This window comes from Pseudonocardia sp. Ae505_Ps2, assembly GCF_001932425.1.
GTDB lineage: Bacteria > Actinomycetota > Actinomycetes > Mycobacteriales > Pseudonocardiaceae > Pseudonocardia.
Genome location: NZ_MCIP01000001.1, coordinates 3,587,088 through 3,642,795 on the forward strand (window position 1 = coordinate 3,587,088; position 55,708 = coordinate 3,642,795).

The 55,708-nt window shown below is 73.1% G+C and carries 49 protein-coding genes, 1 tRNA gene and 2 pseudogenes; 29 read left to right on the forward strand and 23 right to left on the reverse strand.

Annotated elements, in window-relative coordinates:
- Positions 1-978: pseudogene (locus tag Ae505Ps2_RS17220) on the reverse strand (tyramine oxidase); the annotation flags it as partial.
- 129 nt (positions 979-1,107) lie between these two features.
- On the opposite strand from Ae505Ps2_RS17220, the gene Ae505Ps2_RS17225 reads away from it, so the two are divergent.
- Positions 1,108-1,932, forward strand: coding sequence for a transposase family protein (locus Ae505Ps2_RS17225; RefSeq protein WP_075553319.1), 825 nt, complete (start codon positions 1,108-1,110; stop codon positions 1,930-1,932).
- Between the two features lie 1,077 nt (positions 1,933-3,009).
- Here the strand turns inward: Ae505Ps2_RS17225 and Ae505Ps2_RS17235 are convergent.
- Together Ae505Ps2_RS17235 and Ae505Ps2_RS17240 are read right to left on the reverse strand one after the other, a co-directional pair.
- The gene (locus Ae505Ps2_RS17235) at positions 3,010-3,786 is read right to left on the reverse strand and encodes an inositol monophosphatase family protein (RefSeq protein WP_075334196.1); all 777 of its coding nucleotides are present in this window, start codon (positions 3,784-3,786) and stop codon (positions 3,010-3,012) included.
- Between the two features lie 234 nt (positions 3,787-4,020).
- On the reverse strand, positions 4,021-4,425 hold the full coding sequence (locus tag Ae505Ps2_RS17240) for a VOC family protein (RefSeq protein ID WP_075311429.1): 405 nt from the start codon (positions 4,423-4,425) through the stop codon (positions 4,021-4,023).
- 200 nt (positions 4,426-4,625) lie between these two features.
- Between Ae505Ps2_RS17240 and Ae505Ps2_RS17245 the strand changes: the two genes are divergently transcribed.
- Positions 4,626-5,186, forward strand: coding sequence for a DUF1707 domain-containing protein (locus Ae505Ps2_RS17245; protein ID WP_075313062.1), 561 nt, complete (start codon positions 4,626-4,628; stop codon positions 5,184-5,186).
- Between the two features lie 153 nt (positions 5,187-5,339).
- Here the strand turns inward: Ae505Ps2_RS17245 and Ae505Ps2_RS17250 are convergent, their stop codons facing one another.
- Both Ae505Ps2_RS17250 and Ae505Ps2_RS17255 read right to left on the reverse strand, forming a co-directional pair.
- On the reverse strand, positions 5,340-5,765 hold the full coding sequence (locus Ae505Ps2_RS17250; protein WP_020622093.1) for a PPOX class F420-dependent oxidoreductase: 426 nt from the start codon (positions 5,763-5,765) through the stop codon (positions 5,340-5,342).
- Between the two features lie 34 nt (positions 5,766-5,799).
- Positions 5,800-6,402, reverse strand: coding sequence for a TetR/AcrR family transcriptional regulator (locus Ae505Ps2_RS17255; RefSeq protein WP_075311431.1), 603 nt, complete (start codon positions 6,400-6,402; stop codon positions 5,800-5,802).
- 20 nt (positions 6,403-6,422) lie between these two features.
- On the opposite strand from Ae505Ps2_RS17255, the gene Ae505Ps2_RS17260 reads away from it, so the two are divergent.
- Positions 6,423-7,685: a cytochrome P450 gene (locus Ae505Ps2_RS17260; protein ID WP_337819496.1), complete on the forward strand. Its 1,263-nt coding sequence runs from the start codon at positions 6,423-6,425 to the stop codon at positions 7,683-7,685.
- Positions 7,686-7,699: 14 nt separating this feature from the next.
- On the opposite strand, the gene Ae505Ps2_RS17265 is transcribed toward Ae505Ps2_RS17260, so the two are convergent.
- Positions 7,700-8,542, reverse strand: coding sequence for a helix-turn-helix transcriptional regulator (locus Ae505Ps2_RS17265; protein ID WP_075311435.1), 843 nt, complete (start codon positions 8,540-8,542; stop codon positions 7,700-7,702).
- 102 nt (positions 8,543-8,644) lie between these two features.
- Between Ae505Ps2_RS17265 and Ae505Ps2_RS17270 the strand changes: the two genes are divergently transcribed.
- From Ae505Ps2_RS17270 to Ae505Ps2_RS17285, 4 genes are all read left to right on the forward strand, one after another.
- Entirely contained in the window at positions 8,645-9,403 is a 759-nt protein-coding gene (locus Ae505Ps2_RS17270) for an SDR family NAD(P)-dependent oxidoreductase (RefSeq protein ID WP_075311437.1), read from the forward strand.
- Positions 9,404-9,505: 102 nt separating this feature from the next.
- Entirely contained in the window at positions 9,506-10,762 is a 1,257-nt protein-coding gene (locus Ae505Ps2_RS17275; RefSeq protein WP_075553771.1) for an alpha-hydroxy-acid oxidizing protein, read from the forward strand.
- A 61-nt stretch (positions 10,763-10,823) separates the two neighbouring features.
- Positions 10,824-11,231, forward strand: a complete 408-nt coding sequence (locus tag Ae505Ps2_RS17280) for a hypothetical protein (protein ID WP_075553772.1) — start codon at positions 10,824-10,826, stop codon at positions 11,229-11,231.
- A 144-nt stretch (positions 11,232-11,375) separates the two neighbouring features.
- Positions 11,376-11,579 (forward strand): cold-shock protein, encoded by a 204-nt coding sequence (locus Ae505Ps2_RS17285; protein ID WP_020624259.1) that lies wholly within the window; start codon positions 11,376-11,378, stop codon positions 11,577-11,579.
- A 67-nt stretch (positions 11,580-11,646) separates the two neighbouring features.
- Here the strand turns inward: Ae505Ps2_RS17285 and Ae505Ps2_RS17290 are convergent, their stop codons facing one another.
- The 3 genes from Ae505Ps2_RS17290 to Ae505Ps2_RS32065 form a co-directional block, all read right to left on the reverse strand.
- On the reverse strand, positions 11,647-12,294 hold the full coding sequence (locus Ae505Ps2_RS17290; protein WP_020624258.1) for a TetR/AcrR family transcriptional regulator: 648 nt from the start codon (positions 12,292-12,294) through the stop codon (positions 11,647-11,649).
- 160 nt (positions 12,295-12,454) lie between these two features.
- Complete coding sequence (locus Ae505Ps2_RS17295) at positions 12,455-14,071, reverse strand: alpha/beta hydrolase (protein WP_075553773.1); 1,617 nt, start codon at positions 14,069-14,071, stop codon at positions 12,455-12,457.
- A complete protein-coding gene (locus Ae505Ps2_RS32065) occupies positions 14,068-14,379 on the reverse strand; it encodes a hypothetical protein (RefSeq protein ID WP_075311445.1) in 312 nt (103 codons plus the stop codon). The genes Ae505Ps2_RS17295 and Ae505Ps2_RS32065 overlap by 4 nt, the downstream gene beginning before the upstream one ends.
- Before the next feature lie 250 nt (positions 14,380-14,629).
- On the opposite strand from Ae505Ps2_RS32065, the gene Ae505Ps2_RS17305 reads away from it, so the two are divergent.
- Positions 14,630-15,094 carry an SRPBCC family protein gene (locus Ae505Ps2_RS17305; protein WP_075333164.1) on the forward strand — a complete coding sequence of 155 codons (465 nt, stop codon included), beginning with the start codon at positions 14,630-14,632 and terminating at the stop codon, positions 15,092-15,094.
- A 9-nt stretch (positions 15,095-15,103) separates the two neighbouring features.
- On the opposite strand, the gene Ae505Ps2_RS17310 is transcribed toward Ae505Ps2_RS17305, so the two are convergent.
- Complete coding sequence (locus tag Ae505Ps2_RS17310) at positions 15,104-15,865, reverse strand: IclR family transcriptional regulator (protein WP_020625994.1); 762 nt, start codon at positions 15,863-15,865, stop codon at positions 15,104-15,106.
- 126 nt (positions 15,866-15,991) lie between these two features.
- On the opposite strand from Ae505Ps2_RS17310, the gene Ae505Ps2_RS17315 reads away from it, so the two are divergent.
- The 3 genes from Ae505Ps2_RS17315 to Ae505Ps2_RS17325 are packed head-to-tail and all read left to right on the forward strand — an operon-like array spanning position 15,992 to position 20,613.
- A complete protein-coding gene (locus Ae505Ps2_RS17315; protein WP_075553774.1) occupies positions 15,992-17,461 on the forward strand; it encodes an aldehyde dehydrogenase family protein in 1,470 nt (489 codons plus the stop codon).
- Positions 17,462-17,503: 42 nt separating this feature from the next.
- A complete protein-coding gene (locus tag Ae505Ps2_RS17320; RefSeq protein ID WP_020625992.1) occupies positions 17,504-19,060 on the forward strand; it encodes an amino acid permease in 1,557 nt (518 codons plus the stop codon).
- The gene (locus Ae505Ps2_RS17325; protein ID WP_075311451.1) at positions 19,057-20,613 is read left to right on the forward strand and encodes a GMC oxidoreductase; all 1,557 of its coding nucleotides are present in this window, start codon (positions 19,057-19,059) and stop codon (positions 20,611-20,613) included. Before Ae505Ps2_RS17320 ends, Ae505Ps2_RS17325 begins: the two co-directional genes overlap by 4 nt.
- A 9-nt stretch (positions 20,614-20,622) precedes the next feature.
- Here the strand turns inward: Ae505Ps2_RS17325 and Ae505Ps2_RS17330 are convergent, their stop codons facing one another.
- From Ae505Ps2_RS17330 to Ae505Ps2_RS17340, 3 genes are all read right to left on the reverse strand, one after another.
- Complete coding sequence (locus Ae505Ps2_RS17330) at positions 20,623-23,061, reverse strand: glycoside hydrolase family 3 C-terminal domain-containing protein (RefSeq protein WP_075553775.1); 2,439 nt, start codon at positions 23,059-23,061, stop codon at positions 20,623-20,625.
- Between the two features lie 29 nt (positions 23,062-23,090).
- Complete coding sequence (locus Ae505Ps2_RS17335) at positions 23,091-23,873, reverse strand: helical backbone metal receptor (protein WP_075311455.1); 783 nt, start codon at positions 23,871-23,873, stop codon at positions 23,091-23,093.
- A 90-nt stretch (positions 23,874-23,963) separates the two neighbouring features.
- Positions 23,964-24,863: a LysR substrate-binding domain-containing protein gene (locus Ae505Ps2_RS17340; RefSeq protein WP_020624740.1), complete on the reverse strand. Its 900-nt coding sequence runs from the start codon at positions 24,861-24,863 to the stop codon at positions 23,964-23,966.
- Between the two features lie 67 nt (positions 24,864-24,930).
- Here Ae505Ps2_RS17340 and Ae505Ps2_RS17345 point away from each other — a divergent pair, with 67 nt between their 5' ends.
- Together Ae505Ps2_RS17345 and Ae505Ps2_RS17350 are read left to right on the forward strand one after the other, a co-directional pair.
- Positions 24,931-26,178, forward strand: coding sequence for an MFS transporter (locus Ae505Ps2_RS17345; protein WP_075311459.1), 1,248 nt, complete (start codon positions 24,931-24,933; stop codon positions 26,176-26,178).
- Between the two features lie 462 nt (positions 26,179-26,640).
- The gene (locus Ae505Ps2_RS17350) at positions 26,641-28,056 is read left to right on the forward strand and encodes an MFS transporter (protein ID WP_084786318.1); all 1,416 of its coding nucleotides are present in this window, start codon (positions 26,641-26,643) and stop codon (positions 28,054-28,056) included.
- A gap of 72 nt (positions 28,057-28,128) precedes the next feature.
- Here the strand turns inward: Ae505Ps2_RS17350 and icmF are convergent, their stop codons facing one another.
- Positions 28,129-31,395, reverse strand: a complete 3,267-nt coding sequence (gene icmF, locus Ae505Ps2_RS17355; protein ID WP_075313066.1) for a fused isobutyryl-CoA mutase/GTPase IcmF — start codon at positions 31,393-31,395, stop codon at positions 28,129-28,131.
- 127 nt (positions 31,396-31,522) lie between these two features.
- On the reverse strand, positions 31,523-31,906 hold the full coding sequence (locus Ae505Ps2_RS31260) for a hypothetical protein (protein ID WP_139320181.1): 384 nt from the start codon (positions 31,904-31,906) through the stop codon (positions 31,523-31,525).
- A gap of 85 nt (positions 31,907-31,991) precedes the next feature.
- Between Ae505Ps2_RS31260 and Ae505Ps2_RS17365 the strand changes: the two genes are divergently transcribed.
- Positions 31,992-32,774 (forward strand): maleylpyruvate isomerase family mycothiol-dependent enzyme, encoded by a 783-nt coding sequence (locus tag Ae505Ps2_RS17365; protein ID WP_075313068.1) that lies wholly within the window; start codon positions 31,992-31,994, stop codon positions 32,772-32,774.
- 58 nt (positions 32,775-32,832) lie between these two features.
- On the opposite strand, the gene Ae505Ps2_RS17370 is transcribed toward Ae505Ps2_RS17365, so the two are convergent.
- Both Ae505Ps2_RS17370 and Ae505Ps2_RS17375 read right to left on the reverse strand, forming a co-directional pair.
- Positions 32,833-34,554, reverse strand: coding sequence for an alkaline phosphatase D family protein (locus Ae505Ps2_RS17370; RefSeq protein WP_075553776.1), 1,722 nt, complete (start codon positions 34,552-34,554; stop codon positions 32,833-32,835).
- A gap of 43 nt (positions 34,555-34,597) precedes the next feature.
- A complete protein-coding gene (locus Ae505Ps2_RS17375) occupies positions 34,598-35,560 on the reverse strand; it encodes an ROK family protein (RefSeq protein ID WP_020626789.1) in 963 nt (320 codons plus the stop codon).
- Between the two features lie 90 nt (positions 35,561-35,650).
- Between Ae505Ps2_RS17375 and Ae505Ps2_RS17380 the strand changes: the two genes are divergently transcribed.
- Positions 35,651-36,772 (forward strand): DoxX family protein, encoded by a 1,122-nt coding sequence (locus tag Ae505Ps2_RS17380; RefSeq protein ID WP_158071469.1) that lies wholly within the window; start codon positions 35,651-35,653, stop codon positions 36,770-36,772.
- Positions 36,773-36,845: 73 nt separating this feature from the next.
- Here the strand turns inward: Ae505Ps2_RS17380 and Ae505Ps2_RS17385 are convergent, their stop codons facing one another.
- On the reverse strand, positions 36,846-38,042 hold the full coding sequence (locus Ae505Ps2_RS17385) for a hypothetical protein (protein ID WP_075311463.1): 1,197 nt from the start codon (positions 38,040-38,042) through the stop codon (positions 36,846-36,848).
- 312 nt (positions 38,043-38,354) lie between these two features.
- Here Ae505Ps2_RS17385 and Ae505Ps2_RS17390 point away from each other — a divergent pair, with 312 nt between their 5' ends.
- The gene (locus Ae505Ps2_RS17390) at positions 38,355-38,792 is read left to right on the forward strand and encodes an SRPBCC family protein (protein WP_075311465.1); all 438 of its coding nucleotides are present in this window, start codon (positions 38,355-38,357) and stop codon (positions 38,790-38,792) included.
- Positions 38,793-38,814: 22 nt separating this feature from the next.
- On the opposite strand, the gene Ae505Ps2_RS17395 is transcribed toward Ae505Ps2_RS17390, so the two are convergent.
- Entirely contained in the window at positions 38,815-39,516 is a 702-nt protein-coding gene (locus Ae505Ps2_RS17395) for a TetR/AcrR family transcriptional regulator (protein ID WP_075311467.1), read from the reverse strand.
- An 89-nt stretch (positions 39,517-39,605) separates the two neighbouring features.
- Between Ae505Ps2_RS17395 and Ae505Ps2_RS17400 the strand changes: the two genes are divergently transcribed.
- Together Ae505Ps2_RS17400 and Ae505Ps2_RS17405 are read left to right on the forward strand one after the other, a co-directional pair.
- Positions 39,606-41,015, forward strand: a complete 1,410-nt coding sequence (locus Ae505Ps2_RS17400; RefSeq protein WP_075311469.1) for an NAD(P)/FAD-dependent oxidoreductase — start codon at positions 39,606-39,608, stop codon at positions 41,013-41,015.
- Entirely contained in the window at positions 41,012-42,730 is a 1,719-nt protein-coding gene (locus Ae505Ps2_RS17405; protein ID WP_075333169.1) for an AMP-dependent synthetase/ligase, read from the forward strand. The genes Ae505Ps2_RS17400 and Ae505Ps2_RS17405 overlap by 4 nt, the downstream gene beginning before the upstream one ends.
- A gap of 2 nt (positions 42,731-42,732) precedes the next feature.
- Here Ae505Ps2_RS17405 and Ae505Ps2_RS17410 read toward each other — a convergent pair whose 3' ends face one another.
- Entirely contained in the window at positions 42,733-43,743 is a 1,011-nt protein-coding gene (locus Ae505Ps2_RS17410; RefSeq protein ID WP_075553777.1) for an alanine racemase, read from the reverse strand.
- Positions 43,725-45,035: a D-arabinono-1,4-lactone oxidase gene (locus Ae505Ps2_RS17415; protein ID WP_020627459.1), complete on the reverse strand. Its 1,311-nt coding sequence runs from the start codon at positions 45,033-45,035 to the stop codon at positions 43,725-43,727. Before Ae505Ps2_RS17415 ends, Ae505Ps2_RS17410 begins: the two co-directional genes overlap by 19 nt.
- A 119-nt stretch (positions 45,036-45,154) precedes the next feature.
- Between Ae505Ps2_RS17415 and Ae505Ps2_RS17420 the strand changes: the two genes are divergently transcribed.
- From Ae505Ps2_RS17420 to Ae505Ps2_RS17430, 3 genes are all read left to right on the forward strand, one after another.
- Positions 45,155-45,694 (forward strand): metal-dependent hydrolase, encoded by a 540-nt coding sequence (locus tag Ae505Ps2_RS17420; protein ID WP_139318978.1) that lies wholly within the window; start codon positions 45,155-45,157, stop codon positions 45,692-45,694.
- Positions 45,695-45,770: 76 nt separating this feature from the next.
- Positions 45,771-46,526 (forward strand): SDR family oxidoreductase, encoded by a 756-nt coding sequence (locus tag Ae505Ps2_RS17425; RefSeq protein ID WP_075553778.1) that lies wholly within the window; start codon positions 45,771-45,773, stop codon positions 46,524-46,526.
- An 88-nt stretch (positions 46,527-46,614) separates the two neighbouring features.
- Positions 46,615-47,316: a TetR/AcrR family transcriptional regulator gene (locus Ae505Ps2_RS17430; protein WP_075333171.1), complete on the forward strand. Its 702-nt coding sequence runs from the start codon at positions 46,615-46,617 to the stop codon at positions 47,314-47,316.
- 218 nt (positions 47,317-47,534) lie between these two features.
- Here Ae505Ps2_RS17430 and Ae505Ps2_RS17435 read toward each other — a convergent pair whose 3' ends face one another.
- Complete coding sequence (locus tag Ae505Ps2_RS17435) at positions 47,535-48,290, reverse strand: IclR family transcriptional regulator (RefSeq protein WP_075311479.1); 756 nt, start codon at positions 48,288-48,290, stop codon at positions 47,535-47,537.
- A gap of 169 nt (positions 48,291-48,459) precedes the next feature.
- Here Ae505Ps2_RS17435 and Ae505Ps2_RS17440 point away from each other — a divergent pair, with 169 nt between their 5' ends.
- The 7 genes and pseudogenes from Ae505Ps2_RS17440 to Ae505Ps2_RS34280 all read left to right on the forward strand — a co-directional run.
- Positions 48,460-49,017, forward strand: a complete 558-nt coding sequence (locus Ae505Ps2_RS17440) for a tripartite tricarboxylate transporter TctB family protein (RefSeq protein ID WP_158071470.1) — start codon at positions 48,460-48,462, stop codon at positions 49,015-49,017.
- Between the two features lie 10 nt (positions 49,018-49,027).
- A complete protein-coding gene (locus Ae505Ps2_RS17445) occupies positions 49,028-50,512 on the forward strand; it encodes a tripartite tricarboxylate transporter permease (protein WP_075553779.1) in 1,485 nt (494 codons plus the stop codon).
- A gap of 56 nt (positions 50,513-50,568) precedes the next feature.
- Positions 50,569-51,558 (forward strand): tripartite tricarboxylate transporter substrate binding protein, encoded by a 990-nt coding sequence (locus tag Ae505Ps2_RS17450; RefSeq protein WP_043280325.1) that lies wholly within the window; start codon positions 50,569-50,571, stop codon positions 51,556-51,558.
- A 3-nt stretch (positions 51,559-51,561) separates the two neighbouring features.
- The gene (locus tag Ae505Ps2_RS17455; RefSeq protein ID WP_075311483.1) at positions 51,562-51,987 is read left to right on the forward strand and encodes a universal stress protein; all 426 of its coding nucleotides are present in this window, start codon (positions 51,562-51,564) and stop codon (positions 51,985-51,987) included.
- 47 nt (positions 51,988-52,034) lie between these two features.
- Complete coding sequence (locus Ae505Ps2_RS17460) at positions 52,035-52,646, forward strand: hypothetical protein (protein ID WP_075311485.1); 612 nt, start codon at positions 52,035-52,037, stop codon at positions 52,644-52,646.
- A complete protein-coding gene (locus tag Ae505Ps2_RS17465) occupies positions 52,639-53,658 on the forward strand; it encodes a hydroxyacid dehydrogenase (protein ID WP_063718746.1) in 1,020 nt (339 codons plus the stop codon). Before Ae505Ps2_RS17460 ends, Ae505Ps2_RS17465 begins: the two co-directional genes overlap by 8 nt.
- A gap of 164 nt (positions 53,659-53,822) precedes the next feature.
- A pseudogene (locus Ae505Ps2_RS34280) lies at positions 53,823-53,945 on the forward strand (IS701 family transposase); the annotation flags it as partial.
- 54 nt (positions 53,946-53,999) lie between these two features.
- Here Ae505Ps2_RS34280 and Ae505Ps2_RS17475 read toward each other — a convergent pair.
- Positions 54,000-54,872, reverse strand: coding sequence for an LLM class flavin-dependent oxidoreductase (locus Ae505Ps2_RS17475; protein WP_075333172.1), 873 nt, complete (start codon positions 54,870-54,872; stop codon positions 54,000-54,002).
- 96 nt (positions 54,873-54,968) lie between these two features.
- Between Ae505Ps2_RS17475 and Ae505Ps2_RS17480 the strand changes: the two genes are divergently transcribed.
- Positions 54,969-55,043 (forward strand) — tRNA-Ile (locus tag Ae505Ps2_RS17480).
- Positions 55,044-55,708: the final 665 nt, after the last annotated feature.

The window sequence follows — 55,708 nt, forward strand, 5'->3', positions numbered from 1 at the left end:
CGGCGCCGGCGGGACGTCGAGGGTGGGGTTGCGGTCGAAGAACCCGGCCGGCTTGAGCACGAAGCCGGTGTGGTCGACCGGCATGACCGGCCAGTCCTCCGGGCGCGGGAAGTGGGTCAGCCCGAAGGTGTGCCACAGCACGACGTCCTGGCCGTCGAGGTCGCGGTCCGCTGCCACCCAGGACGGCAGCCCGTCCCCACCCGGGTTCTGGTTGACGAAGTCACCGGCCGGGTAGCGCTGCGCCGGGTGGTAGCGGGTCACCCACAGCGCCTTCGAGGCGAACGTCGCCCGCGCGTGGATCGACGACGCCGGGTCCGCCAGCAGCGTGGGCTGCCCGTGCGGGTGCAGGACGTAGCCGACCGGGCGTCCCAGCGTGTTGGTCTTCTCGGTGTTGACGACGTGCCAGACCCGCCCCGACCCCGGGTCGGCGTCCCGCTGGGCGTGGGACTCGCGGGTCAGCCGGGTCGCCGACCGGGCGAACGCGTTGCCGTGGGGGTTGCCCTCGCCCATCGGCACACGGACCGCCTCGACCTCCTCGACGGCGTTCGCCGTGCCGTCGACGGTCATGTCCAGCCGCGCCGAGAACAGGTGCTGGTGGAACGGCGCACCCAGGCCCGGGGCGACCTCGGTGGCGTACTCGCCCGGCGTGCCCGAGGTGAACACGATGCCGGTCGCCTTGCACTCCAGCTCGATGGTGCCGTCGAGGTAGAGGTACCAGTAGAAGCCGTAGTCGTAGTTGCCGATCGGGGTGAAGAAGGAGATCACCAGGCGGCGCTGGCGGCGCACCTCGCGGGCGCCGGTGAAGATGTCGGTGTGCTTCCAGAGGACGCCGTGGTCCTCCTCGTGCAGGCAGATGGCGTTGGTGATCGTGCGCGGGTTGCCGAGGTCGTCGGCGACCACCGCGTCGAGGTAGTGGATGTCGCCGAGGCAGTCGCAGCCCAGCTGCAGGGAGTCGGCGTAGCGGGCGAACATGTACTGAGGTGTTCTCAGTAGCGGGGTGGCAGGTCGTGGCGACACGCCGAGGGTGGTGAGATGAGCGGGAACGGGGCAGGACCCCGGTAGATCGGTTCGGTCCAGCACAGATCGACACCGTCACCGAGGTCCTGCATGTCTGATCCTGTCACCTACACCGCTGTCCTCCCGATCGGGGAGCGCACCGTGGCCTATCTGGCGCGGCTCCTGGTCCTTCAACGCCGTCGACGTGGCACCCGGCGGCGGGCGTTGACCCCGTTCGCCCAGGCAGTGCTGGTGATCCGCTGGTTCTGTGATGCTACCCGGGTCCGATGTTCGGCCGGTGACAACGCGATCAGCACTGCAACGGCCTACCGTTACCTGCACGAAGGCATCGACGTCCTCGCCGCGGCCGCACCCGGCCTGCACGGAGCCCTGCTCGCCGCCCGCACAGCCGGGCACACCCACGTGAATCTCGACGGCACCCTGATCGCCACCGACCGGTGCCGCGCGCTCGGCCTCACCCCCGGGGTCGACCTGTGGTGGTCGGGCAAGCACCGCCGCCACGGCGGGAACATCCAGGTCCTCACCGCACCTGATGGATGGCCGCTATGGACCAGCGACGTGCGGCCGGGCCGCGAGCACGACACCCGCTGCGCCCGTACCCACCCCGGGCTGCTCGAGGGCCTGGCCGCGTTCACCGACGACACCCACGCCGCGCTGGGCGACCTCGGCTACGAAGGCGAAGCCGACCGGCTCACCGTGCCCATCAAACTCGCCCCCGGCCGCGGGCAGACGGTCAACCAGCGCACCGTCAACACCCTGCACTCAGCCCTTCGTGCTCTGGCCGAACGCGGAAACGCCCTGCTCAAGACCACCTTCGCCGCGTTGCGGCGAGTCACGCTATGTCCCTGGCGCACCGGCGCGATCACCGCAGCTGCGCTCGTACTACTCCACACCGAGTACGACCGCACGACATGATCAACCCGCTACTGAGAACACCTCAGTAACTCGATCCGGGCGGTGACTCACGCTCCCCTGGGAAGCCCTCACCGATGGGCTCCGGGGGCGACGTCCTTCTGAGACCTCCAGGACGTCCGTCGCTCCGGTCGCGGCCATCTTGCGACCGAAGGAGAAGTCCTGCGTCCTGAGTGTTGGACGGATCGCGCAGCCCGCCCATGCAGCGGAAGACGAGGCGAGATCCGGCGTGGTTCAGCCCGTCGATCTGTCGATTGTCGTGGATTGCTTGAGTCGCTTGGCATGATGGTGCTGTGTCAGGCAGCTCGGCGAGGCGGTGGAACCACAACATTCACTACCACCGGCTGGTCCTGGATGCGGTGCCACGTGGCGCCCAGACAGCTCTCGACGTCGGCACCGGCAACGGCCTCCTCGCAGCGGACCTGGTGCACAGGGTTCCCCAGGTCGTCGCGATCGACCTGGACCCGACAGTTCTCCGCTCGGCACGGAGCGAGGCCCCGATGGTCGAGTGGGTCCACGGCGACATTCTGAGCCACGTGTTCCCAGCCGACTCGTTCGATGTCGTGGCTTCGATGGCCACACTGCATCACCTGCCCGATCCAGTCCAAGCACTACGGCGATGCGCTGATCTCACGTCGCCGGGCGGTCGAGTCGTCGTGGTCGGGCTGGCGAGGACCTCCCGGCCGATCGAGGTCGTGCTCCACGGCATCGGAGCCGTGCAGCACGCCGTGCTGCGTCGCCGGTACGGCTTCTGGGAGCACACAGCCCCCGTGGTCTGGCCACCGCCGCACACCTACTCCGAGGTTCGTCGCGCAGCCCGATCCGCCCTTCCCGGATGTCGTTGGCGCCTGCTGCCCATGTGGCGCTACTGCATCACCTGGACCAAACCTCTCCCGGACACGCACCAGCCAGAGAGCAAAAGAGGAATCGTCCACGGGTGACGGCCGTGCAAGGAGCGTGCGGTATCGCTCGGCTTGCGACCGTCGCCAGCGGTCACCCACGACCATCCCGTCATGCGGGTCACCGCGCGTGCGCCTACGAGGCCGGTATCAGAACGGCCATGATGGCGCGGCTCCTGAATCAGGGACTCAGGTCGCTGATGCGCTGCAGCAACTCACTGTGCACGTCGTGGTCTGCTGCGATGACGAGTCCGTGTCCGGAGTCGACAGCGTCTCCTCTCAGGTCGGTGACGATGCATCCGGCTCCCGTGCAGAGAGCGATGCCGGCAGCGAAATGCACGCTTCCGCGAAGGTCGCCGTCGTTGACATATGCGGCTCTGTGCCCGGCAGCCACCCACGCCAAAGCCAAGGATGTGGCGCTGACTCTCGGGGTCATCCACTCTCGTAGCCCGCGGTCACCCAGGAGCGACGAAGTCACGACATCCCACGGCTCATCTGCATTCAGTTCGATGATTCGGTTCTGAGCGCTCGGACACAGGATCTGGTCGCCGGCCTCGCTCCGCGTCCCTGCGGTTACCCCGTCGGTCCAGTGGATGAGTTCGCGCCGCGGGTCGCCTACCGCCGACACAGTGGGGGTGCCGTCGATGCAGAGCGCGACGTTGAGGCCGTAGTCCCCGGCGCCGGAGGCGAAGTTGCGGGTGCCGCAGAGCGGGTCCACCAACCACATGCGCGAGCGTGCTCCACCGGACTCGCCGAGCTCCTCTCCGGTGAACGCATCACCTGGTCGACAGGCTCGAAGTATCGATCGAATCGCGCGTTCCGCATCGAGGTCCGCAGCGGTCGCGAAGTCGACCGCACTCTTCTGAATGCGTCGGAGCTGCCCACCCGGCGTCCTCCGGATCACGTCCATGCCAGCTCGTACGGCGTCGATAGCCAGCTCGACATCTGTTCCCTGCATCGACGTAACCCCCATTGCTCCGCCATGTCGTCGGCATGCGCCGGTCGGTGATGATCCCGAATCCTGCCCCGGCAGACGCGTCGGTCGAGCCCACCGACCGGACGTCGCTCCCTCCTCCTCGCACGGGGCCGATCCAGATGCCCACCCGTGCCCACGACGATCTGATCAGGCGTGCCCCGCCGGCCCGGCGGGCGAGCCCGTCGCCACCGCTGGTCCGGCGGATGACGCGCCAGGTCAGGCCGGGCTCACGGGCTCGATCAGGTCCCAGCGATTGCCGGCGATGTCGCGGAACACCACGAAGCGCCCGTAGGTCTCGGTGCGCGGATCAGTGAGGAACTCGACCCCGGCGTCACGCATGTGTGCGTATCGGCTCTCGAAGTCCTCGACCTGGAGGAAGAAGCCGACCCGGCCGGCATGCTGGTCGCCGATCGCGGAGACCTGGCGATCTCCGTCTGCCCGGGCGAGAAGGATCCCTGTCTCCGCGTCCGGCGGGCGGACGACGACCCACCGCTTGGGTCGACCGTCGTTGCTCTGAGCGGGGGAGTCCTCGACCAACTCGAATCCCAGCGCGTGGGTGAAGAAGTGGATCGCCTCGTCGTAGTCGTCCACGATGATCGTGGTGAGTTGAAGGAATACCATGCTCGCCAGGGTGGCAGTTGCACCTCCTGGTGCGCTCCGGCCGGGGAAGCGGCAGCCGACTCCCGATGCCGGAGCGGGAGGCAACGCCACGGCGGTGTCGGTGTCGATGTTGATGTCGAGACCGTCCTCGGGTGGTCCCTGAACCGTGCTCCGGGAAGACCCCGAGTCGTTCACCGACGACGGTGCCTATGGTCGAGTGCATGACCTCGTACGAGAGTTCCGACGCCGCCGTCCCAGCTCGGGACCTCCGCGTCTCGTACGCAGAGCGGGACCACGTGTCGGCCTTGCTCAACCGGCACCATCTCGAAGGTCGGCTCGACGGGGCAGAACTGGCCGACCGGCTGGCCGCTGTGTCCACTGCGGTCACCCGAGCGGACCTGAACAGCGTCGTCCTGGATCTCCCGGGGGCCCAGGACGCCGTGCCGACACGTGATCTGCTCGAACTGACGAATACCGCGGGCGACCTCCGGCGTGCCGGCGAATGGCTGGTCCCGCCGCGCGTGGTCGTGCGCTCCTGGTTCGGCAACGCTCACCTCGACATGCGTCGCGCGCGCTTCGTCACCGGTGACGTCGTCGTCGACGTGGACATCGTCATCGGGAACATCGACGTTCGGCTACCGCCGGGGGCGTCCGTGGACATCACGGGCGTGCGCGCGGCGGTCGGAACCGTCCGCGACAGGGTGGGCGAGTCGGCGTCGCGTGGTACTCCGCACGTCATCCTCGTCGGCGGTACCCAGGTGGGGAATGTGACCGCACGATGACGCCGCGCGCACCGGTCCTGGCCGGTCGGGGTCGGGTCTCCTGACCCCGCACCTGATCGGTGTGCCCATGTGGGGAGGCGGTGTACGGCACGGTCCCCGATCACACCGCCCGCGTCTCGCCGCAGTGGGATCGACACGATGCCGCAGCGGCCCTCACCCCACGTCGCGCGCCCGGATCCCCGCCTCGTGCGGATCCACCTGCTGCTCCTCGGGTGACAGCGCGAGGGTGAGGATCCGCGTCGGGTGGATCCGGATGATCGCGCTCGACCCCGTCGACTGCCCCGCGGAGTCCGCCGGCTCGGTCAGCGCCTCGCCCCGTCCCCGGATCTCGACGAACCGCACCCGCCACGGGGCGGTCGACAGAACGTCGTCGACGACGAAGGCGACCTGCCCGTTCGCGGCGACGTTGCGGAACTTGCGGCTGCGCTCCATCCCGTGGCCGCCGATGTCGATGGTGCCCAGCGTCGTGTTCACACCGAACCCCACCGGGCTGGCCTGCAGCGTCCCGTCCGGCCGGGCGGTGGCGAGCCGCCCGATCCACTGGCTGCGCAGGTAGGCGATCTCCTCGTCGGTGAACATGACGGCGACGCTAGGACCTGAATGGTGCTTCAGGTCAAGACGTGGCTCGCGCGACCGCGGCCCGCGCGTCGGCCTCCGGCATCCCGAGGGTCAGCAGGTGCCCGAGGGCGACGTCGGTCTCGTCGCCGTCCCACCGCCCCTCCTGTGCGGCGCGCATGTAGGCCAGGGAGCCGGCTTGCAGTACCTCGGCCAGCACCGGGGCCGCGGCGTGCCGGGAGAACACACCGGATCGCTGCCCGTTCTCCAGCAGCCGGACCATGATCGTGTGGAACGGGCCCATCGCGGCGCGGACCTCGTCGTCGGCGGTCCGGCGGGCCAGCGCGATGACCGGGCCGTAGCGCCGCGACGTGCTCCAGGTACGCAGGAGGGTGGCCGCGAGCTCGACGGCCGGGTCGGCCGCGTCGGGGTCGACCTCGCCGACCTTCTCGACGAAGTCCGCCGACGCCGCCCGGACGAGTGCGACCACGAGGTCGTGACGGCTGGTGAAGTGGCCGTAGAGGGTGCGCCGCACGACCCCGGCGCGGGCCGCGACCTCGTCGAGCGAGGCGTCCGGGTTCTCGCGCAGCACGGCCTGCGCGGCGTCCAGGATGGACCGCCGGTTCCGCTCGCGGGCCGACGGCCGCTCCGTCCGTTTCATCACGCGTGCATTTTTGCACGATGAGTGCAATCCTGGCGAGTGTCGAGGACACCCAGTGCGAGGAGCGGACGATGACGATCGACCACGACACCCGGCCGGTACGGCTGGACCAGGACTTCTTCGACGATCCCGACGAGCTCTACCGCCGGTTGCGCGACGAGAGCCCGGTCGTCCGCGCGACCGGGCCGAACGGGCTGACCTTCTGGATGATCACCCGCTACGCCGACGCCCGTGCCGCGCTCAACGACCCGCGGCTGCAGAAGGACTCCCGCCGGCTGCCGGAGGTGCTGCAGCGCCAGGGCGCGACCTCGATCCGCCAGTTCGCCGACTCCCTCGTCGCGCACATGCTCAACGCCGACCCGCCGGACCACACCCGGCTGCGCAAGCTCGTCGGACGGGCGTTCACCGTCCGGGCGATCGCCCGGCTGCGGCCGCGGATCGAGCAGATCGCCACCGAGCTCGCCGACGCCGCGGAGCAGGCGGGCCCCGAGCTCGACCTGCTGGACCACTTCGCCTTCCCACTGCCCATGACCGTCATCTCGGAGATCCTCGGTGTCCCGGGGGACCGCCGCGACGACTTCCGGCACTGGTCGAACCTACTGCTCTCCAGCGGGCCCGACGAGGAGCGTGGCGCGGCCGCCGCGTCGATGGCGCAGTTCCTGTCCGCGCTCGTCGCCGAGAAGTCCGCCCACCCCGGCGACGACATGCTGTCCGAGATCGTCCGCGCCTCGGAGGACGGCGACTCGCTCAGCCCCACCGAGGTCACCGCGATGGCGTTCCTGCTGCTGGTCGCCGGGCACGAGACCACGGTCAACCTCATCGGCAACGGCGTGCTGGCACTGCTGCGCGACCCCGACCAGCACGTCCGGCTGCGTGCCGACCCCGACCGGGTGCCGCAGGCGGTCGAGGAGTTCCTCCGGTACGACGGCCCGGTCAACCTCGCCACGATCCGCTTCACCGACGAGCCCGTCGAGTACTCCGGGGTGAGGATCCCGGCCGGCGAGGTCGTGCTCGTCTCGCTGATCGGGGCCAACCGCGACCCCGAGCGCTACCCGGACCCGCAGCGGTTCGATCCCGACCGCGACACCTCCGGGCACCTCGCGTTCGGCTACGGCATCCACCACTGCCTCGGCGCACCGCTGGCCCGCCTGGAGGCCGACGTCGCGTTCCGGACGCTGCTCGCGCGGTTCCCGGACATGACGCTCGCCGGCGCCCCCGGGCAGCACCGGCAGAGCACGCTGATCCACTCGCTCACGGCGCTCCCGGTGCGCCTGCACCCGTGACCGGCGCCGGGTGATCAGCCCGCGCTGAACTGCTCGCTGCCGATCACCCGGAGCAGCTCCAGGCGCCGTTCGGTCTCGCTGCGCGGCGCCGCGGTGAGTACCAGCAGCGCCTGGGACCGGTCCTCGGTGAACAGCGCCTGGCAGTCCACCTCCAGCTCGCCGAGCTCCGGGTGCAGCAGCGTCTTGTGGTCGGCGAACCGGCGTCCGACCTCGTGCAGCTCCCACAGGGCGGCGAACTCGGGGCTGCGCTCCGACAGCACCCCCACCAGCTCGCCGGCCCGCGACCGGGGCCCGAGCATCGCCAGTGCCGCCCGCAGCGTCGCGACCTGCGCGCGGCTCTGGCGGGGGCGGTCGTCGGGCGGGTACATGCGCCGGGCGTCCGGGTCGGTGAACCAGCGGAAGACCTCGCTGCGGGCGAGCCCGGCGTGGTGGGTGTGGTCGCCGAACAGCGCCCGGGCCATCTCGTTCTGCACGAGCGTCTCGCCGAGCACGGTCAGGATCAGTGCCGGGCTGTCGTGCAGCCGGTCCAGCACCCGCAGCAGCGCGGGGGCCACGTGCTCGGACACCGGGCCCGACGCCGGCGCGTTCCGGCCCGCGCACCGGAACAGGTAGTCGCGTTCCTCGGTGCCCAGCCGCAGCGCCCGGGCCAGCGACGCCAGCATCTGGTCGCTGGGCTGCGGCCCACGCTGCTGCTCCAGCCGCGTGTAGTAGTCGGTCGACATGACCGCGAGCGTGGCGACCTCCTCACGGCGCAGCCCCGCCGTGCGCCGGCGGGCACCGTCGGGGAGCCCGACGTCACCGGGACGGAGGCGGGCACGGTGCCGGCGCAGGAAGTCGGCCAGGGCTGCACGGTCCACGTCACCGAGTATCCGCGGGCACCCGCCGGGCAACCAGGGACCGGTGATCCCCCGATGACCGGTCTCTGCCGCCCCCGTCCGCCGCGCGGCGACGGTGGGGACATGCAGATCACCGGACGCACCGTCTTCATCCCCGGCTCGACGAGCGGCATCGGACTCGCACTGGCCCTGGCGCTGCACGGGCGCGGCAACACCGTGGTCCTCGGCGGCCGGCGCCGCGACCTGCTCGACGAGCTCGTCGCCGCCCACCCCGGCCTCGACGCCGTCGAGATCGACACCGCCGACCCGGCGAGCATCACGAAGGCCGTCGCCGAGGTCCTCGACCGGCACCCCGACCTCGACGTGCTCGTCGCGATGGCCGGGATCATGCGGGTCGAGGACTGGCACACCCCCGAGGGGTTCCTGGCCTCGGCCGAGCAGGTCGTCACCACCAACCTGCTCGGCCCGATCCGGCTGATCGGCGCGCTCGTGGAGCACCTGCGGGGACGGCCGGTCGCATCGGTGGTCACCGTGTCGTCGGGGCTGGCGTTCGTGCCGCTCGCCGCGACGCCCAGCTACAACGCCACCAAGGCCGCGGTGCACATGCTCACCGAGTCGCTGCGCCTGCAGCTCGCCGACACGACCGTCGAGCTCCTCGAGATCGTGCCGCCCTCGGTGGCGACCGAACTGCTGCCCGGCCAGCAGGACAGCCCGATCGCGATGCCGCTCGACGACTTCGTCGCCGAGGTCCTCACGCTGCTCGAGGCCCCGACCCCGGGCGGGGAGGTCCTCGTCGAGCGGGTGCTGCCGTTGCGTCGTGCCGAGGCCCGCGGCGAGTACGCCGACGTCGTCGCCCGGCTGAACGCGGCCGACCCGCACTGACCGTCGCACCGCACCCGCCCCCGGACGCGGCCCGGTCCGGCGTCCGTCCGGGCGGTCGGCGCGGCCCGTAGGCTCACCCGCGCGACGACGGGGGAGGGCGCCATGACGGCACCGGGCCGGGCTCGGCAGGACCGCATCTACCGCGACGGCGTCTCAGGCGCCCGGCCCCGGGTCCCGACCGGCCCCGACGAGCTGGAGCGCCGCGCGCGGCGGGCCATGAGCCGGCGCGCCGACGCCTACGTCACCGGCGGCGCGGGCGCCGAGACCACGATGCGCGCGAACCGGGCGGCGTTCGCCCGTCGGGAGATCGTGCCGCGGGTGCTGCGCGACGTCGGCGAGCGCGACCTGACCGTCGAGCTGTTCGGCCGCACGCTGCACGCGCCGCTGCTGCTCGCCCCGATCGGGGCACTGGACCTGGTCCGGCGCGGCGCCGACCTCGCCGTCGCCCGCGGAGCCGCGGCCGCCGGGATCCCGATGGTGATCTCCAACCAGGCCGGGGCGCCGATGGAGGAGATCGCCGCGGTCGGCGGCCCCACCTGGTTCCAGCTGTACTGGTCCACCTCCGACGAGCTCGTCGACAGCTTCCTGCGCCGCGCCGAGTCCGCCGGCTGCGACGCCGTCGTCGTCACCCTCGACACCACGATGCTGGGCTGGCGCCCCCGTGACCTCGACCTGGGGCACCTGCCCTTCGCCCGGGGCATCGGGATCGCCCAGTACACCTCCGACCCGGTGTTCCGCCGCCTGGTGGAGGAGACCCTCGCCGCGCCGTCGGCCGGGGCGCCGCCGAAGGTCACCCCGCAGGCCGTGCGGACCCTGCTCGAGATCACCCGCAACGCCCCCGGACGGTTCCGGGACAACCTGCGCTCGCCCGTCCCGCGGGCGGCCGTGGAGACCTTCCTGCGGGTCTACTCGCGACCGCGGCTGTCCTGGGAGGACCTGGCGACCCTGCGCTCGCGGACCCGGCTACCGATCCTGCTCAAGGGGGTCCTGCACCCCGACGACGCCCGCCGCGCCGCCGACGCCAGTGTGGACGGGGTCGTCGTGTCCAACCACGGCGGCCGCCAGATCGACCACGCGGTCGCCTCGCTGGACGCGCTGCCCGGTGTCGTCGACGCGGTCGGCGATGCGCTGCCGGTGCTGCTCGACTCCGGGGTGCGGACCGGGGCCGACGTCGCGACCGCGGTCCGGCTCGGCGCCCGCGCCGTGCTGCTGGGGCGCCCGTTCGTGCACGGGCTCGCACTGGACGGCGCCCGCGGCGTCGCGCAGGTGCTGCAGAACGTCGTCGCCGAGCTCGACCTGGTCTGCGGGCTGGCGGGGGCCACCACCCCGGCCGGGATCGAGCTGCGCGGGCGTCCCTGACGGGTCACCCGGCGGTGCGGTCCGGCGCGCCCGGCCGCCCGCGCCGTGGCACGGTCGGACCATGACGCGTACGACGGCGACCCGTACCCGGCAGGACCTCGCCCGCCTCGCGCTCGGCGCGATGCTGGTGTTCGCCGGGACCTCGCACCTCACCTTCGCCCGCCGCGAGTTCCGTGCCCAGGTCCCGCCGTGGGTCCCGATGGACACCGACGACGTCGTGCTGCTCTCCGGGGCCGCCGAGATCGCGCTCGGCGCCGCGCTGGCCGGCCTCCCGAAGGAGCGTCGCCGGGTCGGCGGCCTGGCCGCGGCGTTCTTCACCGCCATCTTCCCGGGCAACCTCTCCCAGTACCGCAACCGCGTCGACGGGTTCGGCCTCGACACCGCCGCCAAGCGGGCCGCGCGGCTGGCCGGGCAGCCGCTGCTGGTGGCCTGGGCGCTCTACGCGGGCGGGCTGATCCCGCGCCGGTAGCCGGTGCCGGCCCGGAGAACCGGGCGAACGGGACGTCCGACACGACGCGCCGGTACCCGATAGCACGTCGCCTGTAGCACAGCGGGGTCCGGTACGGCTAATGTCCACCCCGTAGGAACCGGCAAGACGCGAGGAGACATCCGGATGCCACAGGGAACCGTCAAGTGGTTCAACGCGGAGAAGGGGTACGGGTTCATCACGCCGGACGGAGGCGGGCAGGACCTGTTCGTCCACTTCAGCGCGATCCAGTCCTCCGGATACCGCAGCCTCGACGAGGGGCAGACCGTGACCTTCGAGGTCACCCAGGGTCAGAAGGGTCCGCAGGCGGACCAGGTCGTTCCCACCTGACCGCCTGATCCGACGCCGACGCCCGGGGTGCTCACGCGAAGCACCCCGGGCGTCGTCGTGTCGGGGGTCAGGACGCCAGGCGGGTCTCCAGCCCGGCGATGACGAGCTCGACGCGGCTCAGGGTCCAGCTGCGCGGCGGGTCGTCGATCCGGTCCCGGAAGACCGAGCGGACCTGGGCGTCGAACGGCTCGGCCGACTCCAGCACCTGGTCGCGACGGCGCGCGTCCCCGATGCCGAGGGGATTGGCCGCCAGCCACGGCTGCATGCCCATCTGGAAGGCGGTCGAGGCGCCCAGCACCGCGTCCTCCGCGGTGAAGCCCGACTCCAGCAGCCGGTCGGTCAGCCGCCGGAACGCCGACAGCAACGCCTCGGGGGACTCCGGCAGCCGCACCATCGCGGGCGCGAGGCCCGGGTGCTCGGCCATCACGTCGAACGTCGCCGCCGCGAACGCCAGCATCTGCTCCTGCCAACGGCCCTCGTCGGTCGCGGGGAACACGCCGTCGGTCACCACGTCGTCCACCAGCGCGGCGACGAGCGCCTCCAGGCTGGGGAAGTGGCGGTAGAACGTGGAGTACTTCACCCCGACCCGCGCGGTCACCGCGCCGACCGTCAGGTCGGAGAAGCCGAGCTCGCGCGCAGCGGCCAGCAGTGTCGCGCGGTCGGTCAGTGGCGGGCGGCCGGTGCGCCGTGCCGGTCTGCTCTCGGTCTCGGTCACGCCCGAATGCTACTGCCCGTGGCCGCGTCCGGGACAGGCTAGTCGCGGTCGGTCTGACGACTACGTGTGACCTGCCCCATCACTGGTTCATTGAGCGGCTGGTCGTTCGGCCGGCCGGACGTGCGGTCGTCTCGCAACGCAGGTCGAAGGTGACGGAGCGTCACAAAGGAACAGGCGCTCCGGCGACGATCCGGCCGAGCGTGCGCAGGCTCGGCGAGCCGGGATCCCAGTAGCCGCCGTGCGCGGCGGCGAACGCGGACTCGTCGTTCGGGGTCGCCGGGTCGTCGGTGCTCGGGAGCGCCGAACCGGGGGCCGAGTCGAACACCCGGGCACCGAACCCCGGTGCCGCCGGGTTCGGGCCGTGCAGGAGCCCGGTGGGGGCGAACCCGCGCGAGGTCGCGAAGCCCTCGACCCCGGGCACCCGGTCGATCGGGTCGTGCCGCGCGGTCGTCGCCCAGACGTGCCCAGGTGCGGTGCGGAGCTCGGAGGCGTGTCCCGCGCCGGTCCCCGGGCTGCCGACGAACACCACGTCGTCGGCGGCCAGGCCGCCGCCCCGGGCGGCGTTCCCGACCACCGTCGAGCCGTAGGAGTGCCCGACGACGGTCAGGTGCACCGGGCCCGCGTGCCCGGCCCGCAGACCGTCCTGGAAGGAGCGCAGGTCTCCCGCGGCGGCGCGGGCGGCCCCCGGGTCCGCCGCCGCGACCAGGTCGGGTGGCGCGTCGTAGCCGGTCCACAGCACCGCGGCGACGGTGGCGTCCGGCGCGGCCGCCCGTGCGGCGGCACGTGTCGCCTCGACCCGGGCCAGGTCGCCGGGCACCCCGTCCCAGCCCGCGGTCGTCCCCGGGACGTGGGTGAGCACGTGCGCGGCGTGTTCCGGGTCGCCGCCGGCGAGCACGAGCCGCCCGCCGGTGCTCCCGCGCTCCAGTCGGAGCAGGTACGCGTCACCGGCGTCCAGGCGTCGGCGGGTCGCCTCCAGACCGGCCGACGCGCGCCGGGCGCGGTCCGCGCCCGCGGTGTCCCCGGCCCGGTCGAGCAGCGCCGCCCGGGACAGGAGCCGGGACAGCTCGGCGTCGAGCAGGACCCGGTTCGCCCGGTCCCGGTCGGCGACCGGTACGCCGTCCAGCCCGCCGACGAGGTCGGGCCGGGTGTGCAGCAGCTGTTCCCGTCGCACTTCGGGCAGCCCCATCCACCAGGACCGCACGGCGCCGGCGCCCGCACCGGGGGGTGGCGCCGCGGCCGGCGCGACCGGGCGGGGGGCCGCCGCGGGGGCCGGGCGGAGCGCATCGAGCGCGGCGGCCGTGGCGTGGTCGGACCGGGTCGCGGCACCGACGGCGTCGGCCACCGCGGTGGACAGGCGGGCCAGGTCCGCCCCGAAGCGCGCGACCATCGCGGGCAGCTGCCACACCCCCAGCCAGTGCGCGCCGACGCCGGCGGACAGCGTGCCGCGTTCGAGGTCGACGACGAACTGCGGGTGCACCGCCAGCGCGGCGAGCACGAGCCGGCGCTGGGCGTCGAGGACCTCGCCGGCGTGGGTGCCCAGCACCTGCGCGGCCCGGGTCGCAGTGCCCGCGTCGTCCCGCAGCCGGCGGACCTGCTCGGCGCGGTCGCGCGCGGCCGCGTCGGCGTCGGCCCCCGTCCACGACCGCGGTGCGGAGCGTTCCAGCTCGGCCGCGCGCTCGGACAGGGCCCGGGACAACCCGTCCCAGGTACCGGCACGACGCAGCCACGCACCGGGGTCGGCCGTCACGAGATCGCGCAGGGCGGGCCCGGTGCTCACGAGGCGCGCCCGGCGAACGCCGCCGCGGCGTCGTCGTCGGCGGCGCGCCAGGACGTGGCGGCCGCGCGCAGGGCCGACGCCGTCGACGCGGTGTGCTCCGCGTGCTCCCGGGTGGCCCGCGCCATCGCGTCCTCCCAGGCCGTGGCCGCCGTCCCGGCTGCGAAACCCGGCACCGGCGCGGCGGGGCCCACGAGCGCCGTGTCGTCGGCGAGATCGTCGGCGATGTGGTCGAGCGCCGCGGCGGCGGCGTCGAGGCCGTCCGGGTCGGAACGTGCCACCCCGCCCGACGACGGGTGCGGGCCGGGCACGGGCCGCCCGCTCGTCCACCGGGTCCCCGGTCGGTCTCGGTCGTGCACCGCGGCACCTCCGTCGTCGGTGGCGGGCCCGCCCGGCCCGCCCGCGTCGGACAGGAGTGTGCGTGCCGCGCGGTCCCGGCACGGGCGTTCGGTGGAATCCGGTGTGGGTGCTCTCGATCATGACCGGTCGCCGTGAGACCATCTGCGCCGGTCGGAGCAGCGGGCCGGGGCCCGGTCGGCCCCGGCCGGGGAGAGGAGCGTCGTGGTCGGCGTCCAGCGGGTGATGACGGTGCGCACCCCTGCCGAGACGGTGCTCCGGTACCTGTCCGACCACGGGAACAGCGAGATCTGGGACCCGACCGTGCGTTCCAGCACCCGTTCCGACGGTGGCGGACCGATCGTGGTCGGCGCCGCCTGGCGCACGGTGGCGGTGTGGGGCGGGCGGGAGAGCGAGCTCGACCACACGTTGCAGGAGCTGACGGCGGGCCGGGTCGTGTTCGTCGCGGAGAACCCGGCGGTCAGCGCGACGGAGGAGATCGTCGTCGAGCCCGCCGAGGGTGGGGGCAGCGTCGTCAGCTTCCACGCCCGGGTGCGGCTCAAGGGGCTGCTGAAGCTGGCGGCGCCGTTCCTGCGGCGCGAGTTCGAGCGGCACGGTGACGAGCTGGAACGCATTCTGCCCCCGGTGCTGGAACGCCTGCAGGGGTCCGCGCCGGCCCCACCGCCGTAGGCCCGCGGCTCAGCGGTCGCGCCAGAAACCCATCCGACGGCTGATCTCCCGCCCCGCGGCGACGACCTCCGGGGTGATCCGCTCGATCCGCTCGGCCGGGAGCCGGTAGGCGGGCCCGGACACCGACAGGGCGGCCACCACCGCGCCGCCGTGGTCCAGCACCGGTGCCGCCACGGCGTTGAGCCCGGTCTCCAGCTCCTCCAGCGACCACGCGTACCCGTGTCGGCGGACCCGGCGCAGCTCCTCGACGAGCGTCTCGCGGCCCTCGTCCGGCACCGTGTCCGGCATCGTCGTCGGGTCGTCGAGCACGACCGAGGCGAGCAGCACCTTGCCGCTGGAGGTGTTGTGCATCGGGGTGATCCGGCCGAGCCAGTTGAACGTGGTGACCATCGACGGGCCCCGGGCCTGGTCGACGTTCACCGCCCACCCGCGGTCGGGGATGGCGATGTTGACGGTCTCGCCGAGTCGCTCCGCGAGCGTCTCGCAGACCGGGTGGCCCTGGGTGGTGACCTCCAGGCGCTCGGCGACGCGCCCGGCGAGCGGGATCAGCCCGAACCCGAGGCGGTACTTGCCGCGGTCGGCGATCTGCTCGACCAGCCCGCGCTCCTCCAGCGCGCCGAGCAGCCGGAAGGCGGTGGACTTGTGGACGTCGAGCGAGGCGGCGAGCTCGCTGACCCCCGCCTCGCTCCGGTCGGCCAGCAGGGTGAGCAGGGTGATGGCCCGGTCGACCGACTGCACCCCGGGCTCCCGTCCGCGCACCGTGTTGCCCATGGCGCAACCCTAACCCGGCATTCGGCACGTCGCCACGCGGGGCGACCGGAAAGCGTGACCATCTCCCGCGCGAGGACGACGGGCCCGGGTTTGCACACCGACCCGTTTCCGGTGAAAGCTCGCGCCGTGCCGAGCCTCTACATCGACGGAAGTTGGACCACCGGATCCGCCGGGACCGCCCCGGTGGTCAACCCCTACGACGCCTCGACGGTCACCGAGGTCGACCAGGCCGGGCCCGACGACGTCGACCGTGCGGTCGCCGCCGCCCGCCGGGCCTTCGACGACGGGCCGTGGCGGCGGACCACGACCGGCGAGCGCGGGGCGCTCCTCGGTCGGATCGCCGACCTGCTGGTCCGGGACCGGGAGAAGATCGCCCGGTTGGAGACCCTCGACACCGGCAAGACGATCGCCGAGGGCCGCCAGGACGTCGACGACGTCACCGCCGTCTTCCGCTACTACGCCGGGCTCGCCGACAAGGACGCCGGCCGGATCGTCGACACCGGCAACCCGGCCGTCGTGTCGCGGATCGTGCACGAGCCGGTCGGCGTGTGCGCGCTGATCACGCCGTGGAACTACCCGCTGCTGCAGCTGTCCTGGAAGGTCGCCCCGGCGATCGCGGCCGGCAACACGATGGTGATCAAGCCCAGCGAGGTCACCCCGCTCACCTCGATCGTGCTGGTCGAGCTGTGCGAGGAGGTCGGGATCCCGGCCGGGGTGGTCAACATCGTGCTCGGCGACGGCCCCTCGGTGGGCGCCCCGCTCACCGAGCACGCCGACGTCGACATGGTCAGCTTCACCGGCGGGCTGTCCACCGGCCAGAAGATCATCCGGGCGTCGGCCGAGACCGTGAAGCGCACCGCCGTCGAGCTGGGCGGGAAGAACCCGAACATCGTGTTCGCCGACACCGACTTCGAGCTCGCCGTCGACTACGTGATGCTCGCGGTGTTCCTGCACTCCGGACAGGTCTGCTCCGCGGGCGCCCGGCTGATCATCGAGGACTCGATCGCCGACGCCGTCGTCGACGAGGTGGTGCGCCGCGCGCAGCTGATCCGGCTCGGCAACGGCCTCACCGACGGTGTCGAGGTCGGGCCGCTGGTCTCCGCCGCGCACCTGGCCAAGATCGAGGACTTCGTCGCCGCGGCACGCGCCGAGGGTGCCACCATCCGGTGCGGCGGTGCCCGTCCGGACGACCCGGAACTGGCGAAGGGCTACTTCTACCTGCCGACCGTCATCACCGACCTGGCGCCGGGATCGCGGCTGATCCGCGAGGAGACGTTCGGCCCGCTGCTGACCGTGGAGCGGTTCAGCACCGAGGAGGAGGCCGTCCGGCTCGGCAACGACACCGAGTACGGCCTGGCCGGCGCGGTGTTCACCGCCGACATGGGCCGGGCCCACCGGGTGGAGTCCGCCCTGCGCCACGGGACCGTCTGGATCAACGACTTCCACCCGTACTTCCCGGGCGCGGAGTGGGGCGGCATGGGCCGCTCGGGCAACGGCCGCGAGCTGGGGCCGACCGGGCTGGCCGAGTACCAGGAGATCAAGCACGTCTGGACCAACACGGCTCCGCAGCCCCAGGGATGGTTCTCGGGCCGCTGATACCGCCATGATGGCGCGACGAAACGGCCCAGGAGGTCCAGGATGACCGTTCCCGAACCCGCCCGGCGGGATCCCGCACCGGACGCGGACGGCGACGGGGGAGGGCTCGCCGAGTTCGGCTACAGCCAGACCCTCGACCGCAGCATCGGCAAGTTCGCCAGCTTCGCGGCCGGGATCAGCTACATCTCGATCCTGACCGGCACGTTCCAGCTGTTCTACTTCGGCTTCGGCACCGGTGGTGCGGCCTACTGGTGGTCCTGGCCGATGGTGTTCGCCGGCCAGTTCATGGTGGCGCTGTCGTTCGCCGAGCTGGCCGGGCGCTACCCGGTCGCCGGGTCGGTCTACAACTGGTCCAAGCAGCTGGCCGGGCCGACCGTGTCCTGGCTCGCCGGCTGGATGATGTTCACCGCCTCGGTGGTGTCCCTGGCGGCGGTCGCGCTGGCCGCGCAGCTCACGTTCCCGCAGATCTGGTCGGGCTTCCAGCTCGTCGGCGACGCCTCCGACGCGGGCGACGCCGCCGTCAACGGCGTGCTGCTCGGCGCGATCCTGATCGTGCTCACCACGGTGATCAACGCCGTCGGGGTGAAGCTGATGGCGCGGATCAACTCCACCGGGGTGTTCATCGAGCTGATCGCCGCCGTCGTCATCGTCGTGGCGCTGCTGCTGAGCATCCGCAACCCCGTCTCGGTGCTGTTCGAGACCCCGGCCCCGGCCGCGGGCGGCGGCGGGTACTTCGGCACGTTCCTCGTCGCGGCGCTCGCCTCGGCCTACGTCATGTACGGCTTCGACACCGCCAGCTCGCTCGGTGAGGAGACGGTCGACCCGCGGCGCACCGCCCCGGCGGCGATCCTGCGCGCGGTGATCGCCTCGTTCGTGCTCGGCGGGCTGATCCTGCTCGGCATCATCCTGGCCGCACCCGACCTGGCCGACCCGCGCCTGGGCACCAAGGACGGCGGCGGGCAGCTCGTGCTGCTGGAGGTCGCCGGCGGCACGATCGGCCGGATCTTCCTGATCACCATCAGCATCGCGGTGATCGTCTGCCTGCTCGCGGTGCACACCGCGGCGATCCGGCTGATGTTCGCGATGGCCCGGGACAACGCGCTGCCCGCGGGGTCGGTGCTGGCCCGGATCGACCCGAAGCACAAGACGCCGGTGGTGCCGGCGATCGTCGTCGGCGTGGTCGCGATCCTCATCCTGGTCGCGAACGTCGGCGTGCCCGAGGTCTTCACCGCGGTCACCAGTGTGGCGATCATCATGATCTACATCGCGTACCTGCTGGTCACGGTGCCGATGCTGGTGCGGCGGCTGCGCGGGCGGTGGCCGGACGAGGGCCAGAAGGGGTACTTCTCCCTGGGGCGCCTCGGCCTGCCGGTCAACGTGCTGGCGGTGCTGTGGGGCGCGGCGATGGCGATCAACCTGGCGTGGCCCCGCGAGGAGGTCTACGGCACCGGGTGGCTGCGGTTCGTCGCGTTCCTGTTCATCGGCGTCGTCGCGCTCGCCGGGCTGGCCTGGTTCCGGCTGCGCGGCCGTCACGGGCTGGGCTGCCTGCCCGAGCACCGGGCGAAGGAGATCGAGCAGGGCATGGGGGAGACGGCATGACCGACCGGTTCGACTACGTCGTGGTGGGTGGCGGCTCGGCGGGCTGCGCGCTCGCCGCGCGGCTCTCCGAGGACCCCGCGGTGCGGGTGCTGCTGCTGGAGGCCGGACCGTCCGACGTCGGTGACCCGAACATCCTGCGGCTCACCGACTGGATGGCGCTGCTCGACTCCGGCTACGACTGGGACTACCCGGTCGAGCCGCAGGAGCGCGGCAACTCCCACATGCGCCACGCCCGCGCGAAGGTGCTCGGCGGCTGCGGCTCGCACAACTCCTGCATCGCCTTCTGGACCCCGCGGGAGGACCTCGACGAGTGGGCCGCGTCCGGCCTGACCGGCTGGTCCGCCGAGGAGTGCTGGCCGCTGATCCGGCGCCTGGAGACCAACGACGGCGACTGGGACGGCCACGGCCGCTCCGGCCCGGTCAACCTCATGCAGATCCCCGCGAAGGACCCCTGCGGCGACGCCGTGCTGGCCGCCGCAGCGCAGGTCGGCATGCCGACGGTGCGGTTCAACGAGGGCCACACCGTGACCGACGGCGCCGGGTACTTCCAGATCAACTCCTTCCCCGACGGCACCCGCGCCTCGGCGTCGGTGTCCTACCTGCACCCGATCCTGGACTCGCGTCCGAACCTGGAGGTGCGCACCGACTGCTGGGCGTCGCAGGTGCTGTTCGACGGCACCCGCGCCACCGGCGTGGAGTACCAGCGCGGCATCGGCCCCGGCCGCGAGACGGTGCACGCCGACCGCGAGGTGATCCTCTCCGCGGGGGCGATCGACACCCCGAAGCTGCTGATGCTCTCCGGCATCGGCCCGGGCGAGCACCTGCGCGAGTTCGGCATCGAGGTCCGCTCGGACCTGCCCGGCGTCGGGTCGAACCTCGACGACCACGTGGAGGGCCTGGTCTTCTGGGACGCCGCGAAGCCGATGGTCACCGAGTCCACCCAGTGGTGGGAGATCGGGCTGTTCCACCGCACCGACCCGGCCCTGGACCGGCCGGACCTGATGATGCACTACGGCTCGGTCCCGTTCGACATGAACACGCTGCGTTGGGGCTACCCGACCACCGACAACGGGTTCTGCCTCACCCCGAACGTCACCCGCGGCCGGTCCCGGGGCACCGTGCGGCTGCGGACCCGCGACTTCCGCGACCGGGCCCGGGTCGACCCGCGCTACTTCACCGACCCCGAGGGCCACGACATGCGGGTGATGACCGAGGGCATCCGGCTGGCCCGACGCATCGCCGAGCAGCCGCAGCTGAAGGAGTGGATCGCCGCCGAGCTGGCGCCGGGCCCGGACGCCGTCACCGACGACGAGCTCGCCGACTACATCAACAAGACCCACAACACGGTGTACCACCCGGCGTGCACCGCGCGGATGGGCGCCGACGGCGACCCGGACGCCGTCCTGGACCCGCAGCTGCGGGTCCGCGGGGTGCAGGGTCTGCGGGTCGCCGACGCGTCGGCGATGCCGTTCCTGCCGGTGGTCAACCCGAACATCACCACGATGATGATCGGCGAGAAGTGCTCGGACCTGCTCCGGGCGGCGCACGGCTGACCCGCCGGCTCAGCCCTCGCCGACGACCTCCACCGTCGCGTGCAGCGGGGTGTCGGCGACCGAGAACCCCAGGTGCAGCTCGTAGGTGCCCGGCTCGGTCGCCCACACCCCGCCCGCGCGGTGGCGGAACGCGCGCCGCGACACCGTCACGGTGGCCGTCGTCGTGCCGGGGGCGGCGTCGACGACGGCCCAGCCGGCCAGCCAGCGGGCGGGGCGTTCGACGTCGGAGCCGGTCCGGGACAGGTAGGCCTGCACGACCTGGCGGCCCGCCCGGTCGCCGGTGTTGGTCAGGGTGACCGTCACCGCGACGCCGTCGGCCGACCAGGGCCCGGCGACGGCGTCGTCGAGGGTCCAGGTGGTGTAGCCCAGTCCGTGCCCGAACGGGTACGCCGGCGTCTCGCCGTGGCGCAGCCAGTTGCGGTGCCCGAGGTGGACGCCCTCGTCGTAGCGCAGGACGCCGTCGGTCGGGCGCCCGGACAGCACCGAGCGCTCCTCGCCGGTGGCGGGCCACGTGGTCGGCAGCCGCCCGCCCGGCTCGGCGTGCCCGAGCAGCACGTCGGCGACGGCGTCGCCGAACCGCTCGCCGCCGAACCAGCCGAGCAGCACCGCGGCCACCTCGTCGCGCCAGGGCAGCAGCACCGGTGCCCCGGAGTTGACCACCACCACGGTGCGCGGGTTGGCCGCGGCGACCGCCCGGACCAGGTCGTCCTGGTGGCCGGGCAGCGCGAGCGAGGTGCGGTCGAAGCCCTCGCTCTCGATCCGGTCGTTCGTCCCGACGACCACGACCGCGACGTCGCAGTCCGCCGCCAGCGAGGCCGCTGCCGCCACCTCGGCCCGAGGGTCGGCGACGACGGTCTCGGTCCCGACGGTCAGCGCGAACAGCGCCATCCCGGCCTCACCGCCGGAGGGGCGGAACCGGAACACCAGGTCGACGGGCGCGTCGGTGGTGATCTCCGCGGTCGCCGACGGCGCCTCGAAGATCGCCGCGCCCGGCCCCTCGTCGCCGGTCAGGACGGCCTCGGTGTCGAGCACGGTCGCTCCGTCGGCGCTCACCGTCACGTGCCCGACGGCGGCGGCCCCGATCCGGTGCGCTCCGGGCTCGGGTGACCACCGCGTCGACACCTCGACGGTCTCGGCGCCGCCGGGGATCTCTCCGCCCATCCAGATCAGCGAGGCCCCGAGCCGGTGCTCGCTGCGCAGCGCGGTGCCGTCCGCGGCGCGGAACACCGCGCGCAGGCCGGGCTCCCCGGTCACCGGGTCGGTGACCGTCTCCGGGTCGAACGGCTGCACCCCCTCGGCGACCTGCGCGCCCAGCCGGTACCGCACGCGGTCCCCGCCGAGTGCCGTGCGCAGCCCGTCGAGCGGCGCGACGACCGCGGCGGGCCGGACCGTGGCGCTCCCGCCGCCCTGGGTGCGGGCCAGCGCGGCGTTGTGCCCGAGGACCGCGACCGTCCCGAGCGCCGAGGCGTCCCACGGCAGCTCGCCGGTGTTGCGGACCAGGACACTGCCCGCGGCGGCGAGCTCGCGGGCCACGGTGGCGCCGTCCCCGGGGGCCGGGGCGGGGGGCGGGGTCGGTCCCCCGTCGAGCGCACCGACCCGGGCGGCCAGGCGCAACAGCCGGCGCAGCTTGCCGTCCACGACGGACTCGTCGACCTCGCCGCCGCGCACCGCCGCCACCAGCCGCTCGCCCCAGGTGCTCACCGGGCCGGGCATCACCAGGTGCTGCTCGGCGCGCGCCGACGCGACGGTGGTGCGCACCGCGCCCCAGTCCGACATCACGAGCCCGTCGAAGCCCCACTCGCCGGTGAGCGGCTCGGTGAGCAGCGGGTTCTCGCTCATCGTCGCCCCGTTGACCGCGTTGTAGGCCGACATGACCGCCCAGGCCCCGCCCCGGGTGACGGCCGGTTCGAACGCGGCCAGGTACAGCTCGTGCAGCGCCCGCTCGCCGACGACGTTGTCCACGGTGAAGCGCTCGGACTCGGCATCGTTGGCGACGTAGTGCTTCGGCGTCGCGGCGACCCCGTGCGCCTGCAGCCCCTCCACGTACGCGGCGGCGAGCTCGCCGGTCAGCAGCGGGTCCTCCGACAGCGCCTCGAAGTGGCGGCCACCGAACGGGGTGCGGTGCAGGTTGATCGTCGGCCCGAGGACGACGTCGGCGTGCTGCCGGCGGGCCTCGGCGCCCAGGGTCGAGCCGTAGCGGCGGGCGAGCTCCGGGTCCCAGGTCGCCCCCAGCGCCGTCGACGACGGCAGCGACAGCGACGGGGACCGCTCGTCGAAACTCTCCCCACGCACGCCCGACGGACCGTCGGACAGCACCATCCGGCGCAGCCCGATCGCGGGCTCGGCCGGGGTGGACCAGAAGTCGGCCCCGGTCAGCAGCCGGCCCTTCGCGTCCAGGTCGAGTCGCGCGATGAGCGTGGTCAGCAGATCCTCGTCGACGGTCGCCATGGGATCGACCGTACCGACGCCGGGCCGGGTCAGCGGGCCGGTCGGCCTGCGCCCGCCAGCGCGCCGGGCAGCTCCCGTGCCGCCTCCAGCAGACTCGGGCCGTACCAGGTCAGCAGCCGCCCGCTGACCAGCACCGACGGCGCGTCGAACGCCTCGGGGCCGTCCTCGGCGGTGAACAGGTACGGCTCGTCGGGCAGCACGACGAGATCGTGCTCGGGCAGGTCGGCGGGGTCGAAGCGCGGATAGCGCTCCGGGGAGTCGGCCAGGACGTTGTCGACGCCGAGCCGGTCCAGCACGGCACCGGTGAAGGTGTCCGAGCCGACCGCCATCCATGGCCTGCGCCAGATCGGGACCACGGCCCGGCGACGGTCGCGGGCGGGCTCGACCGCCGCCCACAGCGCACGGGCCTCGCGCAGCCAGCCCGGCTCGTCCAGCCCGCACGCGGCCAGCATCCGCCCCAGCGAGTCGAGCCCGCCGTCGACGTCGCGGATGTCGGTCACGTACACCGGGAGACCCGCGGCGCGCAGCGCGTCCAGGTCGGGGAGCCGGTTCTCCTCCTGGTTGGCGACGACGAGGTCCGGCGCCAGCGCGACGATCCGCTCGACGTCGGGGTTCTTCGTCCCGCGGACCCGTTCCGCACGGAGGTCGGCGGGGTGGGTGCACCAGTCCGTCGCGCCGACCACGATGCCGGGCGCGGTCGCCTCCAGCGCCTCGGTCAGCGACGGCACGATCGACACGACCCGCCGTACGGTGCCGGGGACACCGACCTCGCGGCCCTCGTCGTCGACCGGTGCCTCCACTCCCGCAGTCATGGTGCCGACCGTAACCCGACGGGCGCCGACCGGCCGGGGACGGCGGTCGGCCCGCGTCCCGGGCGTCCCGGTCGGGCCGGCGGCGCCGGCTCAGCCGGTCGGCACCAGCCAGCGCGGCCCGTGCCGGACGACGAAGGCCCGCAGGTCCCGCACCGGTGCGGTCGGCCGCGGGTCGGCCGCGTGCACCATCCCCAGCGTCCGGACCGTGTGCGGGCTGCGCACCGGCACCTGCACCACGCCCGGCACGTCCGGTCCGGCCGGGAGCAGCGCGACGCCCAACCCGGCCCCGACCAGGCCGCGTAGTGTCGCCGTCTCCCCGCCCTCGAACGCCCGCCGCGGGCGGAACCCGGCCTGCGCGCACCACGACTCCACCACGCCCTGGAGCCCGTAGCCGCGGGCGAACAGCAGGAACGGGTCGTCGGCGACCTCGGTGAGATCCGCGGAGTCCGCGCCCGCCAGCCGATGCCCGGACGGCACCGCCAGCAGCAGCTCCTCCTCGGCCAGCGGGGTCGCGACGAGCCCCGGCTCGTCGGGCATCGGGGAGGTCAGCGCCAGGTCGACCCGGCCGTCGCGGACCCGTTCCAGCAGCGCGGCGTGCGGCACCTGCACCAGCTCGATCCGCACCCGCGGGTGGTGCTCCCGGAACTCCCGCAGGATGCCCGGCACCGCGGTGGTGCCCATCGTCCCGAGGAAGCCGAGTGCGACCCGGCCGGTCACCGGGTCGGCGTCGCCCGCGACCTCGGCCACGCCCGCGGCGAGCTCGGCCAGCGCGGCCTCGGCCCGCGGCAGCAGGGTGCGCCCGGCCACGGTCAGGGCCAGCCCGCGCCCGGCCCGCCGGAACAGCGCGACGCCCAGCTCGTCCTCCAGCCGGGCGATCGCCCGGGACAGCGTGGGCTGCGGGACCCCGATCCGCTCCGCGGCGCGGGTGAGGTGACCGTCGCGCGCGACCGCGACGAACCGGTGCAGCGCCGGCGCCAACGACTCATGCATGGGTGAATGATAGGGCGTCGATGCATGCATTGGACGCATGCATCGACAGTGCCTACGGTCGTATGCGATGACAACGACCGCGCACCTGCCAGCCCCGACCGCCACCCGGACCGCCCCGCCGCACGAGCGCGGCACGCCCGGCTACCGGCGGCTCGGCGTCGCCCTGTGGCTGTCCGGTCTGGCGACGTTCGTGCTGGTCTACAGCGTGCAGGGGCTGCTGCCGACGCTCTCGGCGGAGTTCGGCGTCTCCTCGTCCACGGCCAGCTTCGTGCTGTCGGCGACCACCGGCACGCTCGCCCTCGCCGTGCTGCCGCTGTCCGCGCTCACCGAGTCCTGGGGGCGGGCGCGGGTCATGACCTGGGCACTCGCGGCGTCGGCGGTGCTCGCGCTGCTCGCCCCGCTGGCGCCCACGTTCGAGACCCTCGTCGTGGTGCGCGGGCTGCAGGGGATCGCCCTCGCGGCACTGCCCGCGCTGTCGATGGCCCACGTCACCCACGAGGTGGCCCCGCGGCACCTCGGCGGTGCGGTCGGGCTGCTCATCGCCGGCAACACCCTCGGCGGGCTGTCCGGGCGGCTCGTCGCGTCGTGGGTCGCCGAGCTCGGCGGCTGGCGGGCGGGCCTCGCCGCGGTCGGTGTGGTCTCGGTGCTCGCGACCGTCGTCTTCCGGCTGCTCCTGCCGCCCGCGACGGCGCCCACCCCGGCCCGCACCCGGCTGCGCGATCTCGGCGGGCCGCTGCGTCGCCACCTCACCGACCGGGGTCTGCTGTGCCTGTTCGGGATGGCGTTCCTGCTGATGGGCGCGTTCGTGACCGTCTACAACTATCTCGGCTTCCGGCTGCTGGCCCCGCCGTTCTCGCTGCCCGGCACCCTCGTCGGGCTGGTGTTCCTCGGCTACCTCGCCGGCAGCTGGGCCTCCACCGCTGCCGGGCGCCTGGGGGACCGGTTCGGGCGCCGCCCCGTGCTGTGGGTGGCGACGCTGCTCGCCCTCGCCGGGATCTGGGTGACCCTGCCCGATCTGCTGCCCACCACCCTCGCGGGGCTGCTGATGGTCACCGTCGGCTTCTTCGGGGCGCACTCGGTCGCCAGCTCGTGGGTGGGGCGCCGCTCGGCGATGCTGCCGGGGGCGGTGCCGGCCCAGGCCTCGTCGCTGTACCTGGTCGGCTACTACGCCGGGTCCAGCATCGGCGGCGCCCTCGGTGGGGTCGCCTACGACCACGCAGGCTGGGCCGGGGTGACCGGCTACGTCAGCGTGCTGCTGCTGGGCGCGCTGGCGCTGGCGCTCGTGCTGCGCCGGACCCCGGCACCCGCGGTGTGACACGCGCTTCTGCCCACCTGGACCAGTGAGGCGTCGCAGCGGCCGCGGCGCTGCTCCATCGGTGCCGTCGCCACCCGACACGCCGAGTCGTGGTCGTCCGAGCGGGTGGTGGGAACCCGGAGCGTGGGAGTGGTGCCGTCCGGTCCGCCACCCCTGCGGAGCAGTGCCCCCGTGCTCGCGGCCCGTCGCGGTCTGTCACGGTGGGGTCTCGCCCCCAGCACCACGGAACTTTCGGAGGAACCCGATGCGGAAGGCCGGACGCAAGCTCTCCAAGGCCGCCGAGTCGTTCGTCGAGGCGATCGGCATCCTCGGCGGCTGGAACCGCGGCCGTCGCCGCAACCGCTCCCGCCGCTGACGCCGGCCAGGCCAGGTGATCGCGAGCTGGCCGCCCCGCCCGAGGTGATTAGCTTGTGGTAAGCACATCATGTCCGTTTCCTCCGGGAAGACAGGTGTGCCCACCACGTGACCGACGCCGCCCACGACACCCACCGCCCGCCCGGGGACGGCTCCGCCGGCCTGCCCGGCGACGACCCGCTGCCCCGCCGGGTGCCGGTGTTCGCCGTCGTCGGCCTGGCGCTGCTGATGTTCTCCCTCGACGGCACGTCGGTCGCCACCGCGCTGACCACGATCAGCGGCGACCTCGGCGCCGACCTGGCCTGGACCGCCTGGGTGGTGACCGTCGCCGCCGTCAGACAGATCCTCGCGCTGCCGCTGGGCGGGTGGCTCTCCGACCGCTTCGGCGGCCGCCGGATGTTCCTGGCCGGGGTCACCGCGTTCACGGTGATGTCCGCGCTGAGCGCGCTCAGCCCCTCGATCGGCGTGCTCATCGCCTGCCGGCTGGTGCAGGGCCTCGCGGGCGGCGTGATGCTGCCGGCCGCCAACGGGATCGTCGCCCACCAGTTCGGCCGTGACCGGGACCGGGCGCTCGCCCTGTTCACCAGCGTCTTCCCGATCGGCGCGATCCTCGGACCACTGGTCGGCGGGCTGGTGCTCACCACCTGGACCTGGCACGGCATCTTCTTGGTGAACGTGCCGATCGGGATCCTGCTCGTCGCGGTCGGGCTGGCGCTGGTCGACGACCCGCCGCACCGGCGCACCGCCCGGATCGACGCCGCCGGCATCGCACTGCTCGTCCTGACCCTGCTCGCCACGATGCTGACCATCACCCGGCTCGGCTCGCCCGCGTCCGGGCCGGGCTGGACCGTCCTGGCCGGCGTGGTCGCACTGGTGGCGGGTGCGGTGTTCGTCCGGCACGCCCGGCGGCGGCCCGACGCGGTCGTCCCCGTGCACCTGCTCGCCGGACGCGGTCTGGGGATCATGAACGTCACCAACGTCGTCTTCGGCGCCGTGGTGATCGGGTTCTCGGCGACCCTGCCGCTCTACGCCCAGGTCCGCTACGACCTTCCCGCGTTCGTCGCCGGGGCACTGCTCACCGGCCGCGCGATCGGCACCATCGTCACCTCGGCGGTCGCGGTGGCGCTGCTGCGCCGGCTCGGGTTCCGGCCGCTGCTGCTCGGCGGGCTGGTCGCCGTCGTCGCCGGGCTGGTGGTCACCGCGGTGACGCCCCTGTTCGGTGGGCCCACGGTGTGGCTGCTGGCCGGGTCCACGCTGCTCGGGCTGGGCACGGGCCTGTCCGGCCCTGCCGCCAACAACGCCGGCATGCACCTGGTGCCCGACGAGGTGGCCGCGGTGTCCGGGCTGCGCATCATGTTCCGGCAGATGGGCGGGATCGCGGCGGTGTCGGTGCTGACCGCCGCCGTCACCGCCGCCGACGACCCGGGCCTCGCCGCCGGGATCGCCTACGGGGTGCTGGCGGTGGCACTCGCCGCGGTCGGCCTGGCCGCCGCGCGGATCCCGAACCGGCGCGGCCGCTGGTGAGAGGCCCGCCCCCGCGGCAGGGGGGGGCGACCCCGGTAGGGCGGGCCGGGCTCACCCGGGCCCGCCCCGACCTCACATGTTCCGCCGGTACTGCCCGCCGACCTCGAAGAACGCCGTCGTCAGCTGACCCAGCGAGCACACCCGTGCGGCCTTCATCAGCTCGTCGAACACGTTGCCGTCGCCGGTCGCGACGTCCTGGAGCCGCCGCAGCGCCTGCTCGGCCTCCGTGCGGTGCCGGGACTGGAAGTCCGCGAGCCGGTCGAGCTGGGACTGCTTCTCGGCCTCGGTGGCGCGGGCCAGCTCGATCTCCTGGGGCTGCTCGTCCGGGTCGGCCGGCTTCAGGAAGGTGTTGACGCCGACGATCGGCAGCTCACCGGTGTGCTTGCGGTGCTCGTAGAGCATCGACTCGTCCTGGATCCGGCCACGCTGGTAGCCGGTCTCCATCGCACCCAGCACACCGCCGCGCTCGGCGATCGACTCGAACTCGCGCAGCACCGCCTCCTCCACAAGATCGGTGAGCTCGTCGACGACGAACGAGCCCTGCAGCGGGTTCTCGTTCAGCGACAGGCCCCACTCCTTGTTGATGATCATCTGGATGGCCATCGCGCGGCGCACCGACTCCTGCGACGGCGTGGTGACCGCCTCGTCGTAGGCGTTGGTGTGCAGGGAGTTCGCGTTGTCGTAGAGCGCGCAGAGCGCCTGCAGCGTGGTGCGGATGTCGTTGAAGTTCATCTCCTGCGCGTGCAGGGACCGACCCGAGGTCTGGACGTGGTACTTCAGCTTCTGCGAGCGCTCGTTCGCCCCGTAGCGCTCCTTCATCGCGATCGCCCAGATGCGGCGGGCGACCCGGCCGATCACCGTGTACTCGGCGTCCATCCCGTTGGAGAAGAAGAACGACAGGTTGGGCGCGAAGTCGTCGACGTCCATGCCGCGCGCCAGGTAGCTCTCGACGAAGGTGAACCCGTTCGCGAGGGTGAAGGCGAGCTGGCTGATGGGGTTCGCCCCGGCCTCGGCGATGTGGTAGCCGGAGATCGAGACGGAGTAGAAGTTGCGCACCTTGTGCGCGATGAACCACTCCTGGATGTCGGCCATCATCCGCAGCGAGAACTCGGTGGAGAAGATGCAGGTGTTCTGGCCCTGGTCCTCCTTGAGGATGTCGGCCTGCACCGTGCCCCGGACGTTCGCCAGCGCGTAGGCGACGAGCTCCTCGCGTTCCCCCGCGTCGGGCTCGCGGCCCTGCTCGTCGCGGAACCGCTCGACCTGCTGGTCGATCGCGGTGTTGAGGAAGTAGGCGAGGATCGTCGGCGCCGGGCCGTTGATCGTCATCGACACCGACGTGGTCGGTGAGCAGAGGTCGAAGCCGTCGTAGAGGGCCTTGAGGTCGTCCAGCGTCGCGATCGAGACGCCCGAGGTGCCGACCTTGCCGTAGATGTCGGGGCGGGTGTCGGGGTCGTGGCCGTAGAGGGTGACCGAGTCGAAGGCCGTCGACAGGCGCTTGGCGTCGGAGTCCTGGGAGAGGTACTTGAACCGGCGGTTGGTGCGGAACGGGTCGCCCTCGCCGGCGAACATGCGCGCCGGGTCCTCGCCCTCGCGCTTGAACGGGAACACCCCGGCGGTGAACGGGTAGAAGCCCGGCAGGTTCTCCTTGCGCAGGAAGCGCAGGAGCGCCGCGTCGTCGTCGAAGCGGGGCAGCGCGACCCGGCGGACCTTGCTGCCGGACAGCGTCTCCCTGGTCAGCTTCGTGCGGAACTCCTTGTCGCGCACGGTGTAGACGTACTCGTCGCCGGAGTAGTCCGCGACCCGCGACGGCCAGGCCGCCAGCAGCTCGGCGGACTCGGCCGGGACCTTCTTCTCGGCGGTGCGGAGCGCCTGCGCCAGGTCGTCGCCGCCGACCAGCTCGGCGGCGGTGCGCAGGTGCTGGGCGGTGCGGGCCGCCTGCGCGTGGGACTCGGTGTCGGCGTGGTAGCCGCGCACGGCCTGGGAGATCTCGGCGAGGTAGCGGACCCGGTCCGGCGGGATGACCGCGGCGTGGTGGCTGGAGGTCTTGGTCGTGACGCGGGGGAGCCTGCCCTCGCCGATGGCCAGCCCGTCCTCGGCGAGGAGGCCGAGCAGGTGCTGGTAGAGCGCGGTGACGCCGTCGTCGTTGAAGGTGGCGGCCGAGGTGCCGAAGACCGGCATGTCCTCCCAGGTCGCGCCGAACTCCTCGCGGTTGCGCACCAGCTGGCGGCCGACGTCGCGCCGGGCGTCCTCGGCGCCGCGGCGCTCGAACTTGTTGATCGCGACGACGTCGGCGAAGTCCAGCATGTCGATCTTCTCGAGCTGCGACGCGGCGCCGAACTCCGGCGTCATCACGTACAGCGAGTGGTCGACGAACGGGACGATGCCCGCGTCGCCCTGGCCGATGCCCGGGGTCTCGACGACGACCAGGTCGAACCCGGCCGCGCGCAGCACCGCGATGGTGTCGCCGAGGCGCTCGGGCAGCGAGCCACCGTCGCCGCCGCGGGTGGCGAGGCTGCGGAAGAACACCGGGCTGTGACCGCCTCCGGCGCCGGCGGACCCGGACGACAGCGCGTTCATCCGGATGCGGTCGCCGAGCAGCGCACCGCCGCCCTTGCGCCGGGTCGGGTCGACGGCGAGCACCGCGATGCGGAGCTTGTCCTCCTGGTCGAGCCGGAAGCGGCGCACCAGCTCGTCGGTCAACGAGGACTTGCCGGAACCACCGGTGCCGGTGATGCCGAGGACCGGGACGGGCCGCTCGGACGCGGCGACGCGCTCGCGGACCTCCGCGGGCAGCGTCCCGGACTCGGCGAGGGTCAGCGCCCGCGCCAGCGTGGCGGTCTCCCCGGAGAACAGCCCGTCGAACGACGACGGCGGCTGGGCCGCGAGGTCGGTGTCGCACTCGCGGATCATGATGTTGATCATCCCGGGGAGGCCCAGGTGCTGGCCGTCCTCGGGGGAGAAGATCCGGGAGACGCCGCGGGAGTGCAGCAGCTCGATCTCCTCGGGGACGATCACGCCGCCGCCCCCGCCGTAGATCCTGATGTGGCCGGCGCCGCGCTCGCGCAGCAGCTCGACCAGGTAGGAGAAGTACTCGACGTGCCCGCCCTGGTAGGACGAGATCGCGACGCCCTGCACGTCCTCCTGGATCGCGGCGGTCACGACCTCGTCGACCGAGCGGTTGTGGCCGAGGTGGATCACCTCGGCCCCCTGGCGCTGCAGGATCCGGCGCATGATGTTGATGGCGGCGTCGTGCCCGTCGAACAGGCTGGCCGCGGTCACGAAACGGACCGGATGCGTGGGGACGTGCAGCTCGGCCTGGGCGTTCGTGCCCGTGCTCATCTCCGTGCTCATCGGCGACGTTCCTCCCGCCGGGCGGACGGCGGTGTCCCGGCCGGTTTAGTTTGACATCCTAGTATTGGACGTACAAGGAAGTCGGCGAGCGTCACAACGGGTCGTGCGGTGCGGGTCAGGCCGCGTCGCGTGCCGCGGGCTCCTCGGCGGCCGGAGCTGCCTGCTCACGGGCCCGCCGTGCGTGCCGGCCGGTCGGCCAGGCGGCCCCCGGACCGGTCCCGCCGGACCCGTCCTCGTGGGCGACGGAGCCGTCCTCGGCGCTCGGGGTGGTGTCCACGACGTCGGACAGCGCACGACGCGCCCGGGCGAGCTTGCGCGCCCGCCAGCGCTTCCCGGCCAGGCCGGCGACGAGACCGAGGGTGGGCAGCAGGATCCCGGAGGCGATGACCAGCACCACGGAGTACGCGGGGAACGCGGCCACCAACAGGAATGCCGTCAACGGCCAGTACAGCAGCGCCCGCCCCGCGCCCCGTCGCGTCCAGTCGCGATGAGGCGGCATGATCCATGCCTACCCGAATCGGGCGACCGTCATGCACGACTCGCCGCAACCCACCCACATGTTCCGCGACCGGGGGTACGAATTCATGACCACGACACCGGAGCGCACCGCTGTCGACCCGTATGCCGCCGTCCTGCTCGCCGAGAACGACCGGCTCGCCGCGCTGCTGGCGACGGCCGACCCGGCCACCCCCGTCCCGACCTGCCCCGGCTGGTCGCTGCTGCAGCTGCTCCGCCACGTCGGGCGCGGGCACCGGTGGGCGGCCCGGATGGTCGCCACCGGTGCGACCGAGGCCCTCGACCCGCGCGAGGTGCCCGGGGGCAAGCCGCCCGAGGGCGGCCCGGAGGTCGCGGCGCAGTGGCTGCGCGACGGCGCGACCGAGCTGCTCGACGCCGTCGTCGCGGCGGGGCCGACCGCGCCGGTGTGGACCTTCACCGGGCCGCGGCCCTCGGCGTGGTGGGTGCGGCGGCGGCTGCACGAGGCGACGGTGCACCGCGCCGACGCCGCCGTCGCGCTCGGGGCGCCGTTCCCGATCGACCCGCAGGTGGCCGCCGACGGGGTCTCGGAGTGGCTGGGTCTGCTCGCGGCCCGCCCCGCCGCCGACGAGCCGCCGCTGGCCGACGGCGCCACGCTGCACCTGCACGCCACCGACGACGTCCCGGACGGGGCGGGGGAGTGGATGGTCCGCGGCGCGGGCGGACGGGTCGTCTGGGAGCACGGGCACGGCAAGGGCGACGCCGCGGTCCGCGGCACCGCCGCCGACCTGCTCCAGGGCGTCACCCGCCGGATCCCCGCCGACGACGACCGCCTCCAGGTCCTCGGCGACGCCGGCGTCTGGACGGGGTGGCTGGCCCGCACCGGATTCTGAGCGGGACCGGTCACGCGCGTGCGCGGTCGGGCGGGGGACAGCGGTGCCGGCGCCGCGCTCAGCCCGCCGGGACCGTCCCCGCGCGCTGCTGCGCCGCGGCGGGCGGCGACTGCGGGGTCAGCACGACCTCGGCCGCGGTGTCGAGCACCGCGGCCGAGCGGGGCCGCTCGAACCGGCACGACGCCCGTCGCCCGTCGGTCTCCAGGGTCGCGACGAGGTTGCCGAACAGCGGGCCGGCCGTCCGCTCCCAGGCCACACCCGCGCTGCCGGCCCCGGTGCGGCGGGTCCAGCGGGTCGTCAGCCTGCCCAGCAGCCGCGACCAGGTGATCCGGAACATCACCCGCATCACCGCGGGGACCACGTTGTGCACCGGGGAGCAGGTCAGCTGATGGACCCGGGTGCCCTCCGGGCCACGGCCCGGCCGGTCCCCGGGTGAGTGGGTGTGCACGTCGGCGACGGCGGCATAGGAGTGGTGGACGTCGCCCGACAGCACCGACACCGTGGCGGGCGGTGCGTCCCCGCCACGCGGGCGGCACGCCTCGCGGATCAGCTCGGCGAGCCGGGCGAAGGAGTGCCCGAACGCGGGCCAGTGCTCCAGGTCGGCCTCCTGGCGGGCCCACTCGGCGACCGCCGCGACCCGGCCGGCCCCGTCCGCGCCCTTCTCGGTCGCGGCCTCCAGATCGGAGATGACCTGCGGCATCAGCCAGGGCACCGAGGTGCCCAGCACGAGGTGGTCCACGTCGCCGGGGGCGAGCGCCTTCGTCCGGATCCAGTCGAACTCGGCGTCGGAGACCATCCGCCGCGGCGTGGACTCGACGATCCGCCCGTTGCGGGAGTCCAGGACGATCAGCCGGGTACGGCCCAGCTCCCAGCAGAAGGAGAAGCGTTCGTCCTTGCCGCGGGCGTCGCCGGTGCCGGTCTCGACGTCCCAGCGGGCGGCCCGCTGCGACAGCAGCGGCCAGACGTCGCCGTCGGCGGCCTGCACCTCCTGCCAGGTCCGGTCGGCGGCCAGCTCGGCGGGGGAGAGGTTGCCCAGGTGCTGGTGGACCCAGTACGAGGCCAGGCCGGAGCGGATGCGCTCGGACCACCAGGGCTTGCGGGCGATCTGCTCGCGCCACGCGCCGGAGGTGTTCCAGTCGTCGCGGACGTCGTGGTCGTCGAAGATCATCGCGGTGGGGACGGTCGAGAGCATCCACCGCACCTCGGGGTCCGACCAGGTGTCGCGGTAGAGGCCCGAGTACTCGTCGAAGCCGACGATCTCGTCGTCGGGCCAGTCCGGGTGCTGCTCCCGGCGCCCGGCGATCCGCCGCCGGGTCTGCGGGGTGAGCTCGTCGGCGTAGACCTGGTCGCCGAGCAGCAGCAGCGTGGTCGGCCAGGTCTCCGGGGGCAGCCCGGCCATCCGGCCGGCGTAGACGTCGAGTGCGTCGAGGCCGTACCGGCGGGCCTGCTTCGGGTCGGCGAGCTTCACGTAGCGGCAGGAGCCGAACACGATCCGCTGGTGGGCCTCGGAATCCGCGCCGCGCGTCGTGATCAGGCTCGGCGGGAACGGCGAGTGCGGCAGCGGCCAGACCCGCTCGCCGTCGAGATGGACCTCGTAGGCGGTGCGGGTGTCCGGCGTCAGCCCGGTCACCTGCACCAGGGCGAAGTGGTGGCCGGCCACCTCGAAGGTCTCGGCGTCGCAGCCGAGCACCGAGACGCGGCACGGGCCGGAGGTCTGCACCCAGACCAGGGCGCTGGTCTCGTCGACGTGCCGCAGCACCGGTCCGAGCAGGAGTGTCACCCGTCCGAGGGTAGTCGCGCCCCGGTCCGGTCGCGGAGCGAGATCAGGTCTCCTCGAGTGCCAGCAGTCCCGCACCGATCTTCCCGGCGTCACCCTTGTAGGTGGCGGGCAGCACCGGCGGGATCGGGCGGACCTCGGGCGGTCCGTAGTGGAACTCGCGGGCCGCCCGGCGGGCCGGTTCGAGCAGGAGCTCGCCCGCGTCGACGAGTCCGCCGCCGATCAGCACGACCTCGAACTCGAAGATCGCGTTGATGCTGGCGATGCCGATCCCCAGCGACCGTCCGAGCCGCTGGAACAGCGACGCCGCCGTGCTGTCGCCCGCCATCGCGGCCATGGTCACGTGCTGGCCGGTGACCTCGCCGCCGGCCTCCTCGGCCAGGGTCGCGATCATGCCCCGCGGGTCGTGCAGGGCGGCGCTGCGCCCCATCCGGGTCAACGCGGTCCCGGACGCGACGGCCTCCAGGCAGCCGTGGTTGCCGCAGCCGCACTTCGGGCCGTCCGGGTTGACGTTCATGTGCCCGACCTCGGCGCCGAGCCCGTGCGGGCCGCGGTAGATCTTCCCGTCGAGCACGATCCCCGCGCCGATGCCGGTGCCCACGGTCAGCAGCACCATGTCGTCGTTGCGGGTCCCGCCGAGCCGGGCCTCGGCCAGCCCGGCGACGTTGCCGTCGTTGTCGACGACCACCGGCAGCCCGCACGAGGCCTCCAGCAGGCCGCGCACGTCCCAGTTCTCGTAGTTGTTGTTGGGTGCCCAGCGGATCCGGCCGACCGGCCACTCCACGGTCCCCGCGGCACCGACGCCGATCGCGCAGACGTCCGCGCCCTCGGTGCCGCCGCGCAGCTCCTCGACCATCTCCCGCAGGAGGGTGGTCATCGTGTCCGCATCGGACGTGTCCGGGGTGTTGCGCCGCAGCTCGGCGTGGACCGTGCCATCCTCGCCCACGATCGCTCCGGCGACCTTCGTTCCTCCGATGTCGAGCCCGATGGCCCGCCGTCCGTTCGTCACCCGGGCATGATTGCCACCCCGTGGCGGTGACGCCACACCCACCCCGGGTTTGCGGACGGGCGGGCCGGGGAAAGGTGCCCCATGCCAGTCTTGCGACGTGTAGCCCGACCCGCCCTCGCCGCCGTGTTCATCTTCGGCGGAATCAACGAGCTGCGGAATGCCGACGCGTTGTCGTCCGCCGTCAAGCCCGTCCTCGACCAGGCCGCCCCGGCCATCGACAAGGTCGTGGAGAACGCCCCGCTGGAGCGGCGCCCGGACAACGAGACCCTGGTCAAGGTCGACGCCGGTGTGAAGATCGTGGCGGGCTCCCTGCTCGCCCTGGGCAAGTTCCCCCGCCTGTCGGCCACCGCGCTGGCCGCCTCGCTCGTCCCGACCACGCTGGCCGGGCACCGCTTCTGGGAGGAGACCGACCAGCAGAAGCGTGCCAACGAGCAGATCCACTTCCTGAAGAACGTCGGCCTCCTCGGCGGGCTGCTCATCGCGGCCGCCGACACGCACGGCAAGCCGTCGCACGCCTACCGGACGCGCAAGGCCGCCGAGCGGGCCCAGGCCCGGCTCTCCGGCTCCGGCTCGGACACCGGTGCCCAGCTCGCCGCAGGGCTGGCCGGTGCGGGCACCTCGATCGCCGCGGCCGCCGCGGGCAGCCGGGAGAAGCTGGCCGGGGCCGTCGAGGAGTACGGCCCGGTCGTGCGCGAGCGCGCCACCGAGTGGGGAGGCAAGGCCTCCGAGCAGGCCGCGCACCTGTCCGAGGTCGCCTCGGACAAGGCCTCCACCTGGTCCGAGCAGCTCTCGGCCGCCGCCGAGCGCACCTCCAAGGCGGCACAGAAGAAGGCGAAGGTCGCCGAGAAGCGGGGCGCCAAGCTGGCGAAGGCGGCCGAGAAGCGGGGCGCCCAGCTCGAGAAGCTCGTGGACAAGAAGGGTGCCCAGTACCGCAAGGCCGCCGGGCGCACCGGTGGCAAGTGGGTGCGCGAGGCCGAGAAGCGCCGCGCCCGCTGGGAGAAGCAGGCCCGCAAGGCCGCCGCCCGCGCGGAGAAGCGTGCCCCCGAGTACGTCGACCGGTTCTCCACCCTGGTCACCCAGGCCCAGTCCCAGGCCGCGAAGCTCGGCTCGGACCTGGCCGACCGCGCGTCGGTGGCCGGTGCCGAGGCCGCCAAGCAGGCCAAGGCGTCGGCGAAGGACGCGCGCAAGCGCGCCAAGGCCGTCGCCCGCTGACCCACCGCGACACCCGTCCACGGCCCTCCCGTCCGGCACCGCGCCGGACGGGAGGGCCGTGGCGTGTCCCGGGTCAGATCGGGCGCAGCACCTGCAGCTCGCCCGAGTCGAGCGACCGCACCTCGACGACGACGCGGCCGTCCCACACCGGGGAGCGCAGCGCGTTCGCCATCCGCGTGAACAGCGCCTGGCTGCGGGCGTTGGCCGCCGCCTGGTCGGCGATCAGGTTCGGCATCATCCCGCCGGAGCGCTTGCGCACGGTCTGCGGCAGCGTCGACAGCGTGGTCAGCAGCCGGTGCAGCCGCGCGACGTCGGCGGCCCGGCCCGCGAGGTCGCTCTCGACCAGGGGGCGCAGCGCGGTCAACGGCCGGTTCGGGGCACGCAGCAGGTGGTCCGCCGCGGTGAGCAGGATGCGCCGGGCGTCCAGGACGAGCGCCTGGTAGGCGCCGTGCACCGCGGCCGGGAACCCGGTCCAGCCGAGCTTGCCGACCTCGCCGAGCGCGTCGCGCAGCGCCAGGCCGGGCGTGCCCGACGGGTCGGCCCCGGCGACGGCCCGCTCCCAGCCCGCGATCCAGGCGTGCGTCTGGTGGCGCAGCACCGACAGGTTCGCGACCGCCGTCTCGAGCCCGCGCGAAGGGGAGCCGCTGTCGGTCCCGGCGCCGTCGACGACGAGCGAGCCGCGCTCGAGCAGCTCGGTCTGGGCCTCGCGCAGCGACTCCTCGGCCGCCCGCAGCCGCGAGTCCAGCCGCATCACGCACGACGGCGCCAGCTGGTCGACCGCGGCGGTCAGCTCGTCGAGCACCCGGGTCTGGGTACCGGTCGCGGCGATCTCGGCCGCGGTGGTCAGGGTGAGCAGGCCCAGCCCGGCGCCGTGCCGGTCACCGGGCGCGGTGGGCGCGACCGGCACCAGCGCCGACGACCCGGGGGCCGCCGCCGCCGTCTCACCGCCGGCCAGGCGCAGCAGCGGCTCGGCGCCGAACGCTTCGGGCAGCGCGAGCCGGAAGGTGAGCCCCGCGGCGGGACCGCGGCCCGCGTCGGGCGCGAGCCGCCGCGCCAGCTCGCTCGATGCCGACAACGTCGCCCAGGTGCGGTCGTCGTCGACGGCCGGGGTGGGGGCCCAGCTCAGCAGCAGGGCCGGGCCGGGAGGCGGACTCCCGTTGCGGAGGGGACGCGGGCCACCGTTGCGTTCGGGGGCGCCGGTCTCCGTTCCGCCGGGCCGCCCGTCGAGCGGGAGCACGATGCCACGCGGGTCGTCCGGTTGACCGAGCATGTCTCTCCAACGACGTCACGGGCCCCGAGGTCACGAGCCCGGCGGAAGGGGGGCGTGTCCATGGTGCCCTGCGCCGTCCGGGCTCCGACCCTCGCCCCGGGTACCCGGGGCCCGGTAGAACTCCGGTGTGCGGACCGCGTACGTGATCGGCACCCTCGACGCCGAACTCGCCGAGGTCCTGCGCGCCGCGCGGACGGGCGAGAGCCCGGAGCCTGCCGGACAGGGCAGCGAGGTCGCCCGCGCGCCGCCGAGTACGTGGCACAGGACCTCACCTGCGCCGGCAGTCCTGACACTCCCGAGGAGGAGTTCCCGATGCCCCGTCCCTATTCCAGCGCCGTGATCACGGCACCGCTGGCCGAGGTGTGGCCGCACGTCCGTGACTTCGGTGGCCTCCACCGCTGGCACCCGGCGATCGCGACCTGCGAGCTGATCCGTGGCGCGTCCGGCAGCGAGATCGGTGCGCAGCGGCGCCTGACACTGGCCGACGGCGGCGGCACCGTCGTCGAGGAGCTGACCGCACTCGACGAGCGCGGGCACGCCCTCACCTACGAGATCCTCGAGTCGCCGTTCCCGGTGCGCCGCTACGTCTCCACCATCCGGCTGGCCCCGGTCACCGCGGTCGGGCACACCTTCGGCGAGTGGTGGACCGAGTTCGACGCGGACGGGGCCGACGAGGGCGAGCTCGCCGGGCTGTTCGCGAACGGCGTGTTCGCGGCCGGGCTGGCCGCGCTGGCGCAACGCTGGGTGTGAGCGGACGGACCCTGCTCCGAGGTCAGACGCGGGGCAGGGGCACCCGGTCGCCGACGGTGCCGTCCGGTCCGCGCAGCGACGCCGTGGCCAGCCCCTCGCGCAGCAGCCAACGGCCCAGCTCGAGGGTCTCGGCGACCTCGTCGGGCGAGAGCCGCAGCCCGTCGGGCTGCAGGCTCAGCCCGATCACGCCGTTCCACGCGCCCCACAGGTAGCGGGTGAGCCTGCCGGCGTCGACCGGTCGAGCCTCCCCGGCGGCGACGGCCGCGTCGATCCGGGCGGCGAAGTCGTCGAGCAGGCCGCCGACCCGTTCCCGGATCCGCGTCTCGATGTCGCCCCCGCCCGAGTGCACCGCGCCGGCGGGTCGGGGGTGGGCCAGGAACTGGAAGGCGCCCGGGTGCTCCAGGTGGAAGCGCAGGTAGGCGTCGCCCCCCGCGAGGACCCGGCCGAGCGGGGTCAGCTCGGGTGCGTCGGTCCGCGCCATGTACGCGGCGAACAGGTCCAGCGACCGCTCGACCAGGGTCAGGTAGAGGCCGAGCTTGCCGTCGAAGTGGGTGTAGATCGAGCCCACCGACACGTCGGCGAGGTCGGCGATCTCCTCGATCCGCGCGGTCTCGTGCCCCTCGCGGCGGAAGACCTCCTCGGCGGCGTCGAGGATCGCGGCCCGGGTCCTGGCGCGCCGGCGTTCGCCCCGCGCCGCTGCCGTCGTGCCTGCGCTCGTCGTCACCGGGACAGGATAACCACAGTGTTTTAGAAGTGCGTTCACTGAATGAACGCTCTTGTAAAACACTCACCGAACTGCCATCGTCGCTGCTCATGGAGACCCACACCGACGTGCTCGTCGTCGGGGCCCGCTGTGCGGGTTCCGCCGCCGCCATCGCCCTGGCCCGCCGCGGCCGTGCGGTCGTCGCCCTCGACGGCGCGACCTTCCCCTCGGACACGCTGTCCACCCACCTGTTCTTCCCGCACCACTGGGCGGAGCTGGAACGGCTCGGGGCCAGGGACCGGGTGCTGGCGCTGGACCCGCCGCTGCATCCGCGGGCCGCGCTCGGCACGCCGGAGGTCGAGATCACCGGTCGCTACGGTGCCTACGAGGGCATCGCCACCGGGTCCTGCGTGCGCCGCCCCGGGCTCGACCTCGCGCTGGTGGAGACCGCTCGCGCGGCCGGGGCCGAGGTCCGCGAGGCAACCCGGGTGACCGACCTGCTCCACGACGACGACGGACGCGTCGTCGGGGTCCGCTGGAAGGACCGCGAGGACCGCACCGGGGAGATCCGGGCGAAGCTGGTGGTCGGCGCCGACGGGCGTCGCTCCACCGTCGCCCGCCTGGTCGGCACCCGCGAGCACCACCGCTGGGAGAACCAGCGGATGATGGCCTTCGCCTACTACGACGACCCCCGCGAGGAGCTGCGCGGCGTCGCCGCCCAGTGGCGCGAGGGGCGCGAGCTCGCCACCGTCTTCCCGTGCGACGGCGGGAAGTCCGTCGTGCTGCTCATGCCGCCGGTGGAACGCGCGGAGGAGTTCCGGCGCGACGCGACCGGCGCGTTCTCCTCGACCGTGGCCGCGATCGCGCCGTTGGCCGAGCGGCTGCGCGGCTGCACGATGGCGTCGAAGGTCCGCACCTCGCGCAGCCACCCGTCGTACTTCCGGCACTCGCAGGGGCCGGGTTGGGCGCTCGCCGGCGACGCCGGTCACTTCAAGGACCCGGTCACCGCCCAGGGCATCCGCGACGCGCTGCGCTTCGGCCGCCTGCTCGGCGAGGCCGTCGCTCCGTACCTGGACGACCCGGCCGACCTCGACGCCGCGCTCGCGCGCTGGGAGTCCGACCGCGACGAGCAGTGCCTGCCGATGTACCAGTGGGCCAACGGCCTGGGGCGTGACGACGACGTCTCACCGCTGGAGCGCGCGTCCTACCGCTGGTTCGCCGCGAGCGAGGACCGCGCCACCGAGCTGTGGGACGTGTTCTCCCGCCGGCGGCCACCGACCCAGGTCTTCCGCCCGACCCGGCTCCTGGGCTGGGTCCGCGACTGCGTGCGCGACCCGGCGGTGGACCGCGCCGAGCTGTGGCGGGTGCTGCGGCGCGACGTCGGCCGGGAGATCGCCAGGGTCCGTGAGGCACGCGGGTTCGTGCAGAATCGCGAGGAGTCCGCACGGCGCGGCCTCACCCCGGCGACCGCGTCCCCGGAACGGGCGCCGGCCCTGATCGCCCCGGAGGCCGGAGCATGACCGCAACGTTGCTGGACGCCCTGCACGACACCGTCGCCGCACGCCCCGACGAGGTCGCGCTGCGCACCCGGGACGGGGCGGTCCGGTGGACCTGGTCGGAGTACGACGCGCTGGCCCGCCGCGCCGCGTCCGGCCTGGCCGGGCTCGGTGTCGGCCACGGCTCGGTCGTCGCGCTGATGCTGGAGAACCGGCCCGAGTTCCACGTCGCCGACCTGGGCGCCGTGCTGCTCGGGGCGGCCACGGTGTCGATCTACAACACCTCCTCGCCCGAGCAGATCGCGTACGTGCTGCGCGACTCCGGCGCCACGGTCCTGCTCGTGCAGGAGAGCTTCGCCGCCGTCGCGGCGGCACCGGCTGCGGCGGCCGGCTGCCGGGTCGTCGTCCTCGACGGGCCCGGCCCGGAGGGCGCCACCGGGTGGGACGCGCTGCTGACGGCCGAGCCGCTCGCCACGCCGGCCGCGGTGACCCCGGACGACCTGCTGACGATCATCTACACCTCGGGGACGACCGGCCCGCCCAAGGGCGTCGAGCTGACCCATCGCAACCTGATGAGCGCGAACCGCACCGTCGGCACGGTGTTCGGGCTGCGGCCCGGGGACCGCGTGGTGTGCTGGCTGCCGCTGGCCCACATCGCCGAGCGGGACGCGTCGTACTACATGGCCATCCTGTTCGGCCTCGACGTCACGACGTGCGCGAACCCGCGGGAGATCGGCGCGGCGCTGCGCGAGGTGCGCCCGCACTCGTTCTTCGCGGTGCCCCGGATCTGGGAGAAGCTCAAGGCGGGGGTGGAGGCCGCGGTCGCGGCCAGGGAGCCGCGGGAGCGCGCGCTCGTGGAGGCGGCGATCGCCGACGGGACCGAGGCCGCCCGGCTCACCCAGGCCGGGGAGCCGGTGCCCGCCGAGCTCGCGGCCCGGGTGGAGGCCGCCGCGCCGGCCCTGGCGTCGCTGCGGGCCGCACTGGGCCTGGACGAGGCGCGGTCGGCCAACATCGGTGCCGCCCCGAGCGCGCCGGAGCTGACGCTGTTCTTCCACGCGATCGGCGTCCCGCTCGGCGAGATCTACGGCATGTCGGAGAACTGCGCCGCGTGCACCTGCAACCCGTCCGACGCGATCCGGGTCGGCACCGCGGGCCCCGCGCTGCCCGGGACCGAGCTGCGCCTGGACTCCGACGGCGAGGTCCTGATGCGGTCCGAGGCCGTGATGCGGGGCTACCGCGGCAAGCCGGAGGAGACCGCGGCGGTGTTCACCGAGGACGGCTTCCTGCGCACCGGCGACATCGGCGTCATCGAGGACGGCTACCTGCGGATCGTCGACCGGAAGAAGGAGCTGATCATCAACGCGGCGGGGAAGAACATCTCCCCGTCGGCGGTGGAGTCGGCGATCAAGTCCCGGTCCCCGCTGATCGGCCAGCTGTGCGTGATCGGCGACGCCCGGCCCTACAACGTCGCGCTGGTCGCGCTGGACCCGGACGTCGCGGCCGGCCGGGCCCACGACGACCCGACGGTGCGCGAGGAGGTCGCCCGCGCGGTGAAGGAGGGCAACGCGCGCCTGGCCCGGGTCGAGACCGTCCGCCGGTACGCGATCGTGCCCGACCCGTGGATCCCCGGCGGCGACGAGCTCACCCCGACCATGAAGCTCAAGCGCCGCCCGATCACCGAGAAGTTCGCCGACACGGTCGAGTCGCTGTACGACGGCGGCGGCATCGACGCCGGCTGACCTCACCAGCCGCGCAGGTCGACCGCCCAGGTGTCGACGACCCGGTCGCCCTCCACGACGTGCATCTGCTCGTGGAGGGCGACGGTGGGGTCGACGTGGGCGGGCACGATCCGCACCCGGTCGCCGGTGGCCGGTGGGGCGTCGGCGGCGAACACGAGGTGCTCGTCGGCGCAGAACCACACGTTTCCCTCAGGGACGGTGGGGTTGCCGTGGTCCATGCCGAACGCCTTGAGTCCGGCGTCGGCGACCGCCCAGCCGGGCATGTCGCCGTCCGGCGCGGTCGTCGAGACCACCGTGGACAGCACGGTGAGCGCCTGGCGGAACGGCAGCCCGGCGGCGGTGTAGGCGGTGTCCATCAGCGCGTAGGACCCGGCCTGGATCTCGGTGCACGCGGTGTTCACCGCGTGAGTCCCAGTGCCGCCGCCGGAGACGATCTCGCCGCCGACGTCGGCGTGCGCCGCGCGGAGCCGGTCGGTGCACTCGGTGGTGAGCCGGTCCCGTTCGGCCTCGTCGGGGAGCATCTGCAGGTGGCCCTCGTAGCCCATCACCCCGCGCACGGTCAGCCCGGCGGCGCGGGCGGCGTCGGCGAGCGCCCCGGCGCGGGCCGGCGCGATCCCGCAGCGCGGCAGTCCGATGTTGACGTCGATCAGCACCTCGCGCACACCGCCGTCGACGGCCGCGCGCAGCGTCTGCTCGGAGTCGATCGCGAGTGTCACCCGGGCCCCGGACCGCACGACGGCACCGAGGCGGCGCGCGTCGAGCACCTCGTTGGCCAGCAGCAGGTCCGTGCCCAGACCGGCCGCGGCCATGCCCTCCACCTCACGCACCGTGGCACAGGTGAACCCGGTGTGGCCGTGCGCGGCCTGTCGTCGGGCCAGCTCGGTCGTCTTGTGCGCCTTCACGTGCGGACGCAGCCGCGGGCCGGGCAGCAGCGCCGCCATGTCCGCGAGGTTGGCCTCCAGCGCGGCCGCGTCGACCAGCAGCGCGGGCGTGGTCAGGTCGTCGACGTGCACGGAACCCCCAGGACCCGGTCGAGGTAGGGGTTGCGGAACCGGCCCTCCGGGTCGAGCCGGTCCCGCGCGGTGACGAACGCGTCGAACCGCGGGTAGCGGGGCCGCAGCTGCTCCGCGGTGCGGGTGTGCAGCTTGCCCCAGTGCGGACGTCCGTCCAGTGCGGACAGCACCGACTCGACGGCGCCGAAGTACGCCTCGTGCGGGCGTCGCGCGTGGACGTGCACCGCGAGGTAGGCGGTGTCGCGTCCGTACGCGGTGGACAGTGCGATGTCGTCGCCGCCGAGCACCCGGACCTCGACGGGGAACGCGACGTCCACGGCGTGCCGGGCGGCGGCGGCCCGCAGCCCGGCGAACGCCTCACCGAGCGCGGTCCGCGGCACGGCGTACTCCATCTCCAGGAACCGCACGCGGCGCGGGCTGCAGAACACGGCGTAGGACGGGGCCACGTACTCCCCGGCGGCCATCTGCCCGGCCATGACCCGGTTGAGCCGCGGCACCAGCGGCGGTGCCGCCGCGGCGACCCGCTGGACCAGCCCGAACGCGCCGTTGCCGAGCAGCTCGTCGCCGACGAGGGCGGCGGCCCGGCTGCGGCGGGGGCCGGTCGCGCCGGTCCGGTCGTCGGTCTTCAGCACCGCGGTGGTGGTGTGCGGGAACCAATAGAACTCGACGTGGTCGTGTGCCGCGGCGAGCGCGTCGAGGCCGTCGAGGACCTCGGCGAGCGGGCGGGCGCTCTCGCGGGCGTGCAGGTGGAACGCGGGGACGGTCTCCAGGGTCACCTCCACGATCACCCCGAGCGCCCCGAGCCCCACCCTGGCCAGGTCGAACAGGTCGGGCTCGCGGGTCGTGTCGAGTGTGTGCACCGTGCCGGTGCCGTCGACGAGGAGCAGCCCGCGCACCGCGTCGGCGATGCCGCGGTACCCGGCGCCGGTTCCGTGGGTGCCGGTGGAGATCGCGCCGGCGACGGTCTGGGCATCGATGTCGCCGAGGTTCGGCAGCGCCCGTCCGCGCGCCCACAGCCACCGGTTGAGCGTGTGCAGGGTGACCCCGGCCGGGACGGTCACGAGCGCGCCGTCGCAGCGCAGCCCGGCCGGGTCGGCGGGCACCGCCAGCGCGACGCCGTCGGGCACGCCGATCCCGGTGAAGGAGTGGCCGCTGCCGAGCGGACGCACCCGCAGTCCCTGTTCGGCGGCCCGGCGGACGGCGTCGACGACGTCGCCGGTGTCGCGCGCCCGGACCGTCCTGATCGGACGGGTGCGCTGGTTGCCCGCCCAGTTGCGCCACCACTGCGTCACGGTGCGAGCCTGCGCGGCCCACCGGGTGTGGTCAAGACCGTCCCACGCGTGTCGGGGACCGGCCGGGACGGTGGCGCGTGGTTACGTTCCGTGTTCTTCTGGGGAAGGTGGGGGTCACGATGATGGGGCGTACGCACGCGTTGTCGGGTGCGGTGCTGGGGCTCGCGGTGTGCTCGGCGGTGCCGCCGCCACCGGTGCTGGTGCCGGTGGTCGTGGTGGTGTGCGCGCTGGCCGCGTTCGCGCCGGACCTGGACCATCCGTCGAGCGTCGCGGCGCGGGCGCTGCCGCCGGTGACCTGGCTGCTGTGCCGGGTGATCCGGTGGCTGTCCCGGGTGGCGACCGGGGTGTCGCACCGCGGGCTGTCGCACTCGCCGGTCTTCGCGGCCGCGGTCGGGCTGCTGGCGTGGTGGGGGACCGGGTACCTGCTGCCCGGTCAGACGGCGGTCTGGACCGGCGTCGCGGCCGGTGCGGGCTGCTGGATCGGTGCGATCGGCGACGAGCTGACCTCGAACGGGAACCGGTTCGCGTTCTGGCCGTTGGCGGGGATCCGCTGGCCGCGGATGCTGCGGTTCCGGACCGGCGGGACCGGGGAACACGTCGTCGTTGGACTGCTGGCGGTCACGGGGGTCGCGCTGATGACCGGCACCTGGGCGTTCTGAGCGGTCCCGGTCGACATCGCTCTGTATAGCTGATACACAGGTATATACAAGCGATACATTCGATCTGGGAGAGCGCATGACCACACAGTCGTTGCAGGGCCGGAACGTGCTCGTCGCCGCGGGCGGCAAGAACCTCGGGGGCCTGATCAGCCGTCAGGCCGCCGAGGCGGGGGCGAACGTCGCGATCCACTACAACTCCGAGTCCTCGCGCGCCGAGGCCGAGGAGACCCTGAAGGCGGTCGAGGCCGCGGGCCGCGAGGGTGTGCTGCTGCAGGGGGACCTGACCGTCCCGGCGGAGGTCGAGAAGCTCTTCGCGGACGCGACGGGCTCGCTGGGCTCGATCGCCGTCGCCGTCAACGCCGTCGGCAAGGTGCTCCGCAAGCCGATCGTGGAGACCACCGAGGCCGAGTACGACTCGATGTTCGACATCAACTCCAAGGCCGCGTACTTCTTCATCAAGGAGGCGGGCCGCAGCGTCTCCGACAACGGCTCGATCATCACGATCGTCACGGCGCTGCTGGCCGCCTTCACCGACGGCTACTCCACCTACGCCGGTGGGAAGTCCCCGGTCGAGCACTTCACCCGCGCCGCGTCCAAGGAGTTCGCCGACCGCGGCATCTCGGTGAACAGCATCGCGCCCGGTCCGATGGACACCCCGTTCTTCTACCCGCAGGAGACCCCGGAGCGGGTCGAGTTCCACAAGTCGCAGGCGATGGGCGGGCGGCTCACCAGGATCGAGGACATCGCCCCGATCGTGCGGTTCCTCGCCACCGAGGGGCACTGGATCACCGGCCAGACGATCTTCGCCAACGGCGGCTACACCACGCGGTGAGGACGTCGTCGTGAGCGCCGGGGCGCGACGGCGGCCGGGGCGCCGCCGTCGCCGTCCCGGCGCCGCGCGGCCGCCCTACAGTGGGCCGGTGGAAGATCGACCGGCGGAGACCGGGACCCGGGACCGGCTCCTGCGGGCGGCCGCCGACCTCATCGCGGCCTCGCCCGGGGAGAGCGTGCCGCTGCGGGCGATCTGCGACGCCGCCGGTGTGCGCCTCCCGACGCTGTACCACTTCTTCGGCAGCAAGGAAGGCCTGCTCGACGCCGTCGTCGAGCACGGGTTCGAGCAGTACCTGTCCGCGAAGCGGGCCCAGGAGTCCAGCGGGGACCCGATCCAGGACATCCGCGACGGATGGGACGCCCACGTCGCGTTCGGCATCGCGAACCCCGGCTTCTACGCCCTCATGTACGGCCAGGTCACGCCCGGACGACGGCCCGCGGCCCAGGACGGACCGTCCGCGGCCCTGCTCGGCCTGACCCGCGAGGCCGACCGCCGGGGACGGCTGACCGTGACCCCGGAACGCGCCGCGGCGCACATCCTGGCCGCCAACGTCGGCGTCACCCTGCGCCAGATCATCACCGCGCGCCCGGACCCCGGGCTGTCGGCCGACGTGCGGGAGGCCACCCTCGCCGCGATCACCGGCGGACAGGGCGAGCGAGCGCCCGGGGAACCGGGCGTCGGCGCGGCAGCGGCGGCCCTGCTCACGCTGCCGGACGACAACGACGTCCTGGGGGTGCCGGAGACGCTGCTGCTCAAGAAGTGGCTGGCCGAGCTCGCGCGTCGGGGGTGAGCGTTCCGCGGAACGCGGCGCGCGGGTGTCGAGATGGCGTCGGGAGGTCCTGGTGCCGGCAGTCCGCCTCGACGCCCGTCACCCGGCGCTGGTTCGTCGCGCTCGCGGCATGACGCGGCTGCCTTCGGGCCGGGCGAGGGGGAGCCACCGGCCGCTCTCTGTCGTTCTCGAAGGAGAGCCTCCAGGTCGACCCTGAAGTGGACCTCGAACCGGCAGGCCTAAGGGACGCGGATTGCGGCTGCCGCCCGTTGTACCTCGATCGACAGGTTCTCGACGTCGCTCTGGCTGACGTCTTCCACGGCCGCCCCGATGGTCACCGCGCCCACGGTCTCCCGGTCTTTCAGACGGCGGACGGGGGCGGAGATCGACATGGACCCGATCTGTCGCTCGTTGCGTGCGACTTGGAAGCCCTGCTGACGGATGACCTCGAGGTCCGCGCGCAGCGCCTCGGGCTGGACGGGGTTGCCTGTGGCGTCGGACGACAGGTCGGCGGATGCGACGAAGGCGGCGAACTCCTCCGCGGACATGGAGGCGGCGAGCGTCTTACCCGCGCCGAGGTGTAGGGGGAGTCGCGCTCCGATCGGCAGCTGGTAGTGGATCGGGCGGGTGCCGTCGACGCGGGCGACGACGGCGCGGTGCCAACCGGTGCGCACGAAGAGCGAGGCCGTCAGGCCGGTGCGTTCGGCCAGCTCCTGCAGAACCGGTCGGGCGGCCGCCACCAGCGGACTGGTGGTCAAGTAGGCGTTGGCTCCGAAGATCAGGTTCACCCCGGCTCGGTAGCCGAACTCGTCCCGCTCGACGCGGTTGCGGGACTCCAGGACGCTCAGGATCCGCTGGGCCGTGGCGATGTGCAGGTCGGTGAGGGAAGCGACCTCCGCGAGGCGGAGTGGTCGCCCCGCGCTCTCCAGGACTTCCAGCACGTCGATCGACCGCTCCAGGGAGCGCATGGTCGACGGTGCCTTCTCTCCGGTCATCGTGTCCTCCCTCGTCGGTCGCTCCGCTGCGTTGTCGGCCGACGTTCTGCGACGGCGTTGACAAGCAGGCAGGGGCCGCCTAGCGTTCGACGCCATCACAAGCTGATAGTAGCTCTCATAGTATGAGAGCATCGACGAGGAGTCAAGGGTGACACCAGAACGATCAGGCGTGGTTGATCCCGCGCCTCCGGCGCCAGGGGCCGGGCCGGGCCCGAGGTGGGGGCGACTGCTGTTCCCGGGGGCTCTGATCGCCCTGTCGGTCGTCGTCGTGGTCGCCTCGCTGGGTCTCGGGCTGTGGGCGCCGTTGGGCCCCGGCCCGGGGTTCTTCCCGCTGCTCCTCGGGGGTCTGCTGGGGGTGCTGTCGGTGCTGTGGGCTCTCGAGGAGGTGCGGGCCGGGCGCACCCGGCCCGTGGCCACCTCGATGCCGGACGACGAGGTCGACGGACTCGATCCCGAACTCGACGAGCAGCCCCTGCGGATGCGTCAGGTGGCGACGATCGTCGGGAGCCTCGTCGTCCTGGCGATCCTGATGCCGCTGATCGGCTACCAGCTGAGCATGCTGCTGTTCCTCGTCTTCCACCTGCGCTTCGTCGGGCACCGTCGCTGGCTGCTGACCGCCGCCATCGCGGCGATCGGCAGCTTCGGGGTCTTCAGCCTCTTCACCCGCGTGCTGTCGGTGAACCTTCCGGCCGCGTCGCTGGACTTCCTCCGTGTGCTGGGCTTCTAGGGACTGAGGGATGACCACACTCGAGTTCCTGGGGCAGGGCTTGGCCGCCGCTGCCACCCCGGCCAACCTGCTGTACGCGCTGATCGGGTGCCTCATCGGCACCGCGCTGGGCATCCTGCCGGGCATCGGCGCGACCGCCGGCATCGCCATCCTGCTGCCGTTGACCTTCGGGATGGAGCCGGCTTCGGCGATCATCATGCTCGCCGCGATCTTCTACGGCACCGCGTACGGCGGCACCATCACGAGCGTCCTGCTGAACATTCCCGGCGAGGGTGAATCGGCCATCACCTGCATCGACGGGTATCAGATGACGAAGCAGGGACGAGCAGGCATCGCGCTGAGCATCGCGGGGATCGGATCGTTCATCGGTGGCACCGTCGCCACCATCTGCCTGGTCGTCGCGGCGCAGCCACTCGCGCAGCTCGGGCTGGCGATCGGGCCGCCGGAGTTCTTCTGTCTCATTCTCGTCGGCATCGCGCTGCTGGCGGGCCTGGTCGGACGGTCGTTGGTCAAGGGGCTGATCTCGGCGACTCTCGGCCTGCTGATCGCCATGATCGGCATCGACCCCGTCGCAGGCGCGCCGCGGTTCACGATGGGCAGCGAGCACCTGCTCGACGGGATCAGCATCGTCCCGGTGCTGGTGGGGATCTTCGGCCTCGGTGAGCTGCTCTACGTCGCCGGGGGCAACTCGGCGCGGCCGACCGCGCCTCGTCTGCGGAACCTGGTGCCCACGCGTACCGACGTGCGCCGCGCCGCGCCCGCCATCGGGCGAGGCACCGTGATCGGCGCGGTCGTCGGGCTGGTGCCCGGCGTGACGTCGGCGATCTCGTCGCTGTTGGCCTACAGCACCGAGCGGAAGGTCTCCAAGCACCGCGGCGAGCTGGGTACCGGCGCGATCGAGGGCGTCGCCGCACCGGAGACCGCCAACAACTCGCACTCGAACGCGGCCCTGGTCCCGCTGTTCACCCTCGGCATCCCGGCCTCACCGGCCATCGCTGTCCTGGCCGGCGCGTTCCTCCAGAACGGCATCACCCCTGGGCCGCGGCTGTTCGTCGACGATCCCGTCCTGGTGTGGACCGTCATCGCCAGCCTGTTCATCGGCAACGCCCTGCTGCTGTTGTTGAACGTCCCTCTCGTCGGGCTGTGGACGCGGCTGCTCGCCATCCCGTACTCGGTACTCAGCGCCTTGATCTTCTCGTTCATCGTGATCGGCTCGTACGCGGTGAACAACAGCATCATCGACGTCTTCGTCATGATCTTCTTCGGTCTCGTCGGCCTGGCCTTCCGCCATCTCCACGTGCCGCTGGCTCCGCTGGTGTTGACGCTGGTGCTCGGGCCGCTGCTGGAGAGCGCGCTGCGGGAGTCGCTGCAGCTCTCCGGGGGCAGCCTGTCGATCTTCCTGACGCGCCCGCTCGCCCTGACCTTCCTGGTCGGCTCCGTCGTCGGGGCCAACCTCAAGCGCAAGGCACACCTGCCGGTCGACTCCGCCGCATGACCCACACCAGGCCCACCGATCCATCGCCACCCGACTCATCTCGAGCGAGGAACACCATGAAGAAGATCTTTGCCACGACAGCAACGGTGCTCGTGGCAGCACTGGCCGCCGGGTGCGCGACCCCGCAGACCGGGAGCTCCGACGCCACCACCTACCCGAGCAAGCCGGTCAACCTGATCGTCAGCTTCAGCGCGGGGGGTTCCACCGACGTCGGCGCCCGGCTCATCGCCGACGGGATCGAGGACAAGCTGGGGCGCCCGGTGGTCGTGGAGAACAAGCCCGGTGCCAGTGGCCAGGTCGGCAACTCCGCCCTGGTGTCCTCCTCGCCGGACGGCTACACGATGAGCACGGTCAGTCTCGCCGGGACGATCCTGTCCTACCTGGACCCGGCGCGGGGTGCGTCCTACGACCACGACAGCTTCGACCCGGTCGCCATGTACGTGCAGGACCCCCAGGTCTTCGTCGTCGCCCCCGACAGCCCGTACCAGTCCCTGCAGGACCTCGTCGCCGCGGGCAAGGCCGAGCCGGGCAAGATCCGGATGGCCACCTCGGGTGTCGCCACCCAGGACCACGTCGCCATGGTGCTCTTCGAGCAGCTGAGCGGAGCGCAGTTCAGCCCGGTGCACTTCAGCGACGGCGCCGCCCCCGCGGCGACCGCCTTCCTGGGCGGCAACGTCGAGGTCCTCGTGACCAACGTCGGTGACGTCCAGGAGGTCGTGGCCAACAACCAGGGCAAGGTCCTCGGGGTAGCGGCAGCCTCGCGCAACGAGTTCCTTCCAGAGGTCCCGACCTTCGCCGAGCAGGGCTTCGACTTCGAGCTCGCGTCGAGCCGCGGGTTCGTCGTGCCCGCAGGCACTCCCGACGAGGTCGTCGAGAAGCTCTCGAGCACCATCGCCGACGTCATGGACGACCCGGCGACGCTGGCCCGGCTCAAGGACCTGAACCTCACCCCCTCGTTCCTCGACCACACGGCCTCCCAGCAGCTGTGGGACCAGACCGAGAGCTCGTTCGCGTCGGTCCTCGACCAGGTCAAGGCGGATGTCTGAGCCATGTCCGACACCACCGAGCCACTCACCGAGTCGCAGCCGATCGTCGTGGGGTTCGTCCCCACCGCGCAGGGCCACGCGGCCGTCGACGCCGCCGTCGTCCACGCGCAGCGCTGGGAGACCGGCGTCGTCGTCGTGAACTCCGCGCACGGCGCTTACATGGACTCCCAGCTGGCCACCCGGTCCGACCTCGAGCAGGTACGCCGGCAGGTGGAGGCCGCCGGGGTGAGCGTGGAGATCCACCAGCTCGCGGAGAGCCAGGACCCGGTGAGCGCAGTCATCGACCTCGTCGAGCAGGTCGACGCCCGAATGCTGGTGATCGGCCTGCGGCGCCGATCCCCGGTCGGGAAGTTCCTCATGGGGAGCACTGCCCAGTCCCTGCTCCAGCACAGTCCAGTGCCCGTTCTGGCCGTGAAGTCGACCAGTTGAGCCCGCCCCCTGCCACGCGCAGGTCCGACCCAGTTGAGGAACGCACAATGACACGGACAACCGACGCACCCGGAACCGCGGACATCATCGCCGCCCTGCGCGGTTACCCCACCACGATCATCGGTGACTCCCAGGATCGCTTCGGCCTGCCGGTCGGCCTCAAGTCCATGTGGGACAGCGAGCCCTTCGCCGGTGAGGCTTACACGGTCCTGACCGCCCACGGGGACAACCTCGGCATCCACCAGGCTCTCGGACAGATCCGCCCCGGCCAGGTCCTCGTCGTCGACGGCGGCGGATACGACGGCAGGGCCCTCATCGGCGACCTCGTGACCGAGAAGGCCAGGGCCCTGCAGGTCGCCGCACTCGTCATCGACGGCGCGATCCGCGACGTCGTCGAACTCGCCGACCTCGGTGTGCCCGTCTACGCCCGCTCGGTCATTCCCGCCGGCCCGTGGAAGAACGGCCCGTTCCGGCTGCAGAGACCGGTCGTCGTCGGCAATGTCGTCGTCAACCCCGGGGACATCATCGTCGGCGACAGCGATGGACTCGCCGTCGTCAACCCCGACCGCGCCGCGGAGGTCCTCGCCACCTGCGAAGAACGCGTCGCGCGGGAGGAAGAGTCCCGCCGGCGCAGCCGGGAGCTCACGCCCAATGCCTGACGCACGGCCCGACCCGAGACCCCTCGTCTGGATCCCTTCCCCGATCCATCCGCTCGCGATCGAGAAACTCCGACAGCTCGCCGATGTGCGCTGCGGCTACGGTGATGCGGCCACGAGCTTCGCCGACGTCGCCGACGAGGTCGAGGCCATCCTGGTGCGCAGCGGACGCATCACCGCCGATCAGATCGCTGCGGCCCCTCGCCTGAAGATCATCGGTCGGCACGGCGTGGGAGTGGACACCGTCGACGTCTCGGCCGCGACAGCAGCCGGTGTCATCGTCACCAACACGCCGACCTCCAACCTCGTCTCGGTGGCCGAACACACCTTCGCGCTGTTGCTCGCACTCCGACGGAAACTGACCCTCGCGGACCGCTGCAACCAGGACGGGAGCGGGCACACCTCCCGCGCCCTGCTGGTCGGCAGAGAACTGGCGGGAAGCACCCTCGGACTCATCGGCTTCGGCCGGATCGCCGCCCAGGTCGCCGGCATCGCGCAGAACGGTTTCGGCATGAGAACACTCGCCTACGACCCGGGGTTGGGCGACGACGAGGTCCGACGCCGCGGCAGCACCCCCGCGACCCTCCCACACCTACTGGCCGACTCCGACGTGGTCAGCCTCCACATCCCCCTGCTCCCCGACACCCGGCACCTCATCGGCGCGACCGAACTCGCCACCATGCGGCCCGACGCGGTCATCATCAACACCTCTCGCGGCGGCACCATCGACGAACAGGCACTGCTCCAGGCACTCGCCACCGGTCGACTCGGCGGGGCGGCCCTCGACGTCACCGAGGTCGAACCCCTCCCACCGGGCCACTCCCTGCTGAACCGACCCGACGTCATCATCACCCCGCACATCGCAGGCCAGACCGAAGAATCATTGCGTCGGGTCGCCCTCGACGCCGCGGACGACGTCCTCGCAGCACTGACCGGACGCCCACCGGCAAACCCGGTCAACGAGCCGCCGGACCCACGAATCCTGGACCGAGACCGAACACGGAGTGCGTCGTGATCGCACCCCGTCGACTCGTACGGTCAGGTCGTCGGATCTCAGACCCCGGGGTCGCGCGAGGTTCTCGGCCAGGGGCCAAGTCGGGGCGTACTCACGTCTGATCGCCGGCGCCGGGCCTGACCACGGGCGGCTGGTCTGCCGCCCGGCAGACGACGGCTCAGCGCACCACCGGGACGATCGGCAGCTGCCAGCTCGGGATGTCCCTGGCCTACGCCTCGAACCGGGGACCGTCGTCGATCGACCGGGAGCTCTGCCTGCCGACCTCGTGGACCGAGGACCGCGAACGCCACTACCGCCGCCGCGGCGAACGACCACCCAACCCCTGAACTGCCGTGGCCGTACTAGCGGTGGGGCCGCAGCACCGGCCGCGGCCGCATCGCCGGCGGGTGGTCGTCGTCGGTGTCGACCGCCTCGACGACCGCGGCCCCGTGCGCCGGCCCGGCCACCCCGAGGAACGGCCGCACGAAGCGCGCGGTCCGCTCCATCACCTCGTCGTGGACGTCGGTCCGCACCGTCGACGGCTGGGCCTGGACGATGATCTCGCCCGCCCACGGCAGCGCGGGGTCGGCCAGCAGCTCGTCGATGACCCGGCCGGTCGAGTGGCCCGCCGGGAGCGGCCGGGACAGCGCGACCCGGGGGACCCCGCGGGCGTAGGTCCAGTACCGGGCCAGGTCGGAGACGACGCCGCCGTGCGACGACGGCGGCCTGCCCGACAGCACTCCCACCCCGCGGACCGCGGCGGCGTCCACCGACGACGCCGACCCCGTCGCCCACCACACCCGCTGCGTGGCGAGCGCCGTCGGCAGCGTCTCCAGCAGGACGTCGAGCGCGGCGACGGTGTCGCGGTGCCGGTCGTCGTGGTGACGCCCGAAGCGTCGCGCCGCGTCGGGATCGGCCCCCGCTCCGACGCCCAGCTCCAGCCGCCCACCGGACAGGGCGTCGAGCACTGCGGCGTCCTCCGCGAGCCGGCGCGGGTCCTCCAGCGGCAGCGCGACGACCGCCGTCCCGAGCCGGATCAGCCGGGTCCGCTCCGCCACCGCGGCCAGCAGGACCAGCGGCGACGGCAGCCGACCGCCGAGGTGACCGTCGTGGTGCTGGGCCACCCAGAACGAGTCGTACCCGAGTTCCTCGGCCCGCTCCGCCAGCCGGATCGTCTCGCGGTAGGCGCGTGACGGATCGTCACCGGTGACGTGCGTGAGGTAACCGAGCCGCATGCCGAGGCACCCTATGCCGAGGGTGCTCCGGCCCTGCCGGAGGACCGGGGTGACGGCGGTTCGGAGTGTGCCGGTTCCGGTATCCTCCGGCTCGCCGCGGCGGTAGCTCAATTGGTCAGAGCAGCGGACTCATAACCCGTCAGGTTGCCGGTTCGAGCCCGGCCCGCCGCACAACGATCATGCGTCTGAGCTGCGTAGACGCCGGAAGTTCTGATCTTACTCTGATGACCACACGGTGGCCCCTCGCACCAACCCGGACGGTCCGCCACGAGGTCTGGCTGGCGCAACGGGGGCAGCTCGACTGCCATGCACTCGGCCTCGATCAGCTCCTCATGGGCCGTCGCGCACGACCGGTTTGCCGGGGCCGCTGGCTGCTGGATCTGGCCCCACGACGTGCGGTGCGCAGCACCGGCCAGCCACCGGCACGTCGCCACGACACCGGCCGCGTACCAGTTCTGGACTCCGCGCTCGCCCTGTTGCGCGGTCCGATCCTGCGCGGCGGCCCAGACCACGGCGAACTCTCCGCGGGGCACCCGCAGGTTCCCCGCCGGGATCCGCGCTACCTGCTCAGCAGTCGCCGCCATACGCCCCAGAGTGACAGCAACCACACACAGCAACGCAGACGAAGGCGGCACTACTCGCCTATGCAGCAGGAATCCGCGCGGTGAACTACGGCTGCCCCGCCTGCAGGCCGGGACGGATTCAGCGGGCCGTGGTCACCAGCCATGTCCCCGTCGCGCCGGTGCGAGCACGACGAGCGGAGCCGCCGTCTTCCCCGCTGCCACAGTCGGCGTGCCTTCGGCCAGATTCAGTCGCAGCTCGGTCCGACGGCGGCG

Coding starts and splice junctions, on each gene's coding strand:
- Ae505Ps2_RS17225 (WP_075553319.1), top strand. CDS start 1,108: ATGTCTGATCCTGTCACCTACACCGCTGTCCTCCCGATCGGGGAGCGC.
- Ae505Ps2_RS17235 (WP_075334196.1), bottom strand. CDS start 3,786: ATGCAGGGAACAGATGTCGAGCTGGCTATCGACGCCGTACGAGCTGGC.
- Ae505Ps2_RS17240 (WP_075311429.1), bottom strand. CDS start 4,425: ATGGTATTCCTTCAACTCACCACGATCATCGTGGACGACTACGACGAG.
- Ae505Ps2_RS17245 (WP_075313062.1), top strand. CDS start 4,626: ATGACCTCGTACGAGAGTTCCGACGCCGCCGTCCCAGCTCGGGACCTC.
- Ae505Ps2_RS17250 (WP_020622093.1), bottom strand. CDS start 5,765: ATGTTCACCGACGAGGAGATCGCCTACCTGCGCAGCCAGTGGATCGGG.
- Ae505Ps2_RS17255 (WP_075311431.1), bottom strand. CDS start 6,402: ATGAAACGGACGGAGCGGCCGTCGGCCCGCGAGCGGAACCGGCGGTCC.
- Ae505Ps2_RS17260 (WP_337819496.1), top strand. CDS start 6,423: ATGAGTGCAATCCTGGCGAGTGTCGAGGACACCCAGTGCGAGGAGCGG.
- Ae505Ps2_RS17270 (WP_075311437.1), top strand. CDS start 8,645: ATGCAGATCACCGGACGCACCGTCTTCATCCCCGGCTCGACGAGCGGC.
- Ae505Ps2_RS17275 (WP_075553771.1), top strand. CDS start 9,506: ATGACGGCACCGGGCCGGGCTCGGCAGGACCGCATCTACCGCGACGGC.
- Ae505Ps2_RS17280 (WP_075553772.1), top strand. CDS start 10,824: ATGACGCGTACGACGGCGACCCGTACCCGGCAGGACCTCGCCCGCCTC.
- Ae505Ps2_RS17285 (WP_020624259.1), top strand. CDS start 11,376: ATGCCACAGGGAACCGTCAAGTGGTTCAACGCGGAGAAGGGGTACGGG.
- Ae505Ps2_RS17310 (WP_020625994.1), bottom strand. CDS start 15,865: ATGGGCAACACGGTGCGCGGACGGGAGCCCGGGGTGCAGTCGGTCGAC.
- Ae505Ps2_RS17320 (WP_020625992.1), top strand. CDS start 17,504: ATGACCGTTCCCGAACCCGCCCGGCGGGATCCCGCACCGGACGCGGAC.
- Ae505Ps2_RS17325 (WP_075311451.1), top strand. CDS start 19,057: ATGACCGACCGGTTCGACTACGTCGTGGTGGGTGGCGGCTCGGCGGGC.
- Ae505Ps2_RS17330 (WP_075553775.1), bottom strand. CDS start 23,061: ATGGCGACCGTCGACGAGGATCTGCTGACCACGCTCATCGCGCGACTC.
- Ae505Ps2_RS17335 (WP_075311455.1), bottom strand. CDS start 23,873: ATGACTGCGGGAGTGGAGGCACCGGTCGACGACGAGGGCCGCGAGGTC.
- Ae505Ps2_RS17340 (WP_020624740.1), bottom strand. CDS start 24,863: ATGCATGAGTCGTTGGCGCCGGCGCTGCACCGGTTCGTCGCGGTCGCG.
- Ae505Ps2_RS17345 (WP_075311459.1), top strand. CDS start 24,931: ATGACAACGACCGCGCACCTGCCAGCCCCGACCGCCACCCGGACCGCC.
- icmF (WP_075313066.1), bottom strand. CDS start 31,395: ATGAGCACGGGCACGAACGCCCAGGCCGAGCTGCACGTCCCCACGCAT.
- Ae505Ps2_RS31260 (WP_139320181.1), bottom strand. CDS start 31,906: ATGCCGCCTCATCGCGACTGGACGCGACGGGGCGCGGGGCGGGCGCTG.
- Ae505Ps2_RS17365 (WP_075313068.1), top strand. CDS start 31,992: ATGACCACGACACCGGAGCGCACCGCTGTCGACCCGTATGCCGCCGTC.
- Ae505Ps2_RS17385 (WP_075311463.1), bottom strand. CDS start 38,042: ATGCTCGGTCAACCGGACGACCCGCGTGGCATCGTGCTCCCGCTCGAC.
- Ae505Ps2_RS17390 (WP_075311465.1), top strand. CDS start 38,355: ATGCCCCGTCCCTATTCCAGCGCCGTGATCACGGCACCGCTGGCCGAG.
- Ae505Ps2_RS17400 (WP_075311469.1), top strand. CDS start 39,606: ATGGAGACCCACACCGACGTGCTCGTCGTCGGGGCCCGCTGTGCGGGT.
- Ae505Ps2_RS17405 (WP_075333169.1), top strand. CDS start 41,012: ATGACCGCAACGTTGCTGGACGCCCTGCACGACACCGTCGCCGCACGC.
- Ae505Ps2_RS17420 (WP_139318978.1), top strand. CDS start 45,155: ATGATGGGGCGTACGCACGCGTTGTCGGGTGCGGTGCTGGGGCTCGCG.
- Ae505Ps2_RS17425 (WP_075553778.1), top strand. CDS start 45,771: ATGACCACACAGTCGTTGCAGGGCCGGAACGTGCTCGTCGCCGCGGGC.
- Ae505Ps2_RS17435 (WP_075311479.1), bottom strand. CDS start 48,290: ATGACCGGAGAGAAGGCACCGTCGACCATGCGCTCCCTGGAGCGGTCG.
- Ae505Ps2_RS17445 (WP_075553779.1), top strand. CDS start 49,028: ATGACCACACTCGAGTTCCTGGGGCAGGGCTTGGCCGCCGCTGCCACC.
- Ae505Ps2_RS17450 (WP_043280325.1), top strand. CDS start 50,569: ATGAAGAAGATCTTTGCCACGACAGCAACGGTGCTCGTGGCAGCACTG.
- Ae505Ps2_RS17455 (WP_075311483.1), top strand. CDS start 51,562: ATGTCCGACACCACCGAGCCACTCACCGAGTCGCAGCCGATCGTCGTG.
- Ae505Ps2_RS17460 (WP_075311485.1), top strand. CDS start 52,035: ATGACACGGACAACCGACGCACCCGGAACCGCGGACATCATCGCCGCC.
- Ae505Ps2_RS17465 (WP_063718746.1), top strand. CDS start 52,639: ATGCCTGACGCACGGCCCGACCCGAGACCCCTCGTCTGGATCCCTTCC.
- Ae505Ps2_RS17475 (WP_075333172.1), bottom strand. CDS start 54,872: ATGCGGCTCGGTTACCTCACGCACGTCACCGGTGACGATCCGTCACGC.